This is a genomic window from Acidobacteriota bacterium (assembly GCA_009691245.1).
Classification (GTDB): domain Bacteria; phylum Acidobacteriota; class Terriglobia; order 2-12-FULL-54-10; family 2-12-FULL-54-10; genus SHUM01.
Map to the genome: position 1 here is coordinate 1 of SHUM01000021.1, position 51927 is coordinate 51927.

Below are 51927 nucleotides of genomic sequence, written 5' to 3' on the forward strand. Positions count from 1 at the left end.
CAGTACAACACCCGCAGGCCGCACTCGGCGCTCGGCTATAGGCCCCCGGCGCCGGGGGCCTATAGCCCTGTCAAAAACCCAGTTTCTCGGCCTCAGGTTGTGATGTAAACTCTCTCACAAGGATTGGTACAAAATCTCGGGCGGGTCACTGCCGTCAAGAGATATGGCCGTATATTGTGAACGGCTACACACCGGAACAACAGCGAGAGAACATAAGAGGGGCTTCTAAGCTGATTGATAAGATTGCCGACCACTATCTGTGGGCCAGACCCGAAGGCGGAAGATTTTTTATAAATGACGATGGTGCGTTCTATAGGCCGGAGGATCGTAATATTCAATTTGTGTGGTTCATCGATTAGTCATATCCGCAGCATTTACCCAAGATTTTCTAATGTCCCAGACGGGATGATCGCGTTGTGTCCAAATCCACATCAATATATTCGTTCCCTGGTTAAGTAGTTGCCGGCAGAAGATAAAGGCCCGTCCAGCAATGGGGCACTTCGTGCTGAGCCGGAAGGCAGAAGACAATGAATGATCATATACGAAGAGGAAATGAGGCGATGAGAAACGGTGACTATAGAATAGCGCTGGCCGAGTATAATGCCGCGCTCGATGATCCCGACGAAAAAGTAAAGCAGATAGCCAAAAATCGTATACAGGAGATAGAACTCGATTTAACACCTGTCTTGACCGCTGCTTTCAGCCGATGCTACCACAGAAAAGCGTGCTCTCATTTCGATCTTTCTAGAAACACAGATTTCAAACCGCAATACTGGTATTAGTTTCAAGCACTATCCAGGGGGTTCGATCCCTGTCCAATGTGTAAGCCACCATAGACGCACTTATGGGCGAGCTATAAATAATGACATGTGCCTGAAGCCCTGACCGTTTATCCAGATCAGGAAAAACTGAAGCGGAAATACTCGGCGTGTGGGTCATCACGCGCTATGGTGTCCTGCGATTCGATGGCGTCTTCGGAGGGATTGTCACCCGTTGGACGTTGGAACCAAGCTGGTGGATTACTTTCCTGTGGCCTTGAAGTCGAGGACCTTCAACTGGTAGGGGAGTTTCTTGTCGTTGACGATGTCGCCGCTGGCGATCACTTCCTGGCCAAGCGCCAGCTTCGCGGAGTCGGCGGTCAGCGCGTATCTATCTTTCCCTGCCACCAAGACCAGGCCCGTTTCCTGCTTCTCCACTTTGCCGCGCGCCTGCACATGAAACTTCAAGACGGTGACGCTGGATTGGGCCACGGCTTCCCGCAGCAGAGCGGGCTGGAAGCTGGCGTTCGGTTTGTAGAGCACCACGAACTGCTGGCGCTCGATGCTGATGGTTACTTTGTCAACGCCTTCCAGGCGTTTTAGCGCGATCTCCATGACCGCGGCGCAGCTGGGTCAGGTGATGCCTTGCGCATCGGCGACCACTCGCTCCACTTGCGCGTGCGCTGCTGGGATGAGCGTGCCGCTGGCCAATACCATGAGCAACGCGAAAGTGGCGAGCGGGTTCCCGAATCGAAGCTGCATGAATTTCTCCTCACTTCCATCCTACGCCCACAAGAACGCCTGCAGCTACCGGTAACGGAGCCAGAGCGCGATCCATGCGCCGATCACGGCTAGGTTGATCAGTACGCTGGTGAACAGAATGGCTTTGATGCCCCAGGTGCGAAGCGTCTTTGGCCGACGCACGTATATCGCAATCTGATAAGCCAGCGACCCCAGCGCCAGCACAAAGAACACCGGCTGCAGCTTCTCCAGCCAGAACAGACATCCGGCACTGAGCAATCCAAACATTCCAAGTCCTGCCAGGACTTGCGGGAGCACTCATCAGCTCGGCGTTAGCAGTCCTGCGAAGATCGCTAGAATCCCTACTCGTTTTGGATCCATGTTTTTCATCGATACCAAGCTATCTACTCCACGACCTCGTCGATTATCAAATACAGGAAGCACATTCATTCTAGGAACCGGCCGGAGCGGCTGTCAAGGAATGATCGAAAAGTGTTTCTGTTGCCAGCACCGGTGCGGGCGACATGCAACACTCATTCAGTTTAGTAGATGCGGATTTTCCTGAAATGGATTCCGCACGGCCCCCATCGGTATCCAGTCGTCACCCAATAGACAGAGGCTACGCAGAGCTGCTTTCGAGCCAGTTAAGAGCAGTCGGGAATGGTCCTGTGAGTGGATCGATTACAAGGCGGAGAGTTCGTCGAGCACAGTGCGCTCTTCGCTGTTGAACTGGCTCTGATATTCTTCGCTGGTCATGCGCTTCCCGCGCACCTCCGGGGACATGTCACGCAAGCTGCGGAACTCTTCGAGCACAGCCATCCGGCGTTGCGGCGAAAGAACGCGCCAGTGCTTCTCGTAAATTTCTCGCGCCTTGCGCTGCTGCTCGGGGCGCATGTTTCTAAACACGGAGAGCCGACGGTCCAATGCCCTGCGCTGATCAAGGGGCATTTCCAGCAGCATCCGCAGACGCTCGCGCAGTTCGGCCTGCCGCTCGGGGGTGAGTTCCTGGAAGCGGCGGTTATTTTCGAGCACGCGCTCGCGGTCCGCGGGCTTCATGTTGCGTAGCCGCTCCAACATGCGCGGTGGAAGCGGCGGGCGCGCGTCTGGACGATTATTGAGTCGGCCAGCCGGTCCACGAGGTTCGCGTTGGCCCCCTCCCCGCCTTTCGCCTGCACGAGTGTCGGGAGGCCCAGCTTGCCAGAAAGCCATCCACAGCGGCTCAGCCTGATCTGACTGCTGATCCGAAAAGTAGTAGGACAGAGTCAGGTCTTCAGCAGTCGGCAGCTCAGTTTGCGACTTGGGCTGAGCTGCAAAGAGAGGAGCCCCGAGGGAGACAACGAGGGAGACCCCGAGGACGGCAATGGCAATCGCATTGTAAATCATCCTCAGGGTCATGGCGTTGGGCCTTTCATTTCCTGCAATACCTCATCCTGCAATACTTCGAAATTGCGGAGCATCTCCCAGTCCTCAAGGACCAGCAGGTCCTGATACAGGGCGATATCTTCATAGCCGTCAAGTGTAGCGACCACGGGACCGCCTGTTTGCCCTGAATCATCCAGCGCTGTTGATCCAGGGAAATAGCGAACCACGGAAAATGCCGCGATCATCACAACGGCTAGAGCACTGGGCAGCGCAGGCCGGGCAAGCGGAGCGAGAAAGGCTGCCGCAAAACGGCTCCACATTGATGTTGCGGGGGATGTTGCGGGGGATGCTGTGGGGGATATTGTCGCAGGCTCCTCCGAACGAATGCGTTGCAGCACCATCTGGTCAAACGAGGTGGATGGCTGAATGGCGGGCCATGAATCGAGCAGGAGGCTTACGTGGCTCACGTCGCCGGAAAATTCGCGCAAGCGGGCAGTGCACGGAACGCATCCGGAGAGGTGAGCCTCCAGCGAGGAGCGGGCACCGGCAGCAAGCGTGCCATCCACATAGTCGATGGCCAGATTTTCAAGGTCAACGCATTTCATAATCATTTCCCTCCCACCAGATGAGCCAGACGCACTCGCAAGGCCTCGTATGCGCGAAACAGGAGCGACTTGACCGCCGATTCCGAGCAGCCGAGCGCCGCGGCGATCTGTCGGTAATCAAGCTCCTGATACTTATGCAGGATCACTGCGGTCCGCTGATTCTCCGGCAACTCCGCCACGGCTCTGCGCACTTCCCAACCAAGCGAGCCGGCGACAAGCTGCTCCTCCGCTGTCGGCTCGGGTGAGCGCAGGCTTCGCGATACGGCGTTCTCCGGATCGTCCAGCGGCTCCATGTTCCGGGCACGACGACCATCGCGCAGATGATTGAGCGCGACGTTCGTGGCGATGCAATACAGCCAGGTGGTGAACTTGGCGCTGACTTCATACTTTTCCCGTGCGCGATAGACGCGCAGGAACACGTCCTGCGAAAGTTCCTCGGCGATGGCGGCGTTGTGAACCATACGATACAGAAAGCCCACAATTGGATCGCGGTGCCGGGACAGCAGTCCGGCGAAGGCAGCTTCGTCTCCCGACTTTACCAGCAGCATCAACTCAGTGTCGTTGGGTGGTTCTCCGACGACAAGTTTCGCGACAGTCCCAGTTTTCACCACGGCGCTGACAGCGCCCACTGCCACAGCTTCCATACAATGTATTAAACCCTATTCCTGACAGTAAGTTTCGAATCTTTTTGCTAGTTTGGTGTCCCGAGAGTAACGATGGATCGCAATGCCAGGGATGTTCGGGATAGAGGCGCGGAGGTATGTGAACCTACTCGACCGGACTCCTGTAACTTATTGGGAATACGACTGTTGTGGCTATCGGCTTTGCGCCTGAATTTCCGCCAGGATGGTGTCCAGGCGTTTGAGCGACGCGGTGGCCCCTCCAAATCGTGACGCAAGGTAGAGGTCTGTAAAGCGATCCACAGGAATTCGCAGCGGGTCTGCAAGAGATTTGGCGAACTCTCGTGCCGTTTGATGCGGAGGTTTAGTCGATCCCCGTTCGGCCAAAGTTTGGAGCAGGCTCAAATAGACCAGTGTGGCATCCTCCGGTCTGGATTCCCCCAGCCGGGCGCGCCGACGCATGGACCAGTGCCGCCACATCCGAACGATGGCACCGCGACCAAACAGTATGGCCCAGGCTGCCGCAAGAATGGATACAACGACCGGAAGCCATCCGACCTGTGTCGCTCCTTGTTCAGCCTTGCCACGCAGGAAAGCAAGCAGATTCTTGTATTGATCGTTGAAATACTCCCGGGAATCCCGCCGAGCGCCGCGCGACGTGCGCTCAATCTGGCGAGCCAGGGTGGCCTGATGCACGAAATCGTAGTTGATTACCCACTCCTCCCAGAAGGTTCGGAAGGCATCCATGTAGAGCGTGAGCCGCCCCAGCGTCGGTACTTCGGAAGTCCGTCCTGCTGCTGGAGTGGGATCGAAACTGATCCAGCCATAGGTGGGGAAATAAACTTCCACCCAGCTATGCGCATCGCTGGCCCGGACCGTGTAATGATCGGATACGTCATTGTAACTGCCTTGCAGAAAGCCATTCACCAGACGAGTGGGTATGCCCTGAGAGCGCAGCATCACGGTCATGGCCGAGGCGAAAAACTCGCAGTGTCCGGCTCGGGATTCAAACAGGAAATAAGCGATTGGATCGTCCGGCGTCGCGGTCGGCAGGTTCAGCGTGTACCCATATTGGGATTGCAGATACTTCTCGACTGCACTGGCCTTATCAAAATTATTTTCCGATGAGGCGGTAACTGTGGCTGCCAGCTCGCGCACGCGCGGATCCGTTTCAGGTAACTGTAGAAATGCCGCAGTGATTTCCGCTGGAATCCTCGATAGGGTTGGGGCGCGCAGCATATTCGCGGTGGGCTGCGCAATATCAGAGATAGCCGAGTAGCGCGTAATGGCGCCGGGATTGGGCGGCATGTAAATACTGCCGGATTCATCCTGTCGCAAAACTCTGAACGAGCCACTCACTTCGAGTGTCTGGGGAACCAGAAAAATCACATCCGTTGAAAGCGGCTGCAACTTGATGGTGTAATCCAGCTGCTGCGGTGGCAGGCCAGGATGGGCAAGTTCACGGCGGAAAGTGAAAATACGGTTGCCAGGAATTGCCTGGGTGGCGTCGGAGGGATTGGACCATCGCTTTCCGTCAAAATTGCTCAATCCCACGCCACGCCATTTAACGCTTTGGAACGGATTCAGACCCGGCGCGCTGACATGCATCACGACGTCGGAAGATTGCTTGATCCTGCCGATCTGTCCGAGTTCAACCTCATCGGAGAACCCGGTCATACGGTCGCCGGGGCGGGCCAGGGAACTGAAGTATCCGCGGCGGGCGCGAGGCAGGACGAAGAAGAGCGCTACCGAAAGCAGCGTTACCCCAAAACAGATCAACGCGGCGGTAGATCCCAGCGCGGTGCCCAGCCTGACTTCGGTGGCCGTCAGTTGAGGTGCCGCTACGCGGTCCCGGGCGCGCTTGATCTCAAAACTGGTAAAGGTGCAAATCGCCAGAAACACAAATACGCAAAACAGCACCAGGAACGAAGTCTGGATGGTCAGTGTGGATGCCGCCAGCATCTGGGCAAAGGCCAGAGCCGATAGATAGACATAGTCGCGCGTCTGATGGGCGGAGAACAACTTAACGGCGGCCAGAAAGAATAACAAGTGGATGGTGGCCAGCAGCACGCGTTCAAATATATTGACGGCTCCGGCTTCCAGCACGACGATATCAATCAGGAAAAATGGGATGTAAGTGATCGCCAGAGTCTTGACGAGACCAGGGGAAAAACCCCAACATCGTCGGCGTGCGAGCATGATGGCCCGGATGGCGAGAGGGACCGCCATGACCGTTGTGGTGAAGGAGTCCAATTGACCCGTGAAGGTCAGCGTCAGGAATCCAGTGGCCAGCAGGCTGAAAAGGGAAATCGCGAAGAAGCGGTCAATCGGATCCGCACCAGCCTGAAGCGAGACCAGCGAAGAATAGGATTGCGGATGAGCGGGTTGTGCGATTGCGTGAGCCATTCAGGATTCCATAGGCTTTCCAGGAATGATGAGACGATGCGCTAGTTGGATCTGGGAATCATTCCCCTGCTATATTCATACACACAATTCTTGCCGCTGCGCTTGGCGCTGTATAGGGCTTGGTCGCTGGATTCAAGCATATCCTGAAAGCTCGGGAAGTCCTGCAGCTCGGTGCTGGAAACTCCGATGCTGATGGAAGCGAGTGTCCGGTGACGGCCCTGGGTATAGGCTCCATCGGAGACGGCGGTGCGCAGACGTTCAGCAAGCACCAAGCCGGTCTCGGTGTCCGTATTGGGAGCAAGCAGAACAAACTCCTCGCCGCCATAACGGGCTAGGATGTCCACGCGACGCGTGCGCGATTTCAGCCGGGCCGCTGTTTCCTTCAATACGTAATCGCCCAGCAAGTGCCCGAAGGTGTCATTGACCTCTTTGAAATTATCGAGATCGAGCATCATCAGTGTCGCTGGTTTCTTATAACGCCGGTATTCCTCCCAAATGCGTTGCGCCACCTGGAAGAAATAGTAGCGATTGTAAAGTCCGGTCATTTGATCGGTCGCCGCCACTTGCTCCAGCCGCGTGTTGGCATCCGACAACTCTTTTTGCTTGCGTTCGAGCTCCAGGTTCAGATTGATGATTTCAAGCAGGGAGGCCAGGTCCGCGGACCGTTCCCGGGCAATTCCGCCGATTAGCTGTTGTCCAAAGATCTTTTCCGATAGCGGGAAAAACGTGTAGTTCAGCGTAGTTATTTTTCCATCGGGAGTAAGATGATGCAGCTCGGTGTGGCGACTGCCTTGGAGCAAGAAATCCTGGAGATCCTTAATACGGATCACGGAAACCTCATCCAATATGTCGAGTAGGCTACGGCCTTCCGCTTTCGTTTCCGGGCAGAAGCGCGCCTCAAAACTTGGATTGGCGTAGAGGATTCTCCACTGAGTATCGAAAATGATGGCGTAGTCGGGACAGTTCTTGAAAAACTCAAGCGACGAAGGGGCTTGCTTGGACTCTGTTGTTTGTGGGTCAGGCATAACAACCATTCGCCGAGCAATCCTCTGACTGTAAAGATATGCTTCGTATCAGCCAGTCTTGGTAACCATCTTTAGCTGGCACGGAGTGGAAGCTCCTACTGCACCTTTTCTGGCGCGAACTTCAGCTCCAGTTGCGCGAATACCTCGCTTTGCAGATCATCATCCGGCCGGCTGATGAAGTCAATCCAGCCAAACTTAAGCAGCATCGGCCGGTCCTCGATCTGCGCCACTACACCGAGGAACTCGCGCGTCGAATCGACGAAGACAGTAATAAACTGCATGTCAGAATTAAACTTCTTGAGGATGGGAACCAAGCGACCGCGAACCCGGTCCAGCCGTTCGGAACTTAATTGCATTAAGGCCACCTCAGAGATAAGCTCTTATGCGGAGCCTATACGGCAAAAGATCAATAACTGCCAGACTAATATAGGGTTAGATACACAAGACCCACGGATAAAATTCTAGCACACAATGTAACTGCAGTTGCATAGTTCAATTCTCCGGAGATAGATTAGGTAATGCGGTGCCAGTGGCTTCCCGCGCCATCGCCGCACTACGCAATATTCACAAATTGGCATAAGTCGAAAGTTACTAGAACTCGCATGATTCCTCTGTGGGACAATGTGCCCCGAAAACGATTTCCCCTGGTTACCCTGGCGGTCATCCTGGTCAACTGCGCGGTGTTCTTACGCGAGATCGCCGTGCCGGCCGAGCAAGCCGGGATGGTAATCCAAACCTTCGCGCTGATTCCTGCCCGTACCGCCGGGTATCTTGTCGGCGAGCCAGGCAGCTTCAACACTTCCATCCTGACGCTGCTGACTTCCATGTTCATGCATGGCGGGTGGATGCATCTCATCGGCAATATGTGGTTCCTGTGGATCTACGGCGATAATGTGGAAGATCGCATTGGCCAGGGGAGATACATTTTGCTGTATCTCGCCGGCGGACTGGCCGGTGGCGCGGCTCACGTTTATTTTCAACCCGATTCCACTGTGCCCACGCTCGGCGCCAGCGGTGCCATTGCCGCCGTGATGGGTGCGTATCTCATCACTTTTCCCAAAGCGAAGATTCTGACGCTGGTGCCACTATTAATCTTTCTGGTCCGCTGGGAGCTTCCCGCCTATGTCATTTTGATTTACTGGTTGGTGCTGCAGACGTTCAGCGGCGTCGCCTCGCTCGCCGCCGCGGACTCTTCCATGCAGGGCGGGGTGGCATGGATGGCGCACGTGGGTGGCTTTCTGGCGGGCATCCCCCTGATGATCCTGCTGCGCAGTCCCAGGCGATCCAGCCGGAGAGCCGCGTAACGAAATCATGAACCCGATGGAATGGACCTGAAGGCAGGCATGAGCATCCACTGGCTTGGCAAATGGTTGGGATGGGAAAAGAATTTCGGTGATGCCTCGCGTGCTCCGGAGGTGCGCGTATACACCCGGGCGAACTGCCATCTCTGCGAGGAAGCCAAGGCCCTGCTCAAGAATTTACAGCGGGAAGAGCCGTTTGCTTTTGAAGAGGTTGATATAGATGGCGACCCCGAACTGCGCCAGCGCTACAATGACGACGTGCCTGTGATTTACGTTCACGGACGAAAGGCTTTCAAACACCGCATTGATGGGAGGACATTTCTGAAGAGTCTGCGTGCGGGCCGTCGCGCATAGCGTAGCCAGAACTCAGCCCGGGCGAGCGGGCTAATAGCGGGACTACATGCTGCTTTCGTCCTGAGTATAGGTGTAGCCGGGCAGCGTGGAGAGGTCGCCCTGCTTTTCCACCTTCACGCGCAGAACCTGCTCGCCTTTGGTGTTGCGCAGCATGGCATAGGTGGCGAATACTTCGCTGTATAGCTTGGTTACCAGATAGGTGTCACCGGTATCGTTTTTCCGCCACACCTGGCCCAATAAAATTTTCTTGACCGCCACACGACCTCCGTTGCTTCGCGGTCCAAATCTTAAACTACAGCAGATTTTAACGAACTCAATTAATGTACCACAACCGCACCTTGCGGGCCTTTGGTTCGGTGATGATAAGCCGTGATTCGCTGGCGCACAATGTTGAGAGCGCATATTCCCGTTGACTTGCGCGATGGACGGGACTGATGGAAGGGACTAATGGAAGGGACTAGCGATGCGAAATAAATTGGCAAGCTTATTGGCGGTGGTTTTGGTTTGGATGGGCACCGTATCCGTTAGTCAGTCGCAGACTCCCGCGCCCGCGCAGGCAGAAGAAGAGAGTCCGATTCAGGACAACGGATTCCTGGTGGAAGAGGCCTACAATCAGGAGGACGGCGTCGTCCAACACGCCAGCCTGCTGAACTACTTCCGGGACAGCAAGGATTGGAACTACGGTTTCACGCAGGAGTGGCCGCTCCCCTTCGATTGGCGCCACCAGTTTAGCTACACGCTCTCGGCGGTCCGGCCCGGTGCGTTGCCAGATGATGGACCCGGCTTCGGCGATGTGGCGCTCAATTACCGTTACCAGCTAGTGGGCAGCGGGAAGGACCGTGTCGCCGTCGCCCCGCGATTATCCCTCTTCCTGCCCTCGGGCGATTCCAGGCAGGGAAGGGGATTCGGTGGCACGGGCTATCAGGTGAATCTGCCTCTCAGCATCCAGCACAACAAATGGATTGTCTCTCATTGGAATGTTGGCGGAACGCTGGTGCCCGACGCCAGGAACCTGGCGGGCGACCAGGCCCGAACTACCGGATTTAATTTCGGGAAAAGTCTCATCCTGCTGGCGCATCCGAACCTGAACTTAATGCTGGAAACGATTTGGACAGGGCAACAAGCCGTTGCTGGTCCAGGCAGAACTGATTCCGGCCATGCGCTGTTCATCAGTCCCGGCGTGCGCTGGGCGCATAATTTTGAGAGCGGATTGCAGATCGTCCCCGGCGTGGCACTGGCCTTTGGCGCAGGACCCAGCAAGGACGAAAAAATCCTGGTGTTCTACCTGAGCTTCGAACATCCCTTCAAGAGCGCGGATTGATTCAGACCATTTTTACAGTTGCCTGATTAGAGCCCCGACCGCCAGGGAGGGGACACGCTCGCCGATTCCCAGACCGTTGCAGGTGCCCCCTCCCTGGCGGTCGGGGCTCTGATACACCCAAAGTAAATATTGGCTAGAAGCGAGCATTCATCCACTTCTGCAGATAATCAAAGAAATTTTTTACCGTGTTGGAATACTGGCCGGGCGTGGATTCGCATTCCACACAAGGTGTGATGCCGTGCGTGGCTCCCTCAATGATCACGAAATCCTTGTCTTTGCTGGCCGCCATCTCGTAGTGAATCTCGTTATCGCGGATGAAGTAATGCCCGCCCATCGTAGTAATGAGCACCGGCACCGAAATCTGCCGCACCGCGCAAGGCACCGAGTTGTTGCTCGAACACCAGTCGATGCCGTCCATGGCGTCTGTCGAGCGCACGGCGTTGGCGCCCAGGAATGACCGGATGGTCAGCAGTCGCGTGCCTCCCTGGAATGTACCGTTCGATTCCCGCATCCCCTTTGTCGGCTTCCGCACGCTCTCCACGATCTGCGTGGAAATGGTCCCATCGTTCTTCAAGAGCTTTTGCGGTTTGACCGTCGCGTGGTGGATGCTGGAGTCCATCTCCATCAGCCGCGCGCCAATTCCGCGCACCACCAGGAAAGCATCGTCATCAGGGTAGATGTCCTTGCCGGCCTTCATTTGTTTCCGGCGCTCCAATGCCGTGGCGATCAAACGGTTCATCCGATCGGACTGTGCCTTGAAATATTTATTGCGAAACGCTTCCGAATAACTAGCCGAGCCATCGGGGCGATATCCATTGCGAGGATTGAAAGGATCCAGGTCGGGATTGATGCGCGCAGGGTCTTTTTCGTCCAGCATGGCGGGGTTCAGGCTGCGCACGGCGTTGGCTGGGTTCGACGGATGAGCATCGACGAAGATCATGCCATCCGCTTTGGGCAGTCCCGCCAGATTATTCCCGCACTCGAGTAATTTGTTCGCGCCCTGGCAGTAGGACGGCCCCTTCTCCGCCACCGCCTGATAAAAACTCATTGACGACCCGCCGCCGCTGTGTCCGAACAGAACAATCTTGGTGATGCCGGGCTGCTTCTTCAAGAACTCGACACCTTCTTTAATATCGAGCGGAATCTCCTCCCAATCCACGGCGGCCTCATTGTTGTCCGAGCGTGGATTCATCCCCAATACAAGGAAACCTCGTTTGGCCAGCTCCTTGGTGCCCAAGTGTCCGAGGAAGTTAGAGGTGCGATGTATGAGGATCACGCCCACATGCGGCGCCGGCCCCGAGTCCGGCTTATAGAGCGCCCCCTTTGCCGCGCCGCGAAACTGAATGTATTGCGGATTGCTCTGACTCATCGCCAGCGGCGCGCCAGCAAGAATCGCAAATATCGCCGCCAGCAGCGAAAGCCTCCTGAACTGAAAGAGATTCCAAGTCGTCATATGCACCTCAATGAATGTGAAGTTGCCTGATTGCGTCGCGGGGGCATGATATCAGAACAAATGCGGCGACGGAGCCTATTCTAATATTTTTAATCGGAGAAATCGGTGTAATCTGCGGATCAGTCTTATGGTTTGCGAGCAACGATCATGAACCGATCGAGATGAACCTGCAGGCAATTGGCTGCAAAGCCTGCCGCTGACAACCACTCCAACTGTTTGGCCAGCGTCGCCGGAGAATGGCCCTTGGCGTGTTCGTGTTGTTGATGCTCATCGAAGTTGCGGCCTGTGCGCCACGCCGGATTTTGCTCCAGCGCGTTCCATGCCGCTCGGCAGGCATCCAACTCAGCATCCTCAAACGATCTCTTGTCCACAATTAGAAAGTAGCCGCCCTTCTCGATTGTGGCGTACACCCAGGCATAAAGTGCGCGCTGCGCGGCCTGCGGAAGATGATGCAGCACCTGCACCGAGACCGCGATTTGATAGCTGCCCGCCGGCACCATGACCGATGCGAGCTGGGTCAAATCATGTTGAATGGCTTGATATTGATTACTCCATGGCCGCAAGCGATCGCGCGCCAGATTAATCATGGCGGCCGAAGAATCAATGCCCACAATGCGCATATCGCCGCGCTGCTGGAATATCTGCTCTTCCACTCGGCCCGAGCCAAAGCCCAGATCGACGATCCACTTGCCGGACTGGTAGAGGCCGCTCACCATGGCCACCAGCATGTTCACCTGCAATGCCCGCGAGGGATTGGCGTCGGCGATGGCCCGATCCCAGTGGGCGGTGAATTCCGGCTCGTGCCAACGGTCTGCCATGTTCTCAGTCTCACCCCTAACCCAGCCGGATGTCGAGTGATTCATCCTGTTGGAGGCATTCTAGCGCCGCAGGTGAATCGGGTACATTGATGGTAGCCGTCAAGCCTTATGATGGGGAGCGAAACGGATTGAAAGTTTTCACACCAAGCGACGAAAAATCCTTCGCATTACGGGTGGCGATTTGCAAGCCATGGACGAGCGCGGTAGCGGCGATCATGGCATCCTCGGCCAAATGATGCGGACGGCCCTCCATCAGTGTTGCCCATTGGCGGAAGCAGGGTGCGCTCATCGGAAGGATATTTGCGGATTGCTCCATTTGGTCGGCCCACTGTTCGATTTCCTCCGCTTTTTCCGGATCGTTTTTTTTGGTTCTTTCGATTCCCCGCTGGATCTCTCCCAGAGTAACCGCGGAGAGGAACATTTGGTTCAAATGCAATCCGCTGACCCAGTTCACCACACCGCCATGTGGACGAGGCTTGTGCAGCTCGGAAATCACGTTCGTGTCCAACAAGTAGCGGGTCATGAGAATTTAACGGGCGGACGGAGCTTCCAGCCGCGCCGTGGTGGAATCAGATTCTCAAACACGGGTAGCGGGCCCAGCAGCAACTCCTTCAGGTTCGGTCGAGCCCCCTGCTGCATTTGCCGCCACTCCGTGATCGGAACCAGCACCGCCGTTTCGACTCCCCGGCGCGTTACGATCTGCGGCCCCTTCTTGAGGGTGGCGTCGAGAAGCTCGCTGAAGCGCGCCTTCGCGTCCTGCACCTGCCACGAATTCATAACCTAGTTACTCCTTTCAGCAAGTTATACTAACTAGTCATCTGACTAGTCAACCCAATTGAGGTTATCCTTCTGCTGAAGTTTTGCTGGTTGACGCTTATCCACACATCGCTAGAAAGGCTTGGGGGCTTTCATGAAGAAGCCATTTGATGGCCTAATTGGGATTTAGATTTCTTGTAAAAAAGTTCGAGCCGGATATCGTCGACCAGCCCTGCCAGCAAAAGAAGCAGGCCGGGAATAACAAGTGCAATTCGAAGGAAATTCCATGGCGGGCCAAACCCAATCGCCCAACCGGTAGCCAACGCCAAGAGAATTGACCAACCGGAACAATAGAGGGAATGAACCTGGGCACCCCATATCACAAGATTATTTTCAACGGAACCGTTGTTCTCTCTGGCCCTCCACACTTGTACAATTCTCTCCACTTGCGTGTCGCTGAAATTGTAGGTTCTCCAATCCAATTTTTCGTGCCGATGGGCGAATTTAATTGCCAGATACCAAAGCAGTGGATAGGCTAGAGCGCGATGGAGCCGGTGAATCAGAACACCAAGGGCGAGAACTGCTCACCCGCGGCGCGACGATGGAGGAAGTGGCCCGCGTGTTGGGCAATACGGCCAAGGTGGTGGCGGACCATTACGCGCCCTGGTGTCTGGCCCTGCAGAACCGCGTGCGCGACCTGATGACGCAGGTGCATGTGATGGAGGCCACTGAGTCGCGGTTACAAGGTGGTTACAAGAGCAAATCGAAGCTCGGAACCAATTGGAAACAATAAAGAAAAAATGGTGGAGGCGGGGGGAGTTGAACCCCCGTCCGAGTAGGCGCCTGATCGAGAGACTACATGCGTATTCGGTTCGTATTGCCTTCGCGGCTGCCCACATCGAGCCGACAACAGTGAGCAGCTGCTAGTCCGATAAGTCTCGCCCCAACTCCACGGACCGAGGAGCCAGCGCCAGCCTGCAAAAGTGTCGTTGTGTTCCGCCCTACAGGCGAAGCGGGCACAACGTCGCTAACAGTTAAGCAGCGAGGGCCAAATCATAATTGGCAATTAAGTTTGTTTCACACGATTACGGGTGCGTGAACCCCGGCATGCCTCTCTACCCTGCTTCCTTCCCGTCGAACCCGTTTCGCCCCCAGTTCGACCGCTTGCTTTCGGTCCATTACAGTCTCCATTATACGCCCAATCCGCCGCACGCCGCATTCACCGATTCGATGCGCGGAGAAAATACCGTTTGACAAAAATATGGCGGGGGCATTAAGTTCCATGTTGAGAGGATATTGGCGCGGATTCGTGTCAGCGTTCACCCACCCTGCAAAATGGGCTTCGGAGACGTGGCACTAGCCTCGGCCAGCGCGATCATACTTTTATGGCAAATAGCTCCGGCGGAAGCCTGGATAAGGCAGTTGAAGAACTAATACAGCGAGTCGTTGAGACCACCTTGTCCTCGGTTCGTGGCGACCTGGCGCGGCTCTCGGAATCTGCTCCTGCGTCCTCGGGAGCCGGTTCCGGGTCATTCTCCATGCTCAACCAATGGGTCAATTCCATTCTTCAGCCGACGGGACAATCGGAAATCATGGCCGAAGCGCTCAAGTCAGCGGCGGTACTGGCTGGCGGAGCCGCTCTGTTTGTGCGTCGCGGAGACAACTTCACGACGTGGCGGTCCGAAGGACTTTCCGCGGAGAGCACCAACGCCCTGCGCGCCGTTACCGCCTCCTCCGCTCAGCCCGGAGCCTTCAAAGACATCTGTGACAATCAGGCGGCGGTTTGCCAGTCCCGTTCCTCGCAGGCCTGGCCCTCTGGTTTGGACGCGATTATTTCTTCCGGCCAGAAGTCATCTGAAATTTGTCTCTTGCCCGTGCGCGTTGGCGGCAAGGTGGTGGCGGCCATCGTTGCGTCGGCAGCCAACGGCTCGGACGCTTTTGCCGGGCTGGAGATCATTGCTCGTGTTACGGGCCTAAGCCTGGAAACATCCGGGACTCGGACGCAGGCTCCGCAGAAGGCCGCGGAGCCAAAGCCGGTCGCTGCGGAATCATTGCCCCAACCACTGCCCCAGCCAACTCCTCAGCCCGCACCATCGGTACCTCTATCGCCCATGGCACCTCCTATGGCCGCACCCACGCATGGGACATTTGGTGAGTCGGCACAGGGGCCTGCCATGGCCTCCACGCAGACGCCTCCTCCTGATGTCGAGACACTTCCTGAGGATGAAAAGGAAAGCCATCGCAAGGCGCATCGCTTCGCGCGCGTGGCGGTTCAGGATTTGCTGTCCTATCACAAGGGCAAGATTGCCGAGGGGCGCAACAATCGCAATCTCTACTCCGTGCTGCATGAGGATATTGAGAAGACACGGGAAAACTACCAGAAGAAATTCGCGCAAACCGCGGCAGGCTCCTTCGATTATCTGCACTACGAGTTGGTCGCCAAGCTGGCCGGAAACGACCCGGCGGTTCTCGGCGAGCAGCATCCCGGACCTGTCAGCAATTAGCCCCGTCGCGTGAAGACGCAAAAGAAGATTTATGGTCAGGCAAGTCTTTCAATTCGCCCGCGGACTTCTGGCGCTGTCGGTCTGCGCAGGTGGGCTCGACTATTTTTCCGCGTCTGGCTTGCTGGCCGCCAGTCCCGCGGCAGTCGTGAAAGCCACTCCCTTGCAGAGCAATGCCAAGGCGGCGCTGGAAGGGAAGGCGGTCGCCGATCGCAAGAAGCTCGAGACGTTCGCGGCGCAAAGCAAGGACAAAGCCCAGGCCGCGCTGGCCTACCTGGCCTTGGGCTACTCCAATTATCAGCAACAGAATTATTCCGCCGCCGCCGCCGCCTTTTTGAAGGCTCGCAATCCCGACAACCTGCTGCGCGACTATGCCGATTATTATGCGGCGATGAATGCTCAGGCGAGCGGCGCATCGCAGGACGCGGAGAAATTCCTCGACGAATTTCAGCAGAATAATCCGGCCAGCCCGCTCGCGCCCAAGGCAGCGCTGGAACATGCCAAGCTGCTGATTGAGTTGCAGAAGCCGGAGGAGGCCGCCAAACGGTTGGAGGAAGCGCTCGGCCTGCCACAACCCTCTGCCACCTACTTTCTGGCGCGTGCTTACGATCTTGCTGGACGCCCGCTCGATGCCGTAGCGACATACCACAAAGTATTTTTTCAATACCCAGCCTCAGCGGAAGCCGCTGAAGCCAATATCCGTATGCAGAGCCTGCGCCTCAAGCTGGGCAAGCAATATCCAGTCGCCGAGGCCTCGTTGTGGCTGATGCGCGCCGACGCGCTGTTTGCCAAAAGTCGCTGGAAAGATGCCGAATCCGCCTACCGCAACGTGTCCACAACAACGTCCAACACGCCAGCGGCCGCCGCGCTGCGCCAGCGCGCCCATGTGCGCGTGGCCGTCTGCCAGTATCAGGCCGGGGCCACCTGGCCGGCGCTGAATGCGCTGCAGGCGATGGATTTTTCCCATGCCGGGGCCGACGCCGAGGCCGACGCGGAACGCCACTATATCCTGTCGCTGGGCTATCGCAAGCTGCTGCGCATTGACCAGATGACGCAGCAATTAGAACTGCTCGGCAAGCGCTATCCCCAGTCGCCATGGTATGAGAAGGCGCTGATCTCTGCGGGAAACAATTATCTACTGGCCAAGGATTACAACCGCGCGGGCGATTATTACCGCCTGGCCTTCCAGAATTTTCCCGGTGGCGATGGCGCGGCCTACGGCCATTGGAAAGTGGCTTGGCAGGCCTATCGCGAGAGGAAACTGCCGCAGGCTCGCCATCTGTTTGAGGAACATATCACGTCGTTCCCCAACAGTCCGCAGATATCGGCGGCGCTGTATTGGCTGGCCCGGCTGATGGAGCGCGAGTCTCCGGTGATTGCGTACCGCTACTACGCCAAGCTGCGCGAGGCCTTCCCCAATTATTATTACTCCCTGGTGGCCGCCGATCGCATCGCCGCACTGCCGCCACTTACTCCGGAGCAGGCCGCAGCCGTGCGCACGATTTCACTCGACAAAGTGCAACGCCGGACTGGCGTGTCATTGCCCGCAACGCTGACGCCGGTGGAATTGCGCGCTGGTGATCGCGTGCGACTGCTCGAGTCCGCCTGGTTGATCGATTGGGCCGTCAATGAACTGACTCCCATGCTTCCGCCCACGCCCAGCGCATCATGGGCCGGTGGCGAGATTGCCCGCATGGAAGAGCTGCGCGGCCGCCATCACGTGGCGCTGCGCCTTTCAAAAATTTATGTCCCCAGTTATTTTTCGCAGAGCATTGCCGAACTTCCGCCCGACGTGTGGCGCCGTCTGTTCCCCATCCCGTACTGGGAGGACATCAAGAAGCGCGCGGCGGAATCCAATCTTGATCCGTACCTGGTGGCCGGATTGATTCGTCAGGAGTCCGAGTTCAACCCCGGCGCGCAGTCGCGCTCCAACGCGCGCGGCCTAATGCAGTTGCTGCCCTCCACGGCGCGTCTGGTGGCCCGCAAAGCGCCGGATCAGCGTTCCCGCAACTATCAACTCGGCCTGCTCTTCCAGCCGCAGTTCAATTTGATTTACGGAACCATGTATCTGAAGAGCGTGCTCGACCGTTTCGATGGAAGCATGGAGCAGGCCATCGCCAGCTACAACGCCGGCCCAGGCCGCGTGCAGCAGTGGATGAGCGAAGGCCCCTACACGGAGCCCGCCGAATTTGTCGAGAGCATCCCCTTCACCGAAACACGCGAATACGTGCAGGCCGTCCTGCGCAACGCGCAGATGTACCGCAAGATTTACGCCGAACCTTCCGCCGCGAATTAGGGGTTAGGGATTAGGTCCGGGTTCCCAATCCCTAATCCCCAACACCTAACCCCCATTCGCATTTATAATTCTGAAATGACCAATCGCAGCGAAGCAGCCATTCAATCCGCGCATCGCATCTTCCGGGCCGATCGCACCAAGGGGTTGGCCGAGTCCGTCATCCGTGAGATGACGCGGCTCGCGCTGCAACATGGTGCCGTGAATCTTTCGCAAGGCTACCCGGATTTTCCCGCGCCCGCGCTCATCAAGGAGGCGGCCAAGCGGGCCATCGACGCCGACGTTAATCAGTACTCCATCACCTGGGGCGCGAAGAAATTTCGCGACGCGCTCTCGCGCAAGCTGACCGGCGAGCTGGGCTGGGAGGTGGACCCGGAGCGCGAGTTGACGGTGGTGTGCGGCGCGACGGAAGGCATGTTTGTGGCCTTCATGGCGCTGCTGAATCCCGGCGACGAGGTCATCGTTTTTGAGCCGTTCTATGAGAACTACGGCCCCGACTGCGAACTGACCGGCGCGGTGCCCAGGCTGGTATCGCTGCATCCGCCGGATTTCCAGTTCTCGCGCGAGGCGCTGCGCGCGGCGTTTAACTCGCGCACCCGCGCCATCATCATTAACTCGCCGAATAATCCCAGCGGAAAAGTTTTTAGCCGCGACGAGTTGGAATTGATCGCCGCGCTTTGCCGCGAACATGACGTGTTGGCCATCACCGACGAAATCTACGAGCACATTTTATACGATGGTGCCGTGCACATTCCCATGTCCACGTTGCCGGGAATGCGCGAGCGCACCGTAACTATCAACAGTTGCTCCAAGACCTATAGCGTAACGGGATGGCGCGTCGGATGGGTGGTGGCTGCGCCGGAGCTGACCAACAGCATCCGCAAAGTCCACGATTTTCTCACCGTGGGCGCGCCCGCTCCGTTGCAGGAAGCGGCGGCGGAAGCCGTCGCGCTGCCGCGCAGTTACTATGAAGAGCTTGCCGCTGAGTACGCGGTCCGCCGCACCAGGCTGTTGGGGATTTTGCAAGACACTGGTTTCCGGTGCTTCAAACCTTCCGGCGCCTACTACATCATGGCGGACATCTCTGCCTTCAGATTCCCGAACGATACGGAGTTCGTGAAGCACCTGATTACCACGATCGGAGTGGCCGCCGTGCCCGGCTCCAGCTTCTTCCGCAACCCGGTCGACGGCGCGCACCTGGTGCGCTTTACATTTTGTAAAAAAGAAGAAACGCTGGACGAAGCGGGCCGCCGCCTGCTGAAACTTCGTCCACGCAAATGACGGCCCCTGTTTCATGTCTCCGAAGGAGGCACAATTGACGACGCCCAGTACTAATCCCCCCGATACTGTATCCATTCAACCGAGCGGTGCGTTCCGACTCCCGCACCTGCTGATTTTCCTGCTGCTGGGGCTGCTCATCTGGCAGACCATGCACTACTACCCGCTGCTGCCAGAGCAAATTGCCGCGCACTTTGACGTCGCCGGAAACCCCAACGGATTCCAGTCGCGGACATTTTTCTTCGGCCTGATTTGGGCCGTGGTGCTGGTGGTGCTGCTGGCTTTCCTAGGCATCCCGCGTTGGCTGGGAAAACTGAATCCGCGCTTACTGAACATTCCCAACAAAGAGTATTGGCTTACGCCCGCGCGACTGGATCAGGCGATGAAAATACTTTCCACCGAGATGGGCTGGTATGGAGTCGTGGTGATCGGGTTCATCCTCTTCACCATGCAACTTGCACTGCAGGCCAATGTGGCCCGCGCCCCGCTCAACAGCCGATTGCTGATCATGGGCCTGGTCGCCTTCCTCGCCTTCACGGTGATCTGGACCATTCGCATGTACCGCAAGCTGGCCGTCCCGAAAGCACAGCGATGAACCCAGTAGCGTTTCATTTGGAGTAAACGTTTGCTCGCCGCTGCTTCGCTTTGCCCCTATGCTATACTGTTTGCTTCATTCCAGTTGCAACCGCTTTCTTAGGAGACGACGCAGAAATGCTGGACACATTTTTATTGCCTGAGACGAACATTGAAAAAGCGGGCGAGAGCGCCGCGGTATCCATTCAGGCTGGCGCGGGCAAGAATTGCCTGATGACCATGGCCATCACCAAAATTCTGGAACAGCAGTCCATTGACGTCAGCGTGTGGGGCTCCGCCGACGGCACGGAGTGGAGCGCGAAAGCGCTGACCAGCTTCCCGCAAAAGTTCTATCAAGGAATTCACCAGCAGCTACTGGACCTCTCAAAGAATCCAGAAGTGCAGTTTCTGAAACTGAAGTGGGCGGTCAGCCGCTGGGGTGTGGGCGATCCCACGCCTCGTTTCAGCATCCTGGTCAAGATTCAGGAACAAGCCTAAAATTAGCGGCGACTAGTCACGCCGCACGCAGAACAAAAAACAACTGAATAGCGTGGGGTTGCGCATTCTCAACTCTGAATCCGGGTTGCTGCAACTTCCGCAATGGGGAGGGACTCATGCTTCGTACCGCATCGTTTCAACGCTTCGTGGCCGCTTCGCGCTCCGGAGTTCGTGCGTCATCATGCCTGCCATCATGCCTGTTGTCGTGCCTGTTGTCGTGCCTGTTGTCGTGGATGTTGCCGGCGCTCCTGTTGGCGCTCGCGTATCCGGCTGTTTCGCTTGCCCAGACCAGCGGCGTCCAGATCACATGGGTGGGGCAAGCCTGTTTCATTATTCAGGAAGCCGGCTCGAACGCCATCGGCCCCATCGTCATCACCGATCCGCCCAACGCCGCGCAGGGTTATGACCTGCCCACGCTGCCCGCCGATGTGGTAACCGTCTCGCACACTCACCAGGACCACAGCAACGTCGCCGCGATGCGCGGCAATTTCACGCTGGTGGATGGCCGCCCCATCTCGGCGCGCACGGAAGTGGCTGCTTCGGGGATGAACTTCGTCATGGTCCCCGGCTTCCACGACACCACTAATGGCTCGGTACGTGGGCCGAACGCCACCATTCGCTGGACGCAGGGCAACATCCGCTTCGCGCACTTCGGCGATTACGGTCAGGACGCGCTGACTGCAACGCAACTCGCCGACCTCGGGACCGTGGATGTGATGTTCGTTCCCGCCGGTGGCGGACTGACGATCGACATCGCTGGCGTGGATGCGCTGGTGAATCAAGTGCGGCCCAAGGTAGCGGTGCTGATGCACTATCGCACCGCATTCGGCGGCGCGGGGGCGCCGTTTCAGTTCACGGAATTCTCCGGCACTGGCGCGCGGCCCATCCGCTACCGTCCGTCGCGCGTGCTGATCAATCTCGCGCAGCTTCCCGCCACCACCGAGTACTGGGTGATGGAAGTGAATGCGCCGATGGCCGCGGTGAACTCCGCCACCTTCTCCGCTGGCCAGCCGGTGGCGCCGGGATCCCTGGTGTCGTTCTTCGGCAACTTTCCCGGATCGTCCACGAGCAGCGCAACGTCCACTCCACTGCCGCGGCAACTCGGCACCACCGAGGTGCTGGTGAATGGCGCGGCGGTGCCGCTGCTGTTCGCTTCGCCGCAACAGGTGAATGTGCAGTTGCCGAGCGCGACAATTGCGGGATCGTATGCCGTGGAGGTTCGCGTGGCGGGCGAGCGCGCCGCGCGCGGGCCGGTGTCTGTGTTGACGTATGCGCCGGGGCTGTTTGCCGCGCTGAATCAGGATGGGCGACCGAACACCGCGCTCGCGCCCGCGCGGCGGGGCGAGGTGTTGCAGATTTTCGCCACCGGGCAGGGGCCGGTTGCTCAAGACGTTCCGGATGGCTCGCTTGCGCCCGCCGCGCCGCTAATTAATTCCGTCCTGCCCAGCGTGGCTGTGGCGGGACGGCTGGCGCAGGTGCAGTTCAGCGGGCTGGCGCCCAATATGGTCGGCGTCTGGCAGATCAACATCGTGATTCCCGCCGATACTCCCGTGGGCACCAGCATCCCCGTGGTGGCCGCCTTAGGGCTGGTCAGCAACGTGATTACAGTCGCCATCCAATGAGTGATTTGATCTACGTCGCCAGCAGCAACGCGGGCAAGCTCACCGAAATCATGCTGGGCGTGGAGCTGTGGCAGCGCCATCGCAAGGAGATGCCCGGCGCACGCCTCGCCTGCACGATTGAGCTGCTGCCCGGCTTCGCGCTGCTGCCGCGCTGCGCGGAGGACGCCGATACCTTCGCCGGCAACGCGCGCAAGAAAGCTCTGCACTACAGTCGGCTGACAAAGAGTCCGCGCGCCTGGGTACTGGCCGATGACTCCGGACTGGTGGTGGATGCGCTCGACGGCGCGCCGGGCATCTACTCAGCGCGCTACGCCGGGCCGAACGCCACCGATGCCGACAACAACCACATGCTGATCGATGCGCTACGTGATGTTCCGCCGCCGCGCCGCACCGCCCGCTTCGTCTGCGCGCTGGCGCTGGCCAATGAAGATGCGGTCGTCGCGGAGTTTTCCGGCGTGGCGGAGGGCGCGATTCTCGATACTCCGCGCGGCACGCATGGCTTCGGCTACGATCCGCTGTTCCTCGATCCACTCAGCGGCAAGACCTACGCCGAACTCACCGCTGAAGAAAAACTCGAACGCAGCCATCGCGGCCAGGCGCTGTTCGCGTTGCTCGATTGGCTCGCAGTCCGTTAATCTACCAACATGTCCAATGCGGAACGCACCAAGTGGGACGAGCGCTATCGCGCCGGTGACCACGCGTCTGAAACACCTGATCCATTGTTGCAACGCCTGCTGGACAACTCGTTGCCGCAGCCGCAGGGCCGCGCCGCGCTGGACGTGGCCTGCGGGGCGGGCCGGCACGCGGTGTGGCTGGCCGAACATGGGTGGGACGCGTATGGTTGCGATGTCTCGCTCGAAGGGTTGCGTGTCGCGGCGCAGTTGGCACGCACGCGAGGCGTAACGCTCAAACTGTTCTGCGCGGATATGGATGCGTCGTCGCTGCCGCCCAATCGTTTCGACTTGATTGTGGTGTTCTTCTATCTGCAGCGCAGTTTGTTTGAAGTTTTCAAATCCGCGTTGCGGCCCGGCGGGTTTATCATCTTCCGGACGTATGTCGCGGACGCGACGGCACCGGAAGGTGCTGGGGACAATCCCGCCCACGTGCTGCAGCCCGGCGAGCTGGCCGCGGCGTTCGCGGGCTTCCGCGTTCTCCACGAAAACAAGAAAGTGGGCAGCCGCGCCATCACCGAGTTCATCGCGCAGAAGCTGTAACGGAGTCGCGCGGCACTGTCATGTATTGTTAATTCAACTGGGATTGCAGACGGAACAGGGCCTTCTTCGCCAGACCATAGCCGGCGTTGTGCTCCAGCGATTTTCGGTAGCTCTGCACCGCTTTCCCCCACTGACGCAGCTTTTCATAGACGCGGCCGAGATTGTAATGCGGAAAGCAGTAGCTCTCATAACGACTGGCGAGGGTAGCCTTCTCCAGCCACGGAATCGCTTCCGTGAACTGGCCCTGCTCGATCAGATAAGCGCCGATATCGTTGTAGGGATTGCCAAAATCGGGATCGACCTGGATAGCCTGGCGGCACTCCGCGATGGCCTCGTCGTAACGATTTTGGAAACTGTAGGTCCAGCCCAGGAAGGTGTGGGCCTCGGCCGTGGGCGCAAGGGCGATGGATTGCTTGTATAAATCGATCGCCTGCTCCAGATCACCCTTCATCTGGTGCGAGTAGGCGAGGTGGAACAGCTCCGCAGCTTTCAATTGATCTTCGCTATCCTGCATTCGCTTATCCAACTTCCATCCAGCGCGGCGGCTTCGAAGCCAACGCGTAGTCGTTATTCTGCATAGTCCATCGCTAAGATGCAACTTCATCGCTATCGGTCGCATGGCGATTTTGGCCCAGCGTCGATTGCCCGCTATAATTGGCCATTTATCGGTATGCTTTGATTGAGGGCTTCATGAAGATCGCGCTGGCGCAGATGAATCCAACCGTGGGGGACTTCTCCGGTAATCGGGAGAAGCTCGTCCGTTATGCCCGCGAGGCGCAGGCCGCCGGAGCCGATCTGGCCGTATTTCCGGAGCTATCGCTGTGCGGCTATCCGCCACGCGACCTGGTCGAGAAGCCCAGCTTTGTGGAGCGCAACCAACTGGAGTTGGCGGCATTGGCCGCCGAGGTTCCCGGCATTGCGATCATTGTCGGCTTCGTCAGCCGCGTGCCGGGCGAGTCGGGAAGGCGTGTGGCCAATAGCGCCGCGTTGCTGTCGGGAGGGTTGGTGCGCTTCGTGCAATCGAAGATGCTCTTGCCCACCTATGACGTATTCGACGAGGGCCGCTATTTTGAGCCGAGCAAGAAGCAAAAGATTATAGAGTTGGGCAGCGAGCGGTTGGCGCTGACCATCTGCGAGGATATCTGGAACGACAAAAATTTCACGACCAATCGCCTCTATCCGCAGGACCCGGTGGAACAGTTGTTTCAGCAGGGGGCCACCGCGCTGGTCAATATTTCCGGCTCCCCGTTTGCGATGGGCAAACCCCGGTTCCGCGAAGAAATGCTGCGTGCGTTTGCGGTGCGCTATCGAGCGCCGGTTATCTTCGTCAATCAGGTGGGCGGCAACGACAGCCTGGTATTTGATGGATCGAGCTTGGCGCTCGACCGCGCCGGCAACGTGCGCGCGCGCGCCAAGGCGTTTGAGGAAGACCTCGTTTATTTCGATACGGCGGAGGGCGGGCCATCCAGCGCAGCGACTGCCCCGAGCGAGAGCGCAGGCAATCTCGATGACGATCCATCCGTCTATGCCGCGCTGGTGCTGGGGACGCGCGACTACGTGCGCAAGTGTGGATTCGAGTCGGTGTTGATTGGCCTCAGTGGCGGCATCGACTCAGCGCTGACGGCGGCCATTGCCGTGGACGCGCTGGGGCGCGACAACGTGCTGGGCGTGGCCATGCCGGGCCCCTACTCCTCGCCGGAAAGCCTGGCCGATGCGCGTACCCTCGCCGCCAACCTCGGAATTCGCTTTGAGGTGGTTTCGATCACGGGCACCTTTGAGGCCTACCTCGCCTCGCTGCGGGAGCTGTTTGCTGGAACTCCCTCCGGCGTAGCGGAGGAGAATATCCAGGCGCGCGTGCGTGGCAATCTGCTGATGGCCCTCTCCAACAAGTTCCGCTCGCTGGTGTTGTCCACCGGCAACAAGAGCGAATTGTCCGTCGGCTATTGCACGCTCTACGGTGACATGGCCGGCGGGCTGGCGGTGATCTCAGACATTCCCAAGACGCAGGTTTACAGACTGTGCGCGATCGTCAATCAGCGGGCGCAGCTGATCCCGCCCGCCATTCCCCAGGCGATCATCGACAAGGCGCCCACCGCTGAGTTGCGGCCCAATCAGAAGGACACCGACAGCCTGCCTCCGTATGAGGTTCTGGATATCATTCTAAAAAGTTACATCGAAGATGCCGAGACGGCGCGACAGATCGCCGAGCGCACCGGCATCGCGCTGGAGCTGGTGGAGCGCGTAACGCGCATGGTGGATGGCAACGAATATAAGCGGCAGCAGGCAGCCCCGGGACTGAAAGTTACATCCAAGGCATTTGGCATTGGCCGCCGCTTCCCCATTGCCCAGCGGTATCGCGAGTAACGAGCAACCATTTACCACAGAGGACACAGAGGTACACAGAGGATGCGGGAAGCACGGCATGGGGCGCCGCGGAAGGGTTGGGCACGCGCGTCGATCTGCACCTCAGCGCGGGCCTTTTGGTTTCAACCTCTGTGCGCCGCTGTGTCCTCTGTGGTTAAAAGTGCTGAGATCGCCAGGAAGAGGACAGGTGCTATAATGGGGCGAGTAATTCAGGGACAACGGGAAATCAAACGGGAAATCAAATGAAGAGTAACCTCAAAGTCGGCCTGGTAACATTTTCGACGGCGCTGTCCGTGATCCTGCTGATCGGCGCCGTGCTGGGGCAGGACCGCGAGTCGAAGGAACCCTATCGCCCGCTCGCCGTGCTCTCCGAAGTGCTCTCGCGCATCCAGAGTGATTACGTGGAAGAGCCTAATTTCGACCGTGTTACCGAAGGCGCGCTGCAGGGAATGGTGGAGTCGCTCGACCCCTACAACAGTTATCTTTCGCAGGCCAATTACACGGAGTATAAAAAAGGCTGGCGCGGAGAAGCGTCCATTGGCGCGGTGATCTCGAAGCGTTTCGGACTGCCGGGAATCGTTGCCGTGGTTCCGGGAGGGCCCGCGGATCGCGCCGGGCTGGTGGCGGGCGATATCTTTGAAGCCATTAGCGGCAAGAGTTCGCGTGAGATGTCCTACGAGGAAGTACTGGCGCGTCTGGATGGCCCGGTGGGCTCCACGGTCAGCCTGTCGGTGGTGCGTCAACGCAGCCAGCAGCCGCGTTCGATGGAGTTAAAGCGCGAAGTAGTCCAGAACCCAGAAATTGAATCGCGCGTGATTGACAAGGGCGTCGGCTACCTGAAAGTGCGCGCGATGCCCACGGGAATTTCCAAAGTTCTGGCCACTCGCATCGAAAGCCTGCGGCGCAGCGGCGCCACCAGGTTTGTTCTGGATATGCGCGATAATGCTTCCGGGGACATGCAGGAAGGCGCTGCGGTGGCTAATCTGTTCATTGGCCAAGGGCTGCTCGGTTACGTGGAAGGCCAGCAATATCCCCGCCAAAGTTTTTTGGCTGACAAGACGAAAGCCATCAGCGCGGAGCCGGTTACGCTGATTGTGAATGAGTCCACTGGCGGCGCGGCGGAATTTCTCGCCGCGGCCTTCATCGAGAATCATCGCGGCGACGTCGTCGGAGCACGCACCTTTGGCATCGGCTCCATTCAGAAAGTAGTCCCGCTGCCGAATGGTTCGGCGCTGGTCCTCTCTGTCGCCAAGTTTCACTCGCCCGTCGGCAAGGCCATTCAGGATACCGGCGTAACTCCCAACGAAGTGGTCGAACAGCCCCGCAACATCGCTTCGCTGACTCCCGAAGAAGATGTCGAGGAAGAGACTCCGCCGAGCAATCAGCCGCTGGAAGACCTGCAACTCAAGCGCGCCATCGAGCTGCTGAACGAAGCGCAAGCCCTGCCCCAAGCCGCGTAAAGGCAGGGAGTGGGGCGTAGGGTGTGGTCAAACTCCCATTGCCCGATGCCTTTCCCACACCCAACACCCTACGCCCCACTCCCCAATTACTTGGCGCGTTCGAGGTACTTGCCTTCCGCGGTGTCCACGCGGATCTTCTCGCCGACGTTGATGAACGCAGGCACGCCCACTACCAGACCGGTTTCCATGGTGGCGGGCTTGGTTACGTTGCTCACCGTGGCGGACTTCAGGCCCGGCTCGGTTTCCATCACCGTCATGTCCACGGTGATGGGCAGGTCGATGCCCACGGCGCGGCCCTCGTACATCTGGATTTTAATCTGGATGTTGGGGATCAGGTAGTTGGCGTTGTCGCCCAGCGTTTCCGCCGTCAGATGAATCTGCTCGTAGGACTCGGTGTTCATGAAGTGGTAGTCGTCGTGTTCGCGGTACAGGAACTCCATCACCTGCTCATCGACGTGCGCCACATCCATCTTGTCTTCCGAGCGGAAGCGGTGCTCGATCATGGCGCCGGTGCGCAGGTTGCGCATCTTGGCCTGCACGAAGGCGCGCAGGTTGCCCGGCGTGCGGTGCGTTACCTGATGGATGGAGAACAGCTCTCCCTCGTGCTTGATGACGTTGCCGCGCCGCATCTGTGTTGCGTTCATGAAGTACTCCCCGAAAAATGTTGGTGTGATTCTGCCGAGAGCCGGCTAGAGCCGAGAAAAACCATCCCCACGACCGCAAGCGACCATCTGCTCATCCATTATAGGGAAGGCGCGCGAAAGCCGTCAACCTGTGGGCGCGGCTCTGTCACGCACACACAAAAAAACCGCCGGGAGGTGGAAGCCTCCCGGCGCAAAATGTGATTAGGGTTTGCCAGGCCTACTGGAACGACACGGATTTGGAGATTGTTGAGATATAGCTGGTGTACCCAAAGTCCAGCCCCGGCGCGGTGAAGCGGCCTGGAGTTGTGTATGCTCCAACAAACATGAATCCAAAAGGCACACCCGCCGAGCTGCCACTGGGTGGGAGCGCCAGCAGAATCGAGGAGGGAATGTTGAATTGACCGGCGGAAGTCCGCTCCAGGCAAACGAAGGTGGCCTGGGCCGTGTTGGAGACGTTGATGGACGCTCCGGCGATGTATGTGAGTCCATTCGGATCGCCGCCGGTCCAGGTAACCAACTGCCCCGCCGCACGGTTGACGGTGGTAATCGCGGCCTGATTCGACCACACGGTTCCCGGCGGCACGGTGTGAGTCGTCGTGAACGCTCCCACATCGGACCCTCCGCCACCGTTGTTGAGCGTGTAGGTGCCAGGCACCAGATAGTCTGGTTCCGCAGCACCGAATGGAACAGTCTGGCTGAATACTCCGGAATAAATGCCCGTTGAGGCGGCCGCCATCTGCTTGGCGCCGGTCGGCCCGGAAACGTTGATCGCAGGTCCGGCATTCAGGGGGGTGAAAACAGGTCCGGTATTGCCGCCTGCGCCGACTCGGGAAATGGACACGGCGCAAGCGCCCGGATTGGAAACATTCAGATCGCTGCCCGCATTGGACAGCAATTGGTCGAACGTATAGCGGAAGAACGCGGCGCCGCCGGCATCCGACTTAATATCAAACGACCCGACACCGGGAACTGAAAAACTGGAACTGGACTTACTCAGCGTCATGGAACCAATGCGCAGGCCGCCGCTGTTGCGCGCCTGCTCCAGCTCCGCGGGCGTGTAGCCGCCGGGGTCGGAGCATATGCCGCCATTGGGAGCCACGGACATGGTGGTGAAGTTGCTCACAATGTTGCCCACCTGAAGACTTACCGGAGCGAAGCAGCCGCTCACGTCCTGCGGCACGGTGAAGACGACCTGGTCAATTCCCACGCAACAGCCCGAGCGCCAGCGATAGGTGATGGGCGTCTCACGCCCGCCCACAAACAATCGCGCGTTGACGTTGCTCAGGTTGCCGGGCAGCGGTTGACCCGCCTCATTGCCGGTTACCGGCCCCAGTCCTGTGCCCCACAGCGTTACCACCTGGCCGGGACGCGCCGACTCCACCAGCGTGTTGAACGGCTGATTGGCCTCGGTGATGAAGTTCTGAATGATGCTCGGGCCCGTGCCGCCCTGATTGCGCGTGAACGTTCCAAAGCTGCCCGCCAGCACGATGATCGGCGCGGCGTTGCTGGTGACGCCGTTGTAAGTAACCGTCACCGTGCCCAGCGGCGTGCTCGACGGGAGCACCGCGGCCACCTGCGTTTTCAGCGTATACAGCATGATGGCGTTCACCACCGTGCCGCCCACGGTAACCCGGACGCTGGTCCCTGCCAGACCGGCGGTGGTGGGCAGCGGGAACGCGCTGACTTGCACAATGTTGGCCGGACCCAGGTTGTCGCCGAAGATCACGAAGATCGACCCTTGCGCGATGCCCTAGTTGGGCAGGCCCGCAACCGTATAGCTGCCGCCGTTGCGGATGCCGTCGGCGGCGATGGAGGGTACCTGGGCTTGGGCAGCCAGCGGTGCCAGCGCCATCAGGCCCAGCAGAAACGTGAGATGGAGGGTGCGTTTCATCATTGGTTTTTCCTTTTCAAAGTAAGTTGGCGGGACATCGCCTCGGGGGTACGCATCCCGTGATTTTGCCCGCCTTGCGGCGAACAAGGAACGATCCTACCACCGCCCACTTTACGAAACAAGTAGACGCGTCTGTACCCAGCTGGTTTGATTGGCCTGGGGATTCCCGCCTAAACAATTCGCGGCGCAGGCGGCGGAAAATGATGCGTCACCCTCGATCGTGCCGGGGCACAATGGCATGGACACTTCGGCACGCAGCAAGCGCGCGGGCTGATCGCGCAGGTGAGAAAAGTGTGGTAGGGCAGAAGTTAGAAGACAGAAGGCAGGAGACAGAAATCAGAATGCGGGGAGTGGTCGGCGAGTCAATGGGAGAATTCGGAATCTTTGGGCGCTGCCCCGCATTCTGATTAATTAGAAAATTTGGACATTGTGGAATTTGTGGTCAGAGTGGTCAGGTTGGCGCTCCGGGTGGGGGCCATTATGCCCACTGCCGACACCCCATTGCTGGGCCATTTCCCAGTTTGTCAATCTGGTCAGAGTGGTCAGAACCGTGAACGTGTGCACTTTGGGCAATTTTTATTTTGCAATATAAGAGTTGTTTGTAGACGCTATTACTGATAAATTAATGTGTTACAGACTTCCATCGGATTCAGCGTGCGAGCATCCCATATTAGGGTAGGAGAGCAAGCGGTGCCTTCAGAGTATATCCCTGTAGTGATTTTCCTGTTGCTGGCCATTTCCTTCCCCGTGGTCTCGCTGCTGGCGGCAAAGTTGGTGCGTCCGGACTCTCCGTTTGCCGCCAAGTTGATGCCCTATGAGTGCGGCATCGATCCCGAGTCGAGTTCGCGCGGCCGCTACACCGTGCGCTTCTACATTGTGGCGATCCTGTTCGTCATCTTCGACGTGGAAACCATCTTCCTGTTTCCGTGGGCCGTGCAGTTCCGCATGCTGGGCCTGTTCGGGTTGATCGAGATGCTGGTGTTCCTAGCCATCCTCGTCGCCGGATACGTTTGGGTTTATCGCAAAGGCGCGCTCGACTGGGTGTAGTCCACCGCGCACAGATCATTACTTTTTCAGACGATAGGGACCAATAGATACAGACATGCCGAACCATTTTGCGATGATGCTCGCCGCAGAAAATCCGGTGCTGATCTTTATCACCCGTATCTTCACGCCGGACCCATTCCAGGGCATCTACAAGCCCAACAGCTTCGACCTGTTCGTGCTGGTCCCGTACTTCACCATCCTGATTATTCTGGCCATCCTCGGCGTGCATCGCTATTACATGATGTACCTCTACTACCGCAACCGGACACCGCGCCTGTCGCCAATTCAAGACGTGCCGGTGCCGCTCGGGAAGTTCAGCGATCTGCCGCGCGTAACCATCCAACTACCCATCTTCAATGAGCGCTATGTTGCCGAGCGCATGATCGAAGAGGCTTGTAAGATCGAGTACCCGAGCGAGCGGCTGGACATTCAGGTGCTCGACGACTCGACTGACGAAACCGCCGCGCTGGCGCGTGATTGCGTGGAGCGCTACGCCGCGCTGGGCCACCCGATCACCTATCTGCACCGCACCAACCGCGAAGGCTACAAAGCCGGCGCACTGGCCGAGGGATTGTTGCAGGCCAAGGGCGAGTTCGTCGCCATCTTCGACGCCGACTTCCTGCCTCCCGCCGATTTCCTCGCGCGCACCATCGACCACTTCACCGACCCGAAGGTTGCGCTGGTGCAGACGCGCTGGACGTATCTCAACCGGCATTTCTCCTGGCTGACGGAAGTGCAGGCCATCCTGCTGGACGGGCACTTTGTCTACGAGCACATCGCGCGCACCAAGACCGGGCGCTTCTTCAATTTCAACGGCACGGCCGGCATCTGGCGGCGCGTGGCTATTGATCAGGCGGGCGGTTGGGAGCACGACACGCTCACCGAAGACGCCGACTTGAGCTATCGCGCGCAACTGCTCGGCTGGAAGTTTGTCTATCGCCCCGACATCGAGTGCCTGAGCGAGCTGCCCGTTGAGATGAACGCCTTCAAGACGCAGCAGGCGCGCTGGGCCAAGGGCCTTATTCAGGTGGGCATGAAGATTCTGCCGCGCGTGCTGCGCAGTGATGCGCCGCGCCACGTGAAGACTGAAGCGTTCTATCACATGACCGCGAACCTCTCGTATCCACTGATGATCGTGCTGGCTCTACTGAGTTTTCCGGCGATGATCATTCGCTTCTATCAAGGCTGGTTCCAGATGCTCTACATCGATCTGCCGTTGATGGCCGCCGCGACGCTCTCGGTCTCCGCGTTCTATATGGGCAGCCAGCGCGAGCTATTTCCCGATGACTGGAAGCGCAGTTTCCGCTACCTGCCGCTGATTCTGGCGACCGGCGTGGGCCTGACATTGACCAACTCCTGGGCGGTGTTCGAGGCGCTGATGGGCAAGCAGAGCGAGTTCGTGCGCACCCCCAAGTACAGCCTGGAAGCCCAACGCAACCAGACGGGCCGTTCCGTCGGCCCGCGCTTCTTCCGCAATGTCTATCGCAAGCGCGCCCACTGGGTAGCGATGCTCGAAGTCGCCCTCGGCGTGTACTTTCTCTACACCGTCTACTTTGCCATCGCCAGCGCCAACTACGCCACCGCCTTCTTCTTGAGCCTGTTCGTACTCGGCTATCTGGGCACCGGTCTGATCTCGCTCTTCCAAGGTAGATGGGACCGCTGGTCGGAAGCAGTTACGTCCGTCGCCGCATCCATCCAAAACGCCGCCCGCTTCGCCCTGCGCCTCTTCCACCGCGCGTGACAGTGCCGCGCGCTATTCCAGGTTCATGCGGCGCAGCAGGTCGTGGTAGCGCGGGTCGTTGCGCATTGAATCGAACCACGGGTGGAACTTTAGCAATGTCATCGAGCTGGCTCGCTCTTCGTAGGCCTTTTCCAGCCATTCAAATGCGCGGTCTTTATCGCCCAGGCCGCTGTAAACCACCGCCACCCAATATGGCTGAACAAATTTCGTTTTCGAGGCTTCAATCATGCGGTCCAGAATGCTTTGTGCCTCGGCTCTTTCCCCGGCTACGGCGTATGCATATCCCAAGGTGCCAAGGTTCTGGCTCGAACCCGTGGCGAGTTCCACAGACTTCTCCAATTCCCGGATCGCCTCGGGATACATCTTCTTGCCCAGGTACGACCGTCCCGCTTGCCGGCGCGCACCGGCAGATTCCGGGTCGAGTTCGATAGCTTTCCGATCCCAAATCATTGCCGCGTCGTATTGTCCCGCATATCCAAGAAGTTCTCCAACAACTCTGGTTATGGTGACAGAAAGCGGGTCTAGTTGCTGGGCGCGGTTCACCTCCGCCAGCCCCTCATCGAGACTACCAGCGCTTGCCAAAAACCATAGACCATACCATTGGTGGGCCAGCGAATAATTGGGGTCCAATTCCATGGCGCGCCTAAACTCTCGTTCCGCGGTCGGCCGATCGCGGTCATAAAGGAGTGCGATATAAGCGAGTGATGCATGTGCCTCGGCAAGAGTGTCATCCAGTTGGAGAGCTTTCAGCGCGGCCGCCTTCGCCTTGGGCATGACTTGCTTCGCAGAGGCGAAGGTATAATTTTCCTGAGAGCTGTATGTGTCGGCCAAACCGCTGAGGGCGAGAGCGTAGGTGGGGTCGTTCCCGACGGCCTGTTGGAAGTATTCGATGGCCTTGTTGAATCCTTCTTCCGACTTCTTGTTCCACCAGAAGCGGCCTTTGACGTACGCCTGATACGCCTCCGTATTCTCCGTGCCGCGCTTGGCGAGCTTTTGCTGGTCCGCCCCGGTGAGCTTCAGTCTTAGTTTGTCGGAGATGTCGCGGGCGATCTCTTGTTGCAGGGCGAAGATGTCCGTGGCCTTGCGCAGGTATTGCTGCCCCCAGATTTGGTGATTGTCAGTCGCATCAATCAATTCAACGCTGACCATGATGCTGTCGCCCACCTGGCGCACCTGTCCTTTGAACACCGCGCCTACGCCGAGTTGCTGGCCGATCACGTTGGCGGTCACTTCCTTGCCTTTGTAGCTGAAGGCGGAGTCGCGCGACATGACTCGCAACTGCGGCAGTTGCGAGAGGCTGGAGATAAGCGACTCGGCGATGCCGTCGCCCAAATATTCAGCGTCCGCATCGCCGCTGCTGTTGACCAGCGGCAGCACGGCGAGCGAGTTGATGGCGTCGCCTGGTGTGCCCGTATTGCCGCCCGCGCCATTGCCGCCGGGGCCGCCACGGCGCAGGTAATACCCCGCACCAACTCCAATGGCCAGCGCGACCGTCGCGGCGATGCCGACCGCGACGTAGCGCCCGCGCCTTGCTCGCTCCGTGGCCCGCTCCGTGGCCGGCGCAGCGGCTGGCCCGGCGACACTGGTGGCACCCGTGGAGCCAGCAGTGCCGGGCGAAATTGTCCCGAACTGTTCACGGAGGTAGCGCACGAAGTGGACGGTGACCATCACGCCATAAAGCAGCAGGAAGAAGCCCGACGAGATGTTGAGGGCGACGCGGAAGGCGGGTTGGTCGGAGTGCATCCAGTGCTCGAAGACGAACTCGACGGCGAAGCCCACGACCAGGATGATGGCGTCCTGCAGCAGGATGCGCAGCAGGGCGAAGATTTCCTCGAGCATCCCGACGGTCTGGTGCCGCACGTTGCCGCGCAGATGCTCCCATTCCTCGGAGCCAGATGGGCGTTGTGACTTGTCAGGGGCGTTGTCGGGAGTAGGGTGCATAAGCGAGTCAGTTAGTGCGAGTGGTCAATTTGAGTTACATGGCCGCGCCGATTATAGACGGATTCGCGCCGAAGTTGGTAGGGTTTTGCGATGCGGATAGTGCCGCGGCACTGTCGCGCGGTGCCTTTGGTGAGGCTACAATAGTGAAATGACTCTTGCGCGATTCATGCCGGGTTGGCAGCGCTTCGTTGTGTGCGCCATCTGGTGCTCGCTGCCAGCGCAACTTTTTGGGCAATCGGCGGGGCAGTCAACCGCACCGGCTCTGTTAACTCCCGCCGACTATGCCGCAAGGCGCGCTGCGCTGCGTGCGCGAATCGACGATGGGATTGTTGTATTGCACGGCAACGGGGAACCTTCCGGCTCTGAAGCATTCCGCGTCTTCCATCAGGACAGTAATTTTCTCTACCTCACTGGATACAATTCCCCTGGCGCGATGCTGGTGCTGACATCAGGCAATGAAGAGCGCCAGGGCAGGGAACGGTCTTCGGCGCCCGCAATTAAAGAGACACTATACATTCCTTCGCGCGATCCGCAGTCCGAGGTTTGGACCGGGCCGCAGCTTGATCCCGACAAGCCCGAGACGGCTGCGCAACTCGCGTTCGAGTCCGTGCGGAGCGTGAAGCAGTTGGACGCGGACCTGCGCCGGATGTCCAAGAATGTCCGCAAGATTTTCACCACGCTGCCCAACCCGCACGCTGCCGAAGACGAATCCGCGTTCGACCGCTCGCGTCTGGAGCGGCTGAAGAAAGTCTTCAGCAAGGCCAGCATGCAGTCCATTGACAAGGAGACCACGCCGCTACGACAGATCAAGTCGGCGCTCGAAATCGAGATGACCCGCCGGGCGGTGGCTTGCACGATGGACGCGCATCGTCAGGCGGGCCGGGCGCTGCAGCCTGGCGTGCGCGAGTATGAGATCGCGGCGCTGATGAAATACACGATGGAGCGGGCCGGGTGTACGATCACCGGCTTCGATCCCATCGTCGCCGCCGGTCCGCGCTCGACGATCCTGCATTACACGCGCGGCGATAAGCGCGTGGAGCAGGGCGACCTGGTGGTGGTCGATGTGGGCGGCGAGTTCGCGGACTACTCGGCGGATATCTCACGCACGCTGCCGGCCAGCGGCAAGTTCACCGCGCGGCAGCGCGAGATATACGAGATTGTTTTGGGCGCGCAGGAAGTGGTACTGAAGGCCGTGCGGCCCGGCGCGTCGCTCTACGGACGCGGCGCCGACAGCTTGCACAACATCGCGCGGGAATATCTGAACACGCACGGGCAGGACCGCAATGGCCAGCCGCTGGGGAAATATTTCACGCACGGCATCGGGCATCAGGTGGGTCTCGACGTGCATGACTCGGAAGACCGCGCCACGCCCCTGCGCGAGGGCATGATCCTGGCCATCGAGCCGGGTCTCTATCTGCCCGATGAAAACATTGGCGTGCGCATCGAAGACATGGTGTTGGTTACCAAAGACGGCGGCGTGCTGCTGAGCACGGACTTGCCGCGCACGGTAGAGGATGTCGAGCGCTGGCTGGCGCTGGAGTAACCATTCTCGACCCAACACCCCCAACTAGTCGTCATCCTGAGCGGAGCGAAGGACCTGCTTTTGTTTTACCCGTCGGCGCAACAGCAGGTCCCTCGTCTCTGCGCTTCTCGGGATGACAACAATCGTAGCAGTGGGCGCGGGAGTGGGCGCTGCTCACTGGCGGAATTCGGGAGCGTCTGCGCCGCTGGCTGCTGGGTTTGTCTTGTGCCTGCGCGGTGTTTGCATTACTATGAACGATTCGGATCATGATGTGGTGCCCAGAGGCGTGAGGATGCGTGGAGCTGCGCGATGCTGGCCTCGGCTGACGCTGATCGTTATGGCGCTAGCCGCGTCGCTGACTTTGGCGTTGGCCGTTATGGGGGTTTCCTGCAATCGGCGCTCACCGAATTGGGAACAGTTGAATCAGTCCGCGGCCGAGGCCATTGACGCTGGCCGCAGCATTAAGGCTGAAGAGCACTTGCTGGCCGCGCTGGAGCTGGCTCGCAATACGGAGAGCGAGGCATCGCGTATTCCGTTGAGCCTGCACAGGCTGGCGCGGTTCTACGAGGCACGGCAGCGCTACACAGCCGCTGCGGAGTATTTTTCACTGGCGTTTGACGCCGACAGTGAGCGGTTGGGGGCGGATGATCCGTCGCTGTACGACACGACGCAGCGGCTGGCTGGAATCTACGAAAGCAGTCAGGAACTGACGGAAGCGAAGGAAGTTTACAAGCGCTTTCTGAAGCTGCAGGAAGTTGGTCTGGGCAAGGATGCCTTGCCGATTGCCTCAACGCTGGTGCCGATTGGCCGGCTGGCGCGCATGCGCGGCGGATACGACGAGGCGGAGAAGGCCTTTCAGCGCGCGCTGGCGATTCGCATCCAGCATTTGGGGCAGGACAACGGGAAGTTGCCGGAGATTCTGGATGAGTATGTTGCCTTGCTGCGCGAGACGGAGCATCCCTACGAGGCCGACTTGATGGAAGAGCGATCCGCGGACCTGCGGATGCGCGAAACGGCGCGGAAAGTTCGGGAAGCGCAGCAAAAATAGTTTGGATTTTCGGTTCCCCCAATTCATATCGAGTGGTTCATATCGGAGCAGGGAGCAGCGCATGGCGGAAACAGTAATCGCACCCATGGTGGGCAAGATATTGGCGATCAGTTGCAAGGTGGGCGACAAGGTCGCTGAAGACGATACTCTGCTGACCATGGAAGCCATGAAGATGGAGATCCCCGTGGTCGCGCCTGTCTCTGGCGTGGTGAAGGAAATCACAGTCGCCGTCGGCGAGAGCGTGGATGCCGACGCCCCGCTCGTCATTATTGAATAATCCACAGTCTCCCATGGGCCTCAGTGGCATCGTCGATGGTGTACGGCAAATCCCTTTGATTCAAGGAGCAATCGTATGGAGCTGGAACTTTCTCTTGAATTATTGCGAGTGGTCGAGGAAGCTGCCATTGCAGCGGCGCGCACGATTGGAGTGGGTGACGCACACCACTCTGATCAGATGGCGGTAGAGGCCATGCGCAAGGCCATGGACACAGTTCCCATGCGCGGCACCATCGTGATTGGTGAGGGCGAGCGCGACGAAGCCCCCATGCTCTACATCGGAGAAAAAGTTGGCGCGAAGAACGAGAACGGCGCCGCTTATGCGGCCATCGATATCGCCGTCGACCCGCTGGAGGGAACCAACCTCTGTGCCACCGGTGCCCCTGGCTCCATCGCAGTGCTGGCGGCCAGCGAAGAGGGCGGACTGCTCAATGCCCCGGACTGCTACATGGAGAAGATCGTCGTGGGGCCATCCTCCAAAGGCGTTGTCGATATCGATGCACCGGTGAAGGATAATCTGAAGGCCATTGCCCGGCGGCTGGACCGCGAGATTGAAGACCTGGTGGTGATCGTGCTGGATCGCCCGCGCCACAAAAAATTGATGGATGACATTCGCGCAGCCGGCGCGCGCATCCGGCTGATCGGCGATGGCGACCTCTCGGCGGGTATCACGGCTGCGGTGGTGGGAACCGGCGTTCATGCGGTTATGGGCATTGGCGGCGCTCCCGAAGGAGTCATCACCGCCGCGGCGCTGCGCTGCCTGAACGGCGAGATTCAAGCGCGTCTGGTGCTGGACACTCCCGAACTGGTCGAGCGCGCGCAGGCGATGGGCATCCGTGATCCCAAGCGCATCTACTCCACTGCCGAGCTGGCCCCCGGCCGCAATATCATCTTCGCGGCGACGGGTGTAACCGAGGGTAACCTGCTCAAAGGTGTTCGTTCATTTGGCGACGGTGATCGCACCCACTCTCTGGTCATGACCATGGCCTCGGCCAAGGTGCGCTTCATCGACACGGTTCACTTGGAACGCCGCCGCGACGTTAAGGTACGCTTCCAATAAGATCCGTATCTATATGAAAAACAAAATTAAATTTGGGTATCTTGTTCCCACGCGCGATGCCGTGATGCGCGCGCCGGACGGTCGCGCCGACATCCGCCGCATGATTGATCTGGCGGTGAAATCGGAGCGCATGGGCTATGATTCGCTGTGGCTGGGCGACAGTCTGCTGGCGCGCCCTCGATTTGAAGCGCTCACCACGCTGGCGGCCATCTCCTCGCTAACCACAAAGATCGAGATGGGCACGGCGGTCTACATCACTCCGCTGCGGCATCCGGTTCCCTTGGCGCATACGGTGGGCAATCTTGATCTGCTCACTGGCGGACGATTCATCTTTGGTATCGGCCTCGGTCCGGAGAGCCCTCCCGTGATAGCTGAGTATGTCTCCTCCGGCGTGGACTTCCACAAGCGCGGGCAATTGCAGGACGAAGCGATCCAGATCATGAAGGGCTTGTGGACCGGACGGCCAACATCTTTCGACGGACGTAACTACAAGATTGAAAATGTAATGCTGCATCCACTGCCCGGACGTGCTGGCGGCCCGCCGATTCTGATGGCCGCCGCAGCAGAACCGGCGCTGAAGCGGCTGGCGCGGCTGGCCGATGGCTGGCTGCCGATCGTTCCAACTCCGCAAGAATACGCCAAGGACTGGGCGAAGATTTCGAGCTACTGCGCCGAGTTGGGCCGCGACCCGGCGAAGTTGCAAGTCATCCACTATCTGACCCTGAACGTGAATCCAGATGAATCTGAGTCGGCGCGCGAGATGGAAGAATTCTTGCTCGCCTACTACGGCCCGCTCCATCATCACATCAAGAAGACGCAAGCCATCTGCGCGGGCACGCCGGAGCGTGTGGCGGATTTCATTCGCGAATTCATTCAAGCGGGCGCGCCGCACTTTGTTGTCCGCTTGGCCACGGCTCATCAGGAGCAGCAGATGGAACGCTTCCTCTCCTCCGTCGTTCCGCTGCTTAGGTAAAACTTCAACTCAAAAGGAAGCCTGCCTTGCTGCGAACGCACATAGCTGCCCTCAACTCCCCTAATCAATGGGCACCGCGTAAGCTGCGCTTCTGGACGCTGGTGGCGACTACGTTTTTTCTGGTTTCAGGCGGAACCTATGGCACCGAGGAAATTGTGCAGTCGCCCGGTTATGCCCTGGGGCTCGTGATCCTCCTCATCACACCTTTGATCTGGAGCCTGCCTACAGCGCTGATGGTGGGTGAACTGTCCAGTGCGCTGCCGCATGAGGGTGGATTCTATGCCTGGGTGCGGCGCGCGCTGGGGCCGTTCTGGGGATTTCAGGAAGCTTGGTTGTCGCTCGCCGCCAGCATCTTTGACATGGCGATTTATCCCACGCTGTTCGTCGAATATCTCTCCCGCCTCGTTCCGTGGTTTGGTGAAGGATACCACGGCATCTTCGCCGGTTTGGCCGTCATCGCCGTCTGCACGATTTGGAATTTGGCAGGCATCCACGTTGTGGGTTGGACATCGCACTGGCTCTTCATCCTGCTTTCGGGGCCGTTCATCTTGATCGTCATTCTCGCGCCGCTGCATTGGGGAGAGTTGGCCGGAGTAACCAGTGCTTCCAACCCATCCGAGATCAGCCTGCTGGCGGGCATCCTAATCTGCCTGTGGAACTACATGGGCTGGGACAACGCCTCCACCATTGCGCGCGAGGTGGAGCAACCTCAGCGTGTCTATCCAAAAGCCATGCTGGCCACGGTGGCTCTGGTAACTGTAAGTTACGTCCTGCCGGTGCTCGCACTGTGGACCACGGGTCTACCAGCCGCCAACATGGAGACCGGCGCGTGGGCCGAAGTGGCGGGGTTGCTGGGAGGCGACTGGTTGCGCGGGTTTCTGGTTATCGGCGGAATGCTCAGCGCCTTCGGCATGTTTAATTCACTGGTGATGAGCTACTCGCGGCTCCCCTATGCGATGGCGCTCGATGGCATGGCGCCACGCGTGTTCGCGCGCGTGAATGCCAAAACCCGTATTCCGTGGGTCTCTGTTGTGGTGTTGGCCATCGCGTGGTCGCTGTGCCTGGGCCTGGGATTTGAGCGGCTGATCACACTGGACATTCTTCTCTACGGCGCCAGCCTGGTCCTCGAGTTCGTGGCGCTGGCCGTTCTGCGTGTGCGGGAGCCGAACTTGACGCGTCCATTTCGCGTCCCCGGCGGACTGGTGGGCGCCGTCGCCATCGGAATTCTTCCGACTGCGCTGTTGACGTTCTCCGTGATTCAAAGCGAGCGCGAAGAAGTGCTGGGCATGAATGGGCTGCTCTTTGGTGTTCTGATCATGCTGAGTGGAGTACTGGTCTATAGCATCGCGCGATTCTGCCGGCGTCGTAGCGAACCCGCTCCCGAGCTTGGTGTGGACTAGCGTCACGCAGGAGCGTAAAGTTTACTGCTTGAGAATATGAATCATCGCAAGTACGATTTCTTGAGCCCTTCACGAGAGGGCAATGGACCGTAACAGATGCGGGAGAGGCGAGCAAAATGAACCACGATCAATTCGAGGCAGGCGCGCGCAGGAAGTTTTTGCGCTGCTGCGGAATGGCTGTTACCGGCACGGCGATCGCCACGCTGGCGGGGAAATCCTTGCAGGCCTTGGTACAGCAGCCCTCCGTTGCTGCCGCTCCAGTCTCAGCCGGGCCCGCTGCGGCGGAGTTGATCGAGGACCTGGTCGCCGCCAACCGGATTCTAGCCAGCGAAGGCGTGCTCGATGGTTTTGGGCACGTCAGCGTGCGGCATGACAAGAATCCGCTGCGCTACCTCATTTCACGCTCACTGGCCCCTGCGCTGGTAACGTCCGCTGACATTCTGGAATACGATCTGGATAGCCGCGCCGTGGACGCGCGCGGACAGGCCGAGTACTCCGAAGTTTTCATACACGGCGAGATTTACAAGGCGCGTCCGGATATTAAGGCCATCGTCCACAATCATTCCCCCGCCGTGATTCCCTTCAGCGTAACCGGCATTCCCATCCGCCCCATCTACCACATGAGCGCATTCATCGGCGGAGGCGTGCCGGTCTTCGACATCCGCAAGGAGATGAAGGAGGACACCGACATGCTGATCCGCACGCAGGCCCGAGGCAGCGCTCTGGCGCGCGTGCTGGGCAAGCATCCCGCCACGCTGCTGCGCGGACACGGCTGCGTGGTGGTGGCCGACAACGTCAAGCTGGCCACCTTCAACAGCTACTACCTGCAAACCAACGCCGCGCTGCAACTGGAAGCCATGGGCATCAGCTCCGAAGTAACGTATCTAACTGACGCCGAGTCCGCGCGCGTGATGACCGACCTGTGGGGCAAGGGCCGCTACACCCGCGCCTGGGACATGTGGAAGCAAAAGGCCATGGCGAAGTAGCAGTCTCCCTAATAGCCAAAACCCCGAGCGGCTTGAAAAGTAGGCGGCATGCAACTGGAAACGAATCACTTAATCCTGCGCGATTGTGTCGAGGACGATTGGCTCCGGGTGCGGGAGTACCGCTCTGAGGTGAGCTATCTTCGCTACCACACTGAGGAAACGTCGAGCGAGGAACGCGCCCGCGAGTTTGTCCGGATGGTGACGGACTGGGCCGCCGAGCAGCCCCGCCAGAAGTTTCAACTGGCCACTACGCGCGCATCCGATGGCGTGCTCATAGGGAGTTGCGGCGTGCGCATCGCCTCGCCAGAGGACCGCGAGGCGGAATTCGGATGCGAGCTTGATCCGCGCGAATGGGGAAATGGTTTGGGGGCGGAGGCCAGCCGCGCCATAATCGATTACGGCTTTCGAATGCTAGGGATGCACCGCATCTGGGCGCACACCATCGGCGACAATCTGGCCGCAGTGAAACTCGCTGAGCGCATGGGCATGCGTCAGGAAGGCCGTCTCCGAGAGAGCCGATTTTTCAAGGGTCGCTGGTGGGATCGTGTGATCTATTCCGTTCTGGAGCAGGACTGGCATCCGTAAACAGCCTGTGGGCTCATTGACATTGCGCCGCGAGTCGCGCCAGTATAAATCATGCTTGTTAGTATCCAACTCCGGCCTTGTACTTGTTGTTACGCTATAATGGTGTGCTTGCCGGGTGGGGTATTTTGTAAGAGTAGTTAAGCGGAAATCCTACATTTCATCCGGCCCACCAGGAGAATTGATCATCCGAGGTGGGCTTAGTTTTTGCCCTTTTTGATGGTGACACTATGAGCGAAATGAATATACAAACATCCGCCACGCTGACCGAGCGCTGGGCGCACCTGCCGGCGGCGACGCGCGAAGAGATTGACGTCTTCGAGGCGGAGCTGCGGCGGTTCCAGGCTGGGCAGATGCCGGAGAAGGTGTTCACTGAGTTTCGTCTGCGCAACGGCGTCTATGGGCAGCGCCAGAACGGCGTGCAGATGCTGCGCATTAAGATCCCCATGGGCATGATGACCACACGGCAGTTGGAGGTGCTGGCCGACCTCTCGGAAGAGTACGCCGACGGCATCAGCCACATCACCACGCGCCAGGACATTCAGTATCATTACATGGACATCAACGACGCGCCCAACGCGTTTCGCCGCCTCGCTGAAGTGGGCATCACCACCAAGGAGGCCTGCGGCAACGTGGTGCGCAACGTGACGGCGTGCCCGCAGTCGGGCGTCTGCTCGGATGAGACGTTTGATGTAACCGCCTACGCGCAGGGCATGGCCTACTTCATGCTGCGCCACCCCGACGCGCAGAGCTTTGGGCGCAAGTTCAAGATCGCCTTCTCCGGCTGCGACGACCACGCCTGCGGCCTGGCCATGATGCACGATCTCGGCGCCATCGCCGCCGTGCGCGAAGTGAACGGCAAGAAGGAAAAAGGCTTCAAGGTGTACCTTGGTGGCGGACTCGGCGCCATCCCGCATCAGGCCAAGCTGTACTCCGACTTTGTTCCCGCCGATGAGCTGCTGCCGCTGATGCAGGCCGTGTCGCGCGTCTTTGCGCGGCTGGGCGAGAAGAAGAATCGCGCCAAGGCGCGCATGAAGTTTCTGATCGCCAAACTCGGCATGGACGAGTTCGCTAAGCTGGTGCGCGAGGAGCGCGAGAAGTTGCCGCTTGATCCGCGCTGGAAAGAGTATCAGGCAGAGGCTGAGAAGTTTAATGAGAAACCGTTGCGCCCAGCAGCGCAGTTGGATCTGACCGCTGCCGACGCTGAATTTTCAAAGTGGCACGCGACCAACGTACAGCCGCAGGCCCAGGCGGGTTATTCAATGGTAACGGTGTCGCTGCCGCTGGGCGACATCTCGGCGTGGCAATTGCGCTCGCTCGCCGGCGTCTGCCGCCGGTATGTAGGCGACGCGGTGCGCGCCACGGTGGATCAGAATCTGCTGATCCGCTGGGTGCCGAGCGGTGACTTGATGGCGTTCTACAACGAGTTGAAGAAGCTTGATCTAGCCGATGCCGGCGGCAACTCGCTCGGTCACGTTACGGCTTGCCCCGGCACGGATTCGTGCAAGCTGGGCATCGCCTCCTCGCGCGGCCTCGCCGCAACGCTGCACGAGAAATTCCACAACGGTATGAGTGACTACGCCACAAGGTCCGATCTGAAGATCAAGATCAGCGGCTGCTTCAACGCCTGCGGCCAGCATCACATCGCCGACATTGGATTTTTCGGCTCCAGCCGCCGCGTCGGCTCGCACGTCGCGCCTATCTTCCAGATCGTGCTCGGCGGCTCGACCAAAGGCAACGCACAGTCGTTCGGATTGTCGGTGGGCAAGGCCTCGGCGAAGGATGTTCCTGAAGTGGTGAAGACGCTGACGGACCTCTACACCGCCGAGCGCACAGGCAGCGAGACGTTCGCGGAGTATATGCAGCGCGTGGGCAAGGCGCACATCAAGAAGTCCGTGGATCACTTTGACAAGCTGCCCGACTACTCGGAGAAGCCGGAGTATTATCAGGACAACCGCCAGCCCTGGGACTACTTCATGACCACGGGCGTCGGCGAGTGCGCCGGCGAAGTGGTGACGCAATCCGAGTTCATGCTGGAGGACGCCGACCGCCACCTTTTCGACGCCGGCCTGCAACTGGAAGCCGGGAAGCGCGAAGCAGCCGCCACGACCGCCTTCACCGCGATGAAGTGCGCCGCCGACGGACTGCTTGCCACGCGCGGTCTGCTGCTCTCCGATCAGTACAACACCGTCGGCGAGTTCAAGAAACTGTTTGCCGACGCCGGCGAGTTTCTGCCCATGTGCGCTGATTATTTTTTCCGCGCTGCCGAAGAAGGCGCGAAAAATCTGAACGAAGAGCAGGCGCACCAGCGCGTGGAAGAAGCCACGCTGTTCGTGGAAGAAGCGCACGGACGCTACGCCCGCATGGGCGGCGCGCTCGCGTAGCTTTATCAGGGCCGCAACCGAAAGGGAGCGGTGGCGGGATTTCGGCTACCTACATTGGCCAGCTTCAGCACTACTCATTCACCGAGCCGGAGATCGCATTGACCATCGACCTGCAACGCATCAGCATAAAAATTATCAGCGAGGCCAAGGCGGATGTTTCGCTGAGTCCGTTTCTGGACATCTTCGGTCGCTGGCGCGCCGACAAGGCGCACGCCGCCGAGTGGGTTGATCTGGCCGACTACGCGCACGTGCCGCGCGGCCCCGGAATCGTGCTGGTGGGCCTGAAGGCCAATTTTGCATTCGACCTCGCCGACCCCGCTCCCGGCACGCTTTACGTCACGCGCAAAGGTCTCACCGGCACGCACGAGCAGCGCATCAAGGCCGCGCTGCGCGGGGCGTTCCACTTGTCGAAGCGACTCGCGGCGGAGAAAAATTATCCCGCCGCCCGCCTGCGCACCGATGCGTTGGAGCTGCACTTCCCCGACCGGCTGTTCACAGCCAATACCAAGGCCATAGATGCCGAGTTGCGCCCAGCCATTGACGCGGTACTGAAGGCGACGTTCGGCGCATGTCAACTGACGGCCGTAAGCGATGCGGGCGCAAGCTACGGCTACAACATCAAAGCGGCCAAGGCCGAGCCGCTCGACGCGCTGCTCGCGCGCCTCGGCTGAAGTATTTCCTGAGAATTCAGACTCGCGTATAGTTGCTGCATCTTCCTAAATCAACAAGGAGGCAGGACTATGTTATTCGCCAAATTGATTCCACTAATTATGTTTTGCGCCACGCTATCACCCATCGCCCGAGGGCAAACACTACCGGACTTTGCCAAGGCCCGTGATGAAGCCGTCCAGCGCCTGCAGGAACTCATTCGCATTGACACCAGCAACCCGCCGGGCAACGAGACCAAAGTCGCCGAGTATTTGAAGGCCATCCTCGACAAGGAAGGCATCCCGTCGGAGATCGTCGCGCTCGAACCGGCGCGCGGCAGTCTGATCGCTCGGCTCAAGGGCAATGGAAAGAAGAAGCCGCTCCTTCTGATGGCGCATACCGACGTGGTGGGCGTCGAGCGAGATAAGTGGCGTGTCGATCCCTTTGCGGGCGTGATTCAGGACGGCTATGTCTACGGCCGCGGTGCGACAGATGATAAGGATGATGTGGCTGCTATGCTGCAAGCCGTGCTGTTATTGCATCGCCAAAAAATCCCGCTTGATCGGGACATTATTTTCCTGGGCGCGGCGGGTGAAGAGGGTGGGGCGCCGGTAGGTGTGTTGTATCTGGTCGGGAAACATTTTCCGAAAATCGAAGCGGAGTTCGCGATCAATGAAGGCGGCACAACCGACGTGCGCAACGGGAACGTCCGGTACGTCGCAATTCAAACCGCCGAGAAGCTCCCGCGAGGAATTCGTGTTGTGGCGCGAGGCTTCCCGGGGCATGGATCAAGGCCACGCATGGATAATCCAGTCTACCGGTTGGCGGCGGCGATCACACGCATCGCAGAATATCAGCCGCCCATGAGACTTAATGAAACCACGCGAGTATTCTTCCAGCGGATGGCCGGCATCAGTTCGCCGGAGGAAGCGCGCCAATTCAGGCTCCTGGAAGACCCCGTGGAGGGTCCGAAAGTTCAGGAGACATTCCGGCGCAGCACCAATCTCTCTCACTTGACCTATAATTCCATGTTGCGAGACAGCATCTCCCCGAACATCATCAAGGGAGGATTTCGCTTTAATGTCATTCCGGGCGAGGCCGAAGCCAGGCTCGACGTGCGGTTGCTGCCGGGACAGACTCGGGAAGACCTGATGGCGCAACTCAAGCGTGTGATCGACGATCCCTCGGTGGAGTTGATCCCCGAAGACGATGCTTCCCCCATGGCCCCAAGTTCTCCGTCGCGATTGGACGAAGAACTTTTTCAGGCTTTAGAGCGGGCGCAGAAAATCGTGTTCCCCTCGGCGGTTACGACCCCGACGATGAGCACCTCCGCAACGGACTCCTCGCATCTCCGCTCCAGAGGTATACCCGTCTTCGGGATTAGCCCGCCGGCGACCGACGAAAGTCGGGAAGGGGTTCACGGCAATAACGAGCGAGTGTCAGTTGAGGGTATGGGCCAGTATGTCGAGTTTATCTATCGGGCGGTTGTGGATGTGGCTGCGGCCAAATAATGCTGACTGAGGGAGAGTAAACACTTCTATGAAACGGATGATTTGCCTGGGTTTCTTGAATTTGCTGCTGACGACGACGCTTAACGCACAAACCGCGCCCGATTTCGCCAAGGCGAAGGACGAGGCGGTCAAGCGGTTGCAGGAGATGATTCGCATCGACACCAGCAATCCCCCGGGCAATGAGACGAAGCTCGCGCAATATCTGAAAGCGTTGCTCGACAAGGAGGGCATCGCCTCGGAGATTCTGGAGAAGGAGCCGGGACGGGGCAATTTGCTGGCGCGGATCAATGGCAATGGGAGCAAGAAGCCGCTGCTGCTGATGGGGCACGCCGATGTGGTGGGCGTCGAGCGCGAGAAGTGGACCGTGCCGCCGTTCGATGGAATCATCAAGGACGGCTACGTCTATGGGCGCGGCGCGTATGACGACAAGGGCGGCATCACCAGCATGTTGCAGGTGTTCCTGATGCTGCATCGCCAGAAGATTCCGCTCGACCGCGACATTATTTTTTTGGCCGAGGCGGGCGAAGAGGCCGGCGGCGGCGTGGGCATAGAGTTTCTGATCGAAAGTCACTGGCCGAAGATCGAAGCGGAGTTCGCGCTGAACGAGGGCGCGGAGATTCTGATGAAGGACGGCAAGGTCCGTTATGTGGGCGTGGCCACCAGCGAGAAGTTGGTGCGGCGCATCAAGCTGACCGCGCGCGGGATATCCGGCCACGGCTCGATGCCGCGCGTCGACAATCCTATCGTTCATCTGGCCGCGGCAGTGCAGAAGATCGGAACCTACCAGCCGCCGCTTCGATTCAACGACATTACCAAGACATTCTTCGAGCGGCTGGCAAGAGTAAGTCCGCCGGAAGAAGCTTATATTTACTCACATTTGGATGATCCAGTGGTGGGTTCGATGGCTCAGGAGAAACTTCGCCACACCAATACTTTGTATAACTCGATGCTGCGAACCTCCATCGCGCCGACGATGATCAAAGGCGGGTTCCGCGAGAACGTGATTCCCGCTGACGCGGAAGTGATTGTGGATGTGCGCGCGCTGCCGGACGAAAATATGCCGGCGTTCATTGAGAATCTGCGCCGCATGATTGACGATCCGGCTGTCGAGATCACTCCAATTGGCGATCACACCACAGTTACTCCGCCCTCGCGCATCGACACGGACCTGTTCCGCGCGCTGGAGAAGGCGCAAGCCACCGTATTTCCTGGCGCGGTTACCCTGCCGATGATGCTGACCGGCGGCACCGACTCCGCGCCGCTAAGATTGAAGGGCGTGCAGGCCTACGGCATAGACCCCGTTGTTTCAGAGGAAGAGATCGCGCGAATGCACGGCAACGACGAGCGCGTTCCGATAGAGGGCATCGGAAAGTTTGTGGAGATACTCTATCGCGCGGTGGTAGAAGTAGCGGGAAAGCAATGATGATTGATAAATGGGGGAGTGCTGAGAGAAGGCGAGCACTTTTTTTTCTCATGACTCAATACATCTTCCACTTGCGCGGTAGGTGCCGCCGCCGTTACAGTGCGTGTATGTAGTGGAATCGTGGGAGACTTTTCGCTTGTGGGACTCCTATAATCGGGAGAGGCCGCTGGTTATGCCGTGGTTAAGGCAATCAAAGACAGTTCCTGCCGGAGAGTTCCTCATGACAGTTATGCCCGAGCGTGAGGGAAAAGCTGTTGGACAGCATGGGATGCTTGGCGGCATCCTACTGAGCGTGCTATTGCCCTGTCTACAGGCCAGAGCATCTGTGGTGTTTTCCGCGGCTGACCCCAAAGCCGATACGGTGACTGCTACCTGCTCGATCGAGCCTGCCGCGCTGGAGAAGGGCAGCATGGAATTGCTCCGTGTGAAGATGAGCGCCACGGATTCGCGAAAGCACTTGCTGGCGTTTGTGTGGTCGTCGGACGGTGGAGTGATTCAGGGCAGCGGCGCGGAGATCGCCGTGGACGCGAGTGGTCTGGCCCCGGGCCGCTACATGCTGACGGGGACAGTGCAGGATGCCTACCGCAATCGCGCCGAGTGCGTCGTTGCATTCCGCATGACGGCACCGCCGGAGACGCTTGCCGCAAAATGCAGCAGCGCACAGGAGCAAGTCGAGGCTGGCAAACCGGCGCGATTTCACGTGGAAACATCGGGCACGATAGGCGGGCCACCGCGCGTCCAGTGGTTCACCAACGGCGGTACAATTCTAGGAGGACAACAGGCCGAATTGGATACTACGGGACTGCTTCCCGCCGAATACTCCATTACCGCGCGCGTGGAGGATGGTGCGGGTCGCGCAACGGATTGTACAGTCCATGTGCTCGTGTTAGCGGCACCGCCACCGCTGCTTGAGCCGGAACTGCTGAATTTGGGACAGATTGTCTTTCCGCGGAATGTGGGGTTTCTGGCGGCGCCCGATGGCGTCAAGTTGGAGGCTGTTGCCCTCAAGATACGGTCGGACGGGAAGGGCGTTGTGTCGGTGGAGGCCTACGCCGCACCGGATGAGCGCGATGCCAAGCGGCTTGCCGAGTCTCGCGCTGCGGCGGTGAAACAGTTTCTGTTGGGCAATGGTGTGTCAGAAGAGCGCATCCGCGTGCGCGTGGGGCTAGGCGGGAGATTGGGCGGCGTGCGCAATCGCACGCTTGATTTGGTTTGGGTGCCGGAGGGATTTGATTACTAGTTTGCAAGCCAATGCCTGAGGGCGCTTGGTGTGGCTTGGTAGTGGAGTAGATCACGTCGTAATGGGAAATACAGAAAGATTGAAGCAGTGTCCGCAGTGCAAAAAATTGCGCGGTGTCCGTTCGCGTCGACGAACGGCATTGGATTATCTGTCATCCTGGATTGGATTGTATCCATTCTACTGCGAGGGCTGCCATTCCACATTTCGCGCCCGGTATATGCAGGGCCGCCGATACCCCAGGCAGAGGTGGCGGAGTTGGGTGGTTTGCCCGCGATGCGGAGGCGATAGCCAAATAAACCGGATTGAAAGCAGTTCGGTGACTCCAAGCCGGAGCAACTACTTATGGCGGCAACTGGGGATTCCCGGATATCGCTGCAATGAATGCCGCCGGCGCTTCTTTGATCTTCGCTCATTCAGGCGGCCTGCCAAGGATTCGCCGCAATGAGGGCATCGCCAGATGAATTGCGAGGCGCGATTCGGAGCCTCTGGAAATCGTCTAGGATGCGCCACTTGAGTCGAGCGATAATGGACACTGTTGGTGCTCCACGGTTGGTGCTGCATTGATAGGTGGAATTGGCGGAGGTCAACGTGCTGGAGAATGAGCAGAGCCGGGATTCATCGCCAGGAACAGGTGCTTGCTAGATGGGAAACTCGCCAATTTCAAATGAAGGAACGCGATTGTCGTCATCGATCTCCTCGGCTTTCGCACCACTTTCCCGCTGGTCGTTGTTGGTTCGCGAGATGAGGAAGCAGGAATTCTCCCTGGATCTTTCCACCGCGCTTGAGCAGATATTGCACTTGATCCAAAACGTTTCAGATGGATATGCGGCGGGAGTCTTTCTGTTGGATGAGAACTCGCGCGTGGTGCATGGCGCCGTGACAGAAATGTTTGACCGTAGCTTGTACGCGGGCCGAGGCGGACTGGCGGAGACCATGCGCTCCGCGGCTCCCTACTTGCTGTCGGACCTGCCGGCGAAGACCCGAGTGGTCGTCGCAGGTGAGCCGCCGCTGCCGCAGCCACGGAGCCAAATTGTCATCCCCATTCATCTGACTGCCCAAGGACGCGGAGCCTTGGTGCTGCGCGCCACCGAACCAAAGGCTTTCTCCTCCGCCGATGGAGACGCGCTGGCTCGCTTCGCGCTGGCCGTTTCTCCACGGATTGAGAACGCGGTGCTCCGCCGCAAGATGTTGCAAGTGGGCGATGCCGAGGTCGAGCGTGATTTGGTGATGGCGCAGGAGATCATGGCGCGGCTGATTCCACGCACGCCGCCGTCAATCCCGCGCTTTGACATAGCCAGCGCCTATGTGCCCGCGAAAGTGGTGGGCGGGGACCTGGTGGACTATGTGTCCATGCGCGATGACCATGACCACTACGGATTTCTGGTGGCCGATGTCTCCGGCAACGGCATCCCTTCGGCGTTGCTGATGACCGGCTTCCGCGCGCTGTTTCGCGGGCTGATCAAGAACGACTTCACCATTCGCTCGGTGTTTCGCAAGCTGAATAATCAGCTCTACGACAGCACCGCGCCGCAGGAGTTCGTATCGGCCTTTTACGCGGGGCTGGATGTCAGCACGCACCGGCTTATCTACGTCAACGGCGGACACGTCGCGCCGCTGCTCTATCGTCCGCGCCACCCGGTGCGCATGCTCGATGTGGGCGGGCCGGTGCTGGGCATTCTGCCCACGGCTTCCTACCACGAAGATTCCGTGGTGCTGCATCCGCAGGATATTCTGGTGTGCTTCAGCGACGGGTTGAGCGAAGTCGAGAATGCCGCCGGCGATATGTTTGACTCATACCGCATCCTGCGCGTGGTGGAGGGCCATCGCGGCGACTCCGCTGATTCCATCTGCGGAGCATTGCAGGAGGAAGCGAGCAAGTTCGCGGGCCACCAATTGCGCGATGATCTGTCCATACTGGTGCTAAAATTCCCGTAGGTCAAAATTGTTCGATTCGCTCGCTGAGGGCTTGGCCAGTGATCATGAAACTCCCCATCTCCATGAAGCGCCTGCTGCTGTTCGCAGGCGTGCTGCTGCCGCTGGCGGCGCCGGCGCAGACCATCGAATGGAGCCATCAATTCGGCGCCTTCGAGAGCGATGAGGCTCTTGCGGTCGCAACCGACTCGATCGGCATCTACGCGGCCGGATTCACCGGCGGCATCCTGCCTGATCTTGACAAGGTGGGCCGCAACGACGCCTTCATCCGCAAATTCTCCGCCGCGGGCAATGTACTCTGGACGCGCCAGTTCGGCACCGAATACGACGATGAGGCCAGGGCCATCCTCGCCGT

48 protein-coding genes and 1 other RNA gene are annotated in these 51927 nt (G+C 59.0%); 31 read left to right on the forward strand and 18 right to left on the reverse strand.

Going from position 1 to position 51927, the window contains the following annotated elements; all coding sequences use genetic code 11:
• Window positions 1-1019 precede the first annotated feature (1019 nt).
• From EXQ56_06845 to EXQ56_06880, 8 genes are all read right to left on the reverse strand, one after another.
• Entirely contained in the window at window positions 1020-1373 is a 354-nt protein-coding gene (locus EXQ56_06845) for a hypothetical protein (GenBank protein MSO20172.1), read from the reverse strand.
• Window positions 1374-1565: 192 nt separating this feature from the next.
• Window positions 1566-1787: a hypothetical protein gene (locus tag EXQ56_06850; protein MSO20173.1), complete on the reverse strand. Its 222-nt coding sequence runs from the start codon at window positions 1785-1787 to the stop codon at window positions 1566-1568.
• A 393-nt stretch (window positions 1788-2180) separates the two neighbouring features.
• Window positions 2181-2894 carry a DUF3106 domain-containing protein gene (locus tag EXQ56_06855; protein MSO20174.1) on the reverse strand — a complete coding sequence of 238 codons (714 nt, stop codon included), beginning with the start codon at window positions 2892-2894 and terminating at the stop codon, window positions 2181-2183.
• Entirely contained in the window at window positions 2891-3472 is a 582-nt protein-coding gene (locus tag EXQ56_06860; GenBank protein MSO20175.1) for a hypothetical protein, read from the reverse strand. The genes EXQ56_06855 and EXQ56_06860 overlap by 4 nt, the downstream gene beginning before the upstream one ends.
• Window positions 3469-4110, reverse strand: a complete 642-nt coding sequence (locus EXQ56_06865) for an RNA polymerase sigma factor (protein MSO20176.1) — start codon at window positions 4108-4110, stop codon at window positions 3469-3471. Before EXQ56_06865 ends, EXQ56_06860 begins: the two co-directional genes overlap by 4 nt.
• Before the next feature lie 171 nt (window positions 4111-4281).
• Window positions 4282-6492, reverse strand: coding sequence for a DUF3488 domain-containing protein (locus tag EXQ56_06870; protein ID MSO20177.1), 2211 nt, complete (start codon window positions 6490-6492; stop codon window positions 4282-4284).
• A 41-nt stretch (window positions 6493-6533) separates the two neighbouring features.
• On the reverse strand, window positions 6534-7526 hold the full coding sequence (locus EXQ56_06875; GenBank protein MSO20178.1) for a sensor domain-containing diguanylate cyclase: 993 nt from the start codon (window positions 7524-7526) through the stop codon (window positions 6534-6536).
• An 86-nt stretch (window positions 7527-7612) separates the two neighbouring features.
• Complete coding sequence (locus EXQ56_06880) at window positions 7613-7873, reverse strand: hypothetical protein (GenBank protein MSO20179.1); 261 nt, start codon at window positions 7871-7873, stop codon at window positions 7613-7615.
• A gap of 246 nt (window positions 7874-8119) precedes the next feature.
• Between EXQ56_06880 and EXQ56_06885 the strand changes: the two genes are divergently transcribed.
• Window positions 8120-8821: a rhomboid family intramembrane serine protease gene (locus tag EXQ56_06885; GenBank protein MSO20180.1), complete on the forward strand. Its 702-nt coding sequence runs from the start codon at window positions 8120-8122 to the stop codon at window positions 8819-8821.
• Between the two features lie 39 nt (window positions 8822-8860).
• Window positions 8861-9172, forward strand: a complete 312-nt coding sequence (locus tag EXQ56_06890) for a glutaredoxin family protein (GenBank protein ID MSO20181.1) — start codon at window positions 8861-8863, stop codon at window positions 9170-9172.
• 42 nt (window positions 9173-9214) lie between these two features.
• On the opposite strand, the gene EXQ56_06895 is transcribed toward EXQ56_06890, so the two are convergent.
• Window positions 9215-9430 (reverse strand): hypothetical protein, encoded by a 216-nt coding sequence (locus EXQ56_06895; protein ID MSO20182.1) that lies wholly within the window; start codon window positions 9428-9430, stop codon window positions 9215-9217.
• Between the two features lie 250 nt (window positions 9431-9680).
• Between EXQ56_06895 and EXQ56_06900 the strand changes: the two genes are divergently transcribed.
• A complete protein-coding gene (locus EXQ56_06900; protein MSO20183.1) occupies window positions 9681-10493 on the forward strand; it encodes a transporter in 813 nt (270 codons plus the stop codon).
• Window positions 10494-10626: 133 nt separating this feature from the next.
• Here the strand turns inward: EXQ56_06900 and EXQ56_06905 are convergent, their stop codons facing one another.
• The 4 genes from EXQ56_06905 to EXQ56_06920 form a co-directional block, all read right to left on the reverse strand.
• Window positions 10627-11946, reverse strand: a complete 1320-nt coding sequence (locus EXQ56_06905; protein ID MSO20184.1) for a hypothetical protein — start codon at window positions 11944-11946, stop codon at window positions 10627-10629.
• A gap of 125 nt (window positions 11947-12071) precedes the next feature.
• Window positions 12072-12809 (reverse strand): class I SAM-dependent methyltransferase, encoded by a 738-nt coding sequence (locus EXQ56_06910; protein ID MSO20185.1) that lies wholly within the window; start codon window positions 12807-12809, stop codon window positions 12072-12074.
• 61 nt (window positions 12810-12870) lie between these two features.
• A complete protein-coding gene (locus EXQ56_06915) occupies window positions 12871-13287 on the reverse strand; it encodes a type II toxin-antitoxin system VapC family toxin (protein MSO20186.1) in 417 nt (138 codons plus the stop codon).
• Window positions 13284-13541, reverse strand: a complete 258-nt coding sequence (locus EXQ56_06920; GenBank protein ID MSO20187.1) for a type II toxin-antitoxin system Phd/YefM family antitoxin — start codon at window positions 13539-13541, stop codon at window positions 13284-13286. The genes EXQ56_06915 and EXQ56_06920 overlap by 4 nt, the downstream gene beginning before the upstream one ends.
• A 487-nt stretch (window positions 13542-14028) precedes the next feature.
• Here EXQ56_06920 and EXQ56_06925 point away from each other — a divergent pair, with 487 nt between their 5' ends.
• Window positions 14029-14313 carry a hypothetical protein gene (locus EXQ56_06925; GenBank protein MSO20188.1) on the forward strand — a complete coding sequence of 95 codons (285 nt, stop codon included), beginning with the start codon at window positions 14029-14031 and terminating at the stop codon, window positions 14311-14313.
• Between the two features lie 8 nt (window positions 14314-14321).
• On the opposite strand, the gene ssrA is transcribed toward EXQ56_06925, so the two are convergent.
• Window positions 14322-14673: a transfer-messenger RNA gene (gene ssrA / locus EXQ56_06930) on the reverse strand.
• 304 nt (window positions 14674-14977) lie between these two features.
• Here ssrA and EXQ56_06935 point away from each other — a divergent pair.
• The 8 genes from EXQ56_06935 (at window position 14978) to EXQ56_06970 (ending at window position 23499) form a co-directional block, all read left to right on the forward strand.
• Window positions 14978-16024, forward strand: a complete 1047-nt coding sequence (locus EXQ56_06935; GenBank protein ID MSO20189.1) for a hypothetical protein — start codon at window positions 14978-14980, stop codon at window positions 16022-16024.
• Window positions 16025-16055: 31 nt separating this feature from the next.
• Window positions 16056-18317, forward strand: coding sequence for a tetratricopeptide repeat protein (locus EXQ56_06940; GenBank protein MSO20190.1), 2262 nt, complete (start codon window positions 16056-16058; stop codon window positions 18315-18317).
• Between the two features lie 75 nt (window positions 18318-18392).
• Window positions 18393-19595: an aminotransferase class I/II-fold pyridoxal phosphate-dependent enzyme gene (locus EXQ56_06945; protein ID MSO20191.1), complete on the forward strand. Its 1203-nt coding sequence runs from the start codon at window positions 18393-18395 to the stop codon at window positions 19593-19595.
• A gap of 13 nt (window positions 19596-19608) precedes the next feature.
• Window positions 19609-20187 (forward strand): DUF1648 domain-containing protein, encoded by a 579-nt coding sequence (locus tag EXQ56_06950; GenBank protein MSO20192.1) that lies wholly within the window; start codon window positions 19609-19611, stop codon window positions 20185-20187.
• 116 nt (window positions 20188-20303) lie between these two features.
• Window positions 20304-20663: a hypothetical protein gene (locus tag EXQ56_06955; protein MSO20193.1), complete on the forward strand. Its 360-nt coding sequence runs from the start codon at window positions 20304-20306 to the stop codon at window positions 20661-20663.
• A 116-nt stretch (window positions 20664-20779) separates the two neighbouring features.
• The gene (locus EXQ56_06960) at window positions 20780-22285 is read left to right on the forward strand and encodes a hypothetical protein (GenBank protein ID MSO20194.1); all 1506 of its coding nucleotides are present in this window, start codon (window positions 20780-20782) and stop codon (window positions 22283-22285) included.
• Window positions 22282-22920: a non-canonical purine NTP pyrophosphatase gene (locus tag EXQ56_06965; GenBank protein MSO20195.1), complete on the forward strand. Its 639-nt coding sequence runs from the start codon at window positions 22282-22284 to the stop codon at window positions 22918-22920. The genes EXQ56_06960 and EXQ56_06965 overlap by 4 nt, the downstream gene beginning before the upstream one ends.
• 9 nt (window positions 22921-22929) lie before the next feature.
• Window positions 22930-23499: a class I SAM-dependent methyltransferase gene (locus EXQ56_06970; GenBank protein MSO20196.1), complete on the forward strand. Its 570-nt coding sequence runs from the start codon at window positions 22930-22932 to the stop codon at window positions 23497-23499.
• 28 nt (window positions 23500-23527) lie between these two features.
• Here EXQ56_06970 and EXQ56_06975 read toward each other — a convergent pair whose 3' ends face one another.
• Window positions 23528-24013, reverse strand: coding sequence for a tetratricopeptide repeat protein (locus tag EXQ56_06975; GenBank protein MSO20197.1), 486 nt, complete (start codon window positions 24011-24013; stop codon window positions 23528-23530).
• Window positions 24014-24189: 176 nt separating this feature from the next.
• Here EXQ56_06975 and EXQ56_06980 point away from each other — a divergent pair, with 176 nt between their 5' ends.
• Together EXQ56_06980 and EXQ56_06985 are read left to right on the forward strand one after the other, a co-directional pair.
• Complete coding sequence (locus EXQ56_06980; GenBank protein MSO20198.1) at window positions 24190-25863, forward strand: NAD+ synthase; 1674 nt, start codon at window positions 24190-24192, stop codon at window positions 25861-25863.
• Between the two features lie 242 nt (window positions 25864-26105).
• A complete protein-coding gene (locus EXQ56_06985; protein ID MSO20199.1) occupies window positions 26106-27323 on the forward strand; it encodes a hypothetical protein in 1218 nt (405 codons plus the stop codon).
• A gap of 86 nt (window positions 27324-27409) precedes the next feature.
• Here EXQ56_06985 and efp read toward each other — a convergent pair whose 3' ends face one another.
• Entirely contained in the window at window positions 27410-27967 is a 558-nt protein-coding gene (efp, locus tag EXQ56_06990) for an elongation factor P (protein ID MSO20200.1), read from the reverse strand.
• 217 nt (window positions 27968-28184) lie between these two features.
• Window positions 28185-29714, reverse strand: coding sequence for a hypothetical protein (locus EXQ56_06995; protein ID MSO20201.1), 1530 nt, complete (start codon window positions 29712-29714; stop codon window positions 28185-28187).
• Window positions 29715-30548: 834 nt separating this feature from the next.
• Here EXQ56_06995 and EXQ56_07000 point away from each other — a divergent pair.
• A complete protein-coding gene (locus tag EXQ56_07000; GenBank protein MSO20202.1) occupies window positions 30549-30905 on the forward strand; it encodes an NADH-quinone oxidoreductase subunit A in 357 nt (118 codons plus the stop codon).
• A gap of 76 nt (window positions 30906-30981) precedes the next feature.
• Window positions 30982-32646: a glycosyltransferase gene (locus EXQ56_07005; GenBank protein ID MSO20203.1), complete on the forward strand. Its 1665-nt coding sequence runs from the start codon at window positions 30982-30984 to the stop codon at window positions 32644-32646.
• Window positions 32647-32658: 12 nt separating this feature from the next.
• On the opposite strand, the gene EXQ56_07010 is transcribed toward EXQ56_07005, so the two are convergent.
• Window positions 32659-34587 (reverse strand): hypothetical protein, encoded by a 1929-nt coding sequence (locus EXQ56_07010; protein ID MSO20204.1) that lies wholly within the window; start codon window positions 34585-34587, stop codon window positions 32659-32661.
• Between the two features lie 148 nt (window positions 34588-34735).
• Between EXQ56_07010 and EXQ56_07015 the strand changes: the two genes are divergently transcribed.
• The 15 genes from EXQ56_07015 to EXQ56_07085 all read left to right on the forward strand — a co-directional run.
• The gene (locus tag EXQ56_07015; protein ID MSO20205.1) at window positions 34736-36130 is read left to right on the forward strand and encodes an aminopeptidase P family protein; all 1395 of its coding nucleotides are present in this window, start codon (window positions 34736-34738) and stop codon (window positions 36128-36130) included.
• A gap of 112 nt (window positions 36131-36242) precedes the next feature.
• Window positions 36243-37157: a tetratricopeptide repeat protein gene (locus EXQ56_07020; protein MSO20206.1), complete on the forward strand. Its 915-nt coding sequence runs from the start codon at window positions 36243-36245 to the stop codon at window positions 37155-37157.
• Window positions 37158-37218: 61 nt separating this feature from the next.
• Window positions 37219-37434 carry an acetyl-CoA carboxylase biotin carboxyl carrier protein subunit gene (locus EXQ56_07025; GenBank protein MSO20207.1) on the forward strand — a complete coding sequence of 72 codons (216 nt, stop codon included), beginning with the start codon at window positions 37219-37221 and terminating at the stop codon, window positions 37432-37434.
• A 75-nt stretch (window positions 37435-37509) separates the two neighbouring features.
• Window positions 37510-38493 (forward strand): class II fructose-bisphosphatase, encoded by a 984-nt coding sequence (gene glpX, locus EXQ56_07030; GenBank protein ID MSO20208.1) that lies wholly within the window; start codon window positions 37510-37512, stop codon window positions 38491-38493.
• 13 nt (window positions 38494-38506) lie between these two features.
• Window positions 38507-39466, forward strand: coding sequence for an LLM class flavin-dependent oxidoreductase (locus tag EXQ56_07035; protein ID MSO20209.1), 960 nt, complete (start codon window positions 38507-38509; stop codon window positions 39464-39466).
• A gap of 83 nt (window positions 39467-39549) precedes the next feature.
• Window positions 39550-40866 (forward strand): APC family permease, encoded by a 1317-nt coding sequence (locus EXQ56_07040; protein MSO20210.1) that lies wholly within the window; start codon window positions 39550-39552, stop codon window positions 40864-40866.
• Between the two features lie 173 nt (window positions 40867-41039).
• Entirely contained in the window at window positions 41040-41852 is an 813-nt protein-coding gene (locus EXQ56_07045; protein MSO20211.1) for a class II aldolase/adducin family protein, read from the forward strand.
• A gap of 48 nt (window positions 41853-41900) precedes the next feature.
• Entirely contained in the window at window positions 41901-42437 is a 537-nt protein-coding gene (locus tag EXQ56_07050; protein MSO20212.1) for an N-acetyltransferase, read from the forward strand.
• A 227-nt stretch (window positions 42438-42664) separates the two neighbouring features.
• Entirely contained in the window at window positions 42665-44818 is a 2154-nt protein-coding gene (locus EXQ56_07055) for a nitrite/sulfite reductase (protein ID MSO20213.1), read from the forward strand.
• 98 nt (window positions 44819-44916) lie between these two features.
• Window positions 44917-45489, forward strand: coding sequence for a hypothetical protein (locus EXQ56_07060; GenBank protein MSO20214.1), 573 nt, complete (start codon window positions 44917-44919; stop codon window positions 45487-45489).
• 69 nt (window positions 45490-45558) lie between these two features.
• Window positions 45559-46977, forward strand: a complete 1419-nt coding sequence (locus EXQ56_07065; protein MSO20215.1) for a M20/M25/M40 family metallo-hydrolase — start codon at window positions 45559-45561, stop codon at window positions 46975-46977.
• Window positions 46978-47005: 28 nt separating this feature from the next.
• Window positions 47006-48400, forward strand: a complete 1395-nt coding sequence (locus EXQ56_07070) for a M20/M25/M40 family metallo-hydrolase (protein MSO20216.1) — start codon at window positions 47006-47008, stop codon at window positions 48398-48400.
• 172 nt (window positions 48401-48572) lie between these two features.
• Window positions 48573-49640 (forward strand): hypothetical protein, encoded by a 1068-nt coding sequence (locus EXQ56_07075; GenBank protein MSO20217.1) that lies wholly within the window; start codon window positions 48573-48575, stop codon window positions 49638-49640.
• Between the two features lie 642 nt (window positions 49641-50282).
• Window positions 50283-51575: a hypothetical protein gene (locus EXQ56_07080; protein ID MSO20218.1), complete on the forward strand. Its 1293-nt coding sequence runs from the start codon at window positions 50283-50285 to the stop codon at window positions 51573-51575.
• Window positions 51576-51613: 38 nt separating this feature from the next.
• Window positions 51614-51927: hypothetical protein (locus EXQ56_07085; protein MSO20219.1), on the forward strand; the 314-nt coding region annotated here is incomplete at its 3' end.

What these genes read in the sequence shown, in the direction of transcription:
- EXQ56_06845 (MSO20172.1), bottom strand. Translation starts at nt 1,373, where the DNA reads ATGGAGATCGCGCTAAAACGCCTGGAAGGCGTTGACAAAGTAACCATC.
- EXQ56_06850 (MSO20173.1), bottom strand. Translation starts at nt 1,787, where the DNA reads ATGTTTGGATTGCTCAGTGCCGGATGTCTGTTCTGGCTGGAGAAGCTG.
- EXQ56_06855 (MSO20174.1), bottom strand. Translation starts at nt 2,894, where the DNA reads ATGACCCTGAGGATGATTTACAATGCGATTGCCATTGCCGTCCTCGGG.
- EXQ56_06860 (MSO20175.1), bottom strand. Translation starts at nt 3,472, where the DNA reads ATGATTATGAAATGCGTTGACCTTGAAAATCTGGCCATCGACTATGTG.
- EXQ56_06865 (MSO20176.1), bottom strand. Translation starts at nt 4,110, where the DNA reads ATGGAAGCTGTGGCAGTGGGCGCTGTCAGCGCCGTGGTGAAAACTGGG.
- EXQ56_06870 (MSO20177.1), bottom strand. Translation starts at nt 6,492, where the DNA reads ATGGCTCACGCAATCGCACAACCCGCTCATCCGCAATCCTATTCTTCG.
- EXQ56_06875 (MSO20178.1), bottom strand. Translation starts at nt 7,526, where the DNA reads ATGGTTGTTATGCCTGACCCACAAACAACAGAGTCCAAGCAAGCCCCT.
- EXQ56_06880 (MSO20179.1), bottom strand. Translation starts at nt 7,873, where the DNA reads ATGCAATTAAGTTCCGAACGGCTGGACCGGGTTCGCGGTCGCTTGGTT.
- EXQ56_06885 (MSO20180.1), top strand. Translation starts at nt 8,120, where the DNA reads ATGATTCCTCTGTGGGACAATGTGCCCCGAAAACGATTTCCCCTGGTT.
- EXQ56_06890 (MSO20181.1), top strand. Translation starts at nt 8,861, where the DNA reads ATGAGCATCCACTGGCTTGGCAAATGGTTGGGATGGGAAAAGAATTTC.
- EXQ56_06900 (MSO20183.1), top strand. Translation starts at nt 9,681, where the DNA reads ATGGGCACCGTATCCGTTAGTCAGTCGCAGACTCCCGCGCCCGCGCAG.
- EXQ56_06905 (MSO20184.1), bottom strand. Translation starts at nt 11,946, where the DNA reads ATGACGACTTGGAATCTCTTTCAGTTCAGGAGGCTTTCGCTGCTGGCG.
- EXQ56_06910 (MSO20185.1), bottom strand. Translation starts at nt 12,809, where the DNA reads ATGAATCACTCGACATCCGGCTGGGTTAGGGGTGAGACTGAGAACATG.
- EXQ56_06915 (MSO20186.1), bottom strand. Translation starts at nt 13,287, where the DNA reads ATGACCCGCTACTTGTTGGACACGAACGTGATTTCCGAGCTGCACAAG.
- EXQ56_06920 (MSO20187.1), bottom strand. Translation starts at nt 13,541, where the DNA reads ATGAATTCGTGGCAGGTGCAGGACGCGAAGGCGCGCTTCAGCGAGCTT.
- EXQ56_06940 (MSO20190.1), top strand. Translation starts at nt 16,056, where the DNA reads ATGGTCAGGCAAGTCTTTCAATTCGCCCGCGGACTTCTGGCGCTGTCG.
- EXQ56_06945 (MSO20191.1), top strand. Translation starts at nt 18,393, where the DNA reads ATGACCAATCGCAGCGAAGCAGCCATTCAATCCGCGCATCGCATCTTC.
- EXQ56_06950 (MSO20192.1), top strand. Translation starts at nt 19,609, where the DNA reads ATGTCTCCGAAGGAGGCACAATTGACGACGCCCAGTACTAATCCCCCC.
- EXQ56_06955 (MSO20193.1), top strand. Translation starts at nt 20,304, where the DNA reads ATGCTGGACACATTTTTATTGCCTGAGACGAACATTGAAAAAGCGGGC.
- EXQ56_06960 (MSO20194.1), top strand. Translation starts at nt 20,780, where the DNA reads ATGCTTCGTACCGCATCGTTTCAACGCTTCGTGGCCGCTTCGCGCTCC.
- EXQ56_06965 (MSO20195.1), top strand. Translation starts at nt 22,282, where the DNA reads ATGAGTGATTTGATCTACGTCGCCAGCAGCAACGCGGGCAAGCTCACC.
- EXQ56_06970 (MSO20196.1), top strand. Translation starts at nt 22,930, where the DNA reads ATGTCCAATGCGGAACGCACCAAGTGGGACGAGCGCTATCGCGCCGGT.
- EXQ56_06975 (MSO20197.1), bottom strand. Translation starts at nt 24,013, where the DNA reads ATGCAGGATAGCGAAGATCAATTGAAAGCTGCGGAGCTGTTCCACCTC.
- EXQ56_06980 (MSO20198.1), top strand. Translation starts at nt 24,190, where the DNA reads ATGAAGATCGCGCTGGCGCAGATGAATCCAACCGTGGGGGACTTCTCC.
- EXQ56_06985 (MSO20199.1), top strand. Translation starts at nt 26,106, where the DNA reads ATGAAGAGTAACCTCAAAGTCGGCCTGGTAACATTTTCGACGGCGCTG.
- efp (MSO20200.1), bottom strand. Translation starts at nt 27,967, where the DNA reads ATGAACGCAACACAGATGCGGCGCGGCAACGTCATCAAGCACGAGGGA.
- EXQ56_07005 (MSO20203.1), top strand. Translation starts at nt 30,982, where the DNA reads ATGCTCGCCGCAGAAAATCCGGTGCTGATCTTTATCACCCGTATCTTC.
- EXQ56_07010 (MSO20204.1), bottom strand. Translation starts at nt 34,587, where the DNA reads ATGCACCCTACTCCCGACAACGCCCCTGACAAGTCACAACGCCCATCT.
- EXQ56_07015 (MSO20205.1), top strand. Translation starts at nt 34,736, where the DNA reads ATGACTCTTGCGCGATTCATGCCGGGTTGGCAGCGCTTCGTTGTGTGC.
- EXQ56_07020 (MSO20206.1), top strand. Translation starts at nt 36,243, where the DNA reads ATGACAACAATCGTAGCAGTGGGCGCGGGAGTGGGCGCTGCTCACTGG.
- EXQ56_07025 (MSO20207.1), top strand. Translation starts at nt 37,219, where the DNA reads ATGGCGGAAACAGTAATCGCACCCATGGTGGGCAAGATATTGGCGATC.
- glpX (MSO20208.1), top strand. Translation starts at nt 37,510, where the DNA reads ATGGAGCTGGAACTTTCTCTTGAATTATTGCGAGTGGTCGAGGAAGCT.
- EXQ56_07035 (MSO20209.1), top strand. Translation starts at nt 38,507, where the DNA reads ATGAAAAACAAAATTAAATTTGGGTATCTTGTTCCCACGCGCGATGCC.
- EXQ56_07045 (MSO20211.1), top strand. Translation starts at nt 41,040, where the DNA reads ATGGCTGTTACCGGCACGGCGATCGCCACGCTGGCGGGGAAATCCTTG.
- EXQ56_07050 (MSO20212.1), top strand. Translation starts at nt 41,901, where the DNA reads ATGCAACTGGAAACGAATCACTTAATCCTGCGCGATTGTGTCGAGGAC.
- EXQ56_07055 (MSO20213.1), top strand. Translation starts at nt 42,665, where the DNA reads ATGAGCGAAATGAATATACAAACATCCGCCACGCTGACCGAGCGCTGG.
- EXQ56_07065 (MSO20215.1), top strand. Translation starts at nt 45,559, where the DNA reads ATGTTATTCGCCAAATTGATTCCACTAATTATGTTTTGCGCCACGCTA.
- EXQ56_07070 (MSO20216.1), top strand. Translation starts at nt 47,006, where the DNA reads ATGAAACGGATGATTTGCCTGGGTTTCTTGAATTTGCTGCTGACGACG.
- EXQ56_07075 (MSO20217.1), top strand. Translation starts at nt 48,573, where the DNA reads ATGCCGTGGTTAAGGCAATCAAAGACAGTTCCTGCCGGAGAGTTCCTC.
- EXQ56_07080 (MSO20218.1), top strand. Translation starts at nt 50,283, where the DNA reads ATGGGAAACTCGCCAATTTCAAATGAAGGAACGCGATTGTCGTCATCG.